General features: G+C 71.7%; 52 protein-coding genes and 2 pseudogenes (2 of these 54 only partly in view). 19 read left to right on the forward strand and 35 right to left on the reverse strand.

The genetic code is table 11. The features are described from left to right. Positions 1-61, reverse strand: partial view of a helix-turn-helix domain-containing protein gene (locus ACWD3E_RS24100; RefSeq protein ID WP_451389622.1) — the 5' end (the start) only. Its footprint begins 758 nt before the window's first position; only the first 61 of its 819 coding nucleotides appear in the window; its start codon is at positions 59-61; its stop codon lies beyond the left edge, outside the window. Positions 62-197: 136 nt separating this feature from the next. Here ACWD3E_RS24100 and ACWD3E_RS24105 point away from each other — a divergent pair, with 136 nt between their 5' ends. The 3 genes from ACWD3E_RS24105 to ACWD3E_RS24115 are packed head-to-tail and all read left to right on the forward strand — an operon-like array spanning position 198 to position 1,375. Then, positions 198-647: an ATP-binding protein gene (locus ACWD3E_RS24105; protein ID WP_451389623.1), complete on the forward strand. Its 450-nt coding sequence runs from the start codon at positions 198-200 to the stop codon at positions 645-647. 54 nt (positions 648-701) lie between these two features. Beyond that, complete coding sequence (locus ACWD3E_RS24110) at positions 702-1,067, forward strand: type II toxin-antitoxin system RelE/ParE family toxin (RefSeq protein WP_451389624.1); 366 nt, start codon at positions 702-704, stop codon at positions 1,065-1,067. Continuing rightward, the gene (locus tag ACWD3E_RS24115) at positions 1,067-1,375 is read left to right on the forward strand and encodes a helix-turn-helix domain-containing protein (protein ID WP_451355612.1); all 309 of its coding nucleotides are present in this window, start codon (positions 1,067-1,069) and stop codon (positions 1,373-1,375) included. The genes ACWD3E_RS24110 and ACWD3E_RS24115 overlap by 1 nt, the downstream gene beginning before the upstream one ends. 71 nt (positions 1,376-1,446) lie before the next feature. Here the strand turns inward: ACWD3E_RS24115 and ACWD3E_RS24120 are convergent, their stop codons facing one another. Both ACWD3E_RS24120 and ACWD3E_RS24125 read right to left on the reverse strand, forming a co-directional pair. Beyond that, positions 1,447-2,160: a LuxR C-terminal-related transcriptional regulator gene (locus ACWD3E_RS24120; RefSeq protein WP_451355613.1), complete on the reverse strand. Its 714-nt coding sequence runs from the start codon at positions 2,158-2,160 to the stop codon at positions 1,447-1,449. Further along, entirely contained in the window at positions 2,157-3,446 is a 1,290-nt protein-coding gene (locus ACWD3E_RS24125) for an ATP-binding protein (RefSeq protein WP_451389625.1), read from the reverse strand. Before ACWD3E_RS24125 ends, ACWD3E_RS24120 begins: the two co-directional genes overlap by 4 nt. Positions 3,447-3,643: 197 nt before the next feature. Between ACWD3E_RS24125 and ACWD3E_RS24130 the strand changes: the two genes are divergently transcribed. Both ACWD3E_RS24130 and ACWD3E_RS24135 read left to right on the forward strand, forming a co-directional pair. Further along, positions 3,644-5,110, forward strand: a complete 1,467-nt coding sequence (locus ACWD3E_RS24130; protein ID WP_451389626.1) for a PspC domain-containing protein — start codon at positions 3,644-3,646, stop codon at positions 5,108-5,110. Then, positions 5,097-5,315 carry a hypothetical protein gene (locus tag ACWD3E_RS24135; RefSeq protein WP_451389627.1) on the forward strand — a complete coding sequence of 73 codons (219 nt, stop codon included), beginning with the start codon at positions 5,097-5,099 and terminating at the stop codon, positions 5,313-5,315. Before ACWD3E_RS24130 ends, ACWD3E_RS24135 begins: the two co-directional genes overlap by 14 nt. Here the strand turns inward: ACWD3E_RS24135 and ACWD3E_RS24140 are convergent. Further along, positions 5,312-5,842, reverse strand: a complete 531-nt coding sequence (locus ACWD3E_RS24140; protein WP_451355617.1) for a DoxX family membrane protein — start codon at positions 5,840-5,842, stop codon at positions 5,312-5,314. The two genes, ACWD3E_RS24135 and ACWD3E_RS24140, sit on opposite strands and share 4 nt — an antisense overlap. A 253-nt stretch (positions 5,843-6,095) precedes the next feature. Then, a complete protein-coding gene (locus ACWD3E_RS24145) occupies positions 6,096-6,890 on the reverse strand; it encodes a class II aldolase/adducin family protein (RefSeq protein ID WP_451389628.1) in 795 nt (264 codons plus the stop codon). Between the two features lie 127 nt (positions 6,891-7,017). Between ACWD3E_RS24145 and ACWD3E_RS24150 the strand changes: the two are divergent. Next, a pseudogene (locus ACWD3E_RS24150) lies at positions 7,018-7,242 on the forward strand (pyridoxamine 5'-phosphate oxidase family protein); the annotation flags it as partial. 18 nt (positions 7,243-7,260) lie between these two features. Here the strand turns inward: ACWD3E_RS24150 and guaA are convergent. Next, a complete protein-coding gene (guaA, locus tag ACWD3E_RS24155) occupies positions 7,261-8,841 on the reverse strand; it encodes a glutamine-hydrolyzing GMP synthase (protein ID WP_451389629.1) in 1,581 nt (526 codons plus the stop codon). A gap of 378 nt (positions 8,842-9,219) precedes the next feature. Here guaA and ACWD3E_RS24160 point away from each other — a divergent pair, with 378 nt between their 5' ends. Then, the gene (locus ACWD3E_RS24160) at positions 9,220-9,477 is read left to right on the forward strand and encodes a chorismate mutase (RefSeq protein WP_451389630.1); all 258 of its coding nucleotides are present in this window, start codon (positions 9,220-9,222) and stop codon (positions 9,475-9,477) included. A 681-nt stretch (positions 9,478-10,158) separates the two neighbouring features. On the opposite strand, the gene ACWD3E_RS24165 is transcribed toward ACWD3E_RS24160, so the two are convergent. The 7 genes from ACWD3E_RS24165 to ACWD3E_RS24195 all read right to left on the reverse strand — a co-directional run bounded on the left by ACWD3E_RS24165 (position 10,159) and on the right by ACWD3E_RS24195 (position 23,478). Further along, entirely contained in the window at positions 10,159-11,970 is a 1,812-nt protein-coding gene (locus ACWD3E_RS24165; RefSeq protein ID WP_451389631.1) for a GMC family oxidoreductase N-terminal domain-containing protein, read from the reverse strand. Between the two features lie 69 nt (positions 11,971-12,039). Further along, complete coding sequence (locus ACWD3E_RS24170; protein WP_451389632.1) at positions 12,040-13,653, reverse strand: succinic semialdehyde dehydrogenase; 1,614 nt, start codon at positions 13,651-13,653, stop codon at positions 12,040-12,042. A 127-nt stretch (positions 13,654-13,780) separates the two neighbouring features. Beyond that, positions 13,781-14,725, reverse strand: a complete 945-nt coding sequence (locus tag ACWD3E_RS24175) for a serine/threonine-protein kinase (RefSeq protein ID WP_451389633.1) — start codon at positions 14,723-14,725, stop codon at positions 13,781-13,783. A 116-nt stretch (positions 14,726-14,841) separates the two neighbouring features. Continuing rightward, positions 14,842-16,719, reverse strand: coding sequence for a serine/threonine-protein kinase (locus ACWD3E_RS24180; protein ID WP_451389634.1), 1,878 nt, complete (start codon positions 16,717-16,719; stop codon positions 14,842-14,844). A 93-nt stretch (positions 16,720-16,812) separates the two neighbouring features. Beyond that, positions 16,813-18,531, reverse strand: coding sequence for a serine/threonine-protein kinase (locus ACWD3E_RS24185; RefSeq protein ID WP_451389635.1), 1,719 nt, complete (start codon positions 18,529-18,531; stop codon positions 16,813-16,815). 162 nt (positions 18,532-18,693) lie between these two features. After that, the gene (locus tag ACWD3E_RS24190; protein ID WP_451389636.1) at positions 18,694-21,279 is read right to left on the reverse strand and encodes a protein kinase; all 2,586 of its coding nucleotides are present in this window, start codon (positions 21,277-21,279) and stop codon (positions 18,694-18,696) included. A gap of 186 nt (positions 21,280-21,465) precedes the next feature. After that, on the reverse strand, positions 21,466-23,478 hold the full coding sequence (locus tag ACWD3E_RS24195; protein WP_451389637.1) for a serine/threonine-protein kinase: 2,013 nt from the start codon (positions 23,476-23,478) through the stop codon (positions 21,466-21,468). Positions 23,479-23,669: 191 nt separating this feature from the next. Between ACWD3E_RS24195 and ACWD3E_RS24200 the strand changes: the two are divergent. Then, positions 23,670-24,715 (forward strand): annotated as a pseudogene (locus ACWD3E_RS24200) (serine hydrolase domain-containing protein). Positions 24,716-24,780: 65 nt separating this feature from the next. Here the strand turns inward: ACWD3E_RS24200 and ACWD3E_RS24205 are convergent. Then, positions 24,781-26,490 (reverse strand): glycerol-3-phosphate dehydrogenase/oxidase, encoded by a 1,710-nt coding sequence (locus ACWD3E_RS24205; RefSeq protein ID WP_451389638.1) that lies wholly within the window; start codon positions 26,488-26,490, stop codon positions 24,781-24,783. A gap of 279 nt (positions 26,491-26,769) precedes the next feature. Between ACWD3E_RS24205 and ACWD3E_RS24210 the strand changes: the two genes are divergently transcribed. Then, positions 26,770-27,978: a nucleotide sugar dehydrogenase gene (locus ACWD3E_RS24210; protein ID WP_451389639.1), complete on the forward strand. Its 1,209-nt coding sequence runs from the start codon at positions 26,770-26,772 to the stop codon at positions 27,976-27,978. A gap of 168 nt (positions 27,979-28,146) precedes the next feature. Then, positions 28,147-28,707, forward strand: a complete 561-nt coding sequence (locus tag ACWD3E_RS24215) for a hypothetical protein (protein WP_451389640.1) — start codon at positions 28,147-28,149, stop codon at positions 28,705-28,707. Positions 28,708-28,787: 80 nt separating this feature from the next. Here the strand turns inward: ACWD3E_RS24215 and ACWD3E_RS24220 are convergent, their stop codons facing one another. The 4 genes from ACWD3E_RS24220 to ACWD3E_RS24235 all read right to left on the reverse strand — a co-directional run bounded on the left by ACWD3E_RS24220 (position 28,788) and on the right by ACWD3E_RS24235 (position 33,519). Then, complete coding sequence (locus ACWD3E_RS24220) at positions 28,788-29,912, reverse strand: GuaB3 family IMP dehydrogenase-related protein (RefSeq protein WP_451355633.1); 1,125 nt, start codon at positions 29,910-29,912, stop codon at positions 28,788-28,790. 126 nt (positions 29,913-30,038) lie between these two features. Next, on the reverse strand, positions 30,039-31,544 hold the full coding sequence (gene guaB, locus ACWD3E_RS24225; RefSeq protein WP_451389641.1) for an IMP dehydrogenase: 1,506 nt from the start codon (positions 31,542-31,544) through the stop codon (positions 30,039-30,041). Between the two features lie 129 nt (positions 31,545-31,673). Continuing rightward, the gene (locus ACWD3E_RS24230) at positions 31,674-32,261 is read right to left on the reverse strand and encodes a sigma-70 family RNA polymerase sigma factor (RefSeq protein WP_121787335.1); all 588 of its coding nucleotides are present in this window, start codon (positions 32,259-32,261) and stop codon (positions 31,674-31,676) included. A 646-nt stretch (positions 32,262-32,907) separates the two neighbouring features. Beyond that, a complete protein-coding gene (locus ACWD3E_RS24235) occupies positions 32,908-33,519 on the reverse strand; it encodes a response regulator transcription factor (RefSeq protein WP_003948568.1) in 612 nt (203 codons plus the stop codon). A gap of 381 nt (positions 33,520-33,900) precedes the next feature. On the opposite strand from ACWD3E_RS24235, the gene ACWD3E_RS24240 reads away from it, so the two are divergent. Further along, positions 33,901-34,230, forward strand: a complete 330-nt coding sequence (locus tag ACWD3E_RS24240) for a WhiB family transcriptional regulator (protein WP_451389642.1) — start codon at positions 33,901-33,903, stop codon at positions 34,228-34,230. 93 nt (positions 34,231-34,323) lie between these two features. On the opposite strand, the gene ACWD3E_RS24245 is transcribed toward ACWD3E_RS24240, so the two are convergent. Further along, positions 34,324-35,223, reverse strand: coding sequence for a LysR family transcriptional regulator (locus tag ACWD3E_RS24245; protein ID WP_451389643.1), 900 nt, complete (start codon positions 35,221-35,223; stop codon positions 34,324-34,326). Between the two features lie 80 nt (positions 35,224-35,303). Between ACWD3E_RS24245 and ACWD3E_RS24250 the strand changes: the two genes are divergently transcribed. From ACWD3E_RS24250 to ACWD3E_RS24260, 3 genes are all read left to right on the forward strand, one after another. After that, a complete protein-coding gene (locus ACWD3E_RS24250) occupies positions 35,304-35,972 on the forward strand; it encodes an MOSC domain-containing protein (RefSeq protein ID WP_451389644.1) in 669 nt (222 codons plus the stop codon). Between the two features lie 76 nt (positions 35,973-36,048). Next, positions 36,049-36,822, forward strand: coding sequence for an SDR family NAD(P)-dependent oxidoreductase (locus ACWD3E_RS24255; RefSeq protein ID WP_451389645.1), 774 nt, complete (start codon positions 36,049-36,051; stop codon positions 36,820-36,822). Between the two features lie 85 nt (positions 36,823-36,907). Next, positions 36,908-37,615 (forward strand): ester cyclase, encoded by a 708-nt coding sequence (locus ACWD3E_RS24260; RefSeq protein ID WP_451389646.1) that lies wholly within the window; start codon positions 36,908-36,910, stop codon positions 37,613-37,615. Between the two features lie 85 nt (positions 37,616-37,700). On the opposite strand, the gene groL is transcribed toward ACWD3E_RS24260, so the two are convergent. From groL to ACWD3E_RS24280, 4 genes are all read right to left on the reverse strand, one after another. Next, a complete protein-coding gene (gene groL / locus ACWD3E_RS24265) occupies positions 37,701-39,329 on the reverse strand; it encodes a chaperonin GroEL (protein WP_451389647.1) in 1,629 nt (542 codons plus the stop codon). A 114-nt stretch (positions 39,330-39,443) separates the two neighbouring features. Further along, entirely contained in the window at positions 39,444-39,752 is a 309-nt protein-coding gene (gene groES / locus ACWD3E_RS24270; RefSeq protein WP_055493212.1) for a co-chaperone GroES, read from the reverse strand. Between the two features lie 218 nt (positions 39,753-39,970). After that, positions 39,971-40,795 (reverse strand): polysaccharide deacetylase family protein, encoded by an 825-nt coding sequence (locus ACWD3E_RS24275; RefSeq protein ID WP_451389648.1) that lies wholly within the window; start codon positions 40,793-40,795, stop codon positions 39,971-39,973. Further along, positions 40,792-41,727: a polysaccharide deacetylase family protein gene (locus tag ACWD3E_RS24280; protein ID WP_451389649.1), complete on the reverse strand. Its 936-nt coding sequence runs from the start codon at positions 41,725-41,727 to the stop codon at positions 40,792-40,794. The genes ACWD3E_RS24275 and ACWD3E_RS24280 overlap by 4 nt, the downstream gene beginning before the upstream one ends. Before the next feature lie 90 nt (positions 41,728-41,817). On the opposite strand from ACWD3E_RS24280, the gene ACWD3E_RS24285 reads away from it, so the two are divergent. Further along, positions 41,818-42,981, forward strand: coding sequence for a class I SAM-dependent methyltransferase (locus tag ACWD3E_RS24285; RefSeq protein ID WP_451389650.1), 1,164 nt, complete (start codon positions 41,818-41,820; stop codon positions 42,979-42,981). Between the two features lie 10 nt (positions 42,982-42,991). On the opposite strand, the gene ACWD3E_RS24290 is transcribed toward ACWD3E_RS24285, so the two are convergent. From ACWD3E_RS24290 to ACWD3E_RS24300, 3 genes are all read right to left on the reverse strand, one after another. Beyond that, complete coding sequence (locus tag ACWD3E_RS24290) at positions 42,992-44,218, reverse strand: RNA polymerase sigma factor (protein ID WP_451389685.1); 1,227 nt, start codon at positions 44,216-44,218, stop codon at positions 42,992-42,994. 148 nt (positions 44,219-44,366) lie between these two features. Next, positions 44,367-44,723 (reverse strand): YciI family protein, encoded by a 357-nt coding sequence (locus ACWD3E_RS24295; RefSeq protein ID WP_451389651.1) that lies wholly within the window; start codon positions 44,721-44,723, stop codon positions 44,367-44,369. 132 nt (positions 44,724-44,855) lie between these two features. Then, positions 44,856-45,860 carry an LCP family protein gene (locus ACWD3E_RS24300; RefSeq protein ID WP_451389686.1) on the reverse strand — a complete coding sequence of 335 codons (1,005 nt, stop codon included), beginning with the start codon at positions 45,858-45,860 and terminating at the stop codon, positions 44,856-44,858. A gap of 429 nt (positions 45,861-46,289) precedes the next feature. Between ACWD3E_RS24300 and ACWD3E_RS24305 the strand changes: the two genes are divergently transcribed. Then, the gene (locus tag ACWD3E_RS24305; protein ID WP_451389652.1) at positions 46,290-47,168 is read left to right on the forward strand and encodes a COG4705 family protein; all 879 of its coding nucleotides are present in this window, start codon (positions 46,290-46,292) and stop codon (positions 47,166-47,168) included. 187 nt (positions 47,169-47,355) lie between these two features. Here the strand turns inward: ACWD3E_RS24305 and ACWD3E_RS24310 are convergent, their stop codons facing one another. Genes ACWD3E_RS24310 through tsaB form a run of 4 tightly spaced genes read right to left on the reverse strand, consistent with a single transcriptional unit; the run spans position 47,356 to position 49,859 of the window. After that, positions 47,356-47,613, reverse strand: coding sequence for a hypothetical protein (locus tag ACWD3E_RS24310; protein WP_451389653.1), 258 nt, complete (start codon positions 47,611-47,613; stop codon positions 47,356-47,358). Then, complete coding sequence (gene tsaD / locus ACWD3E_RS24315) at positions 47,610-48,704, reverse strand: tRNA (adenosine(37)-N6)-threonylcarbamoyltransferase complex transferase subunit TsaD (protein WP_451389654.1); 1,095 nt, start codon at positions 48,702-48,704, stop codon at positions 47,610-47,612. Before tsaD ends, ACWD3E_RS24310 begins: the two co-directional genes overlap by 4 nt. After that, positions 48,697-49,206 carry a ribosomal protein S18-alanine N-acetyltransferase gene (rimI, locus tag ACWD3E_RS24320; protein WP_451389655.1) on the reverse strand — a complete coding sequence of 170 codons (510 nt, stop codon included), beginning with the start codon at positions 49,204-49,206 and terminating at the stop codon, positions 48,697-48,699. Before rimI ends, tsaD begins: the two co-directional genes overlap by 8 nt. Next, positions 49,203-49,859 (reverse strand): tRNA (adenosine(37)-N6)-threonylcarbamoyltransferase complex dimerization subunit type 1 TsaB, encoded by a 657-nt coding sequence (tsaB, locus tag ACWD3E_RS24325; protein WP_451389656.1) that lies wholly within the window; start codon positions 49,857-49,859, stop codon positions 49,203-49,205. The genes rimI and tsaB overlap by 4 nt, the downstream gene beginning before the upstream one ends. A 122-nt stretch (positions 49,860-49,981) precedes the next feature. On the opposite strand from tsaB, the gene ACWD3E_RS24330 reads away from it, so the two are divergent. Next, entirely contained in the window at positions 49,982-50,542 is a 561-nt protein-coding gene (locus ACWD3E_RS24330; protein ID WP_451389657.1) for a hypothetical protein, read from the forward strand. Here the strand turns inward: ACWD3E_RS24330 and ACWD3E_RS24335 are convergent. From ACWD3E_RS24335 to ACWD3E_RS24355, 5 genes are all read right to left on the reverse strand, one after another. Beyond that, positions 50,539-50,709 (reverse strand): hypothetical protein, encoded by a 171-nt coding sequence (locus ACWD3E_RS24335; protein WP_451389658.1) that lies wholly within the window; start codon positions 50,707-50,709, stop codon positions 50,539-50,541. The two genes, ACWD3E_RS24330 and ACWD3E_RS24335, sit on opposite strands and share 4 nt — an antisense overlap. Positions 50,710-50,837: 128 nt before the next feature. Further along, positions 50,838-51,389 carry a tRNA (adenosine(37)-N6)-threonylcarbamoyltransferase complex ATPase subunit type 1 TsaE gene (gene tsaE, locus ACWD3E_RS24340; RefSeq protein WP_451389659.1) on the reverse strand — a complete coding sequence of 184 codons (552 nt, stop codon included), beginning with the start codon at positions 51,387-51,389 and terminating at the stop codon, positions 50,838-50,840. Next, on the reverse strand, positions 51,346-52,614 hold the full coding sequence (locus ACWD3E_RS24345; protein ID WP_451389660.1) for an alpha/beta fold hydrolase: 1,269 nt from the start codon (positions 52,612-52,614) through the stop codon (positions 51,346-51,348). Before ACWD3E_RS24345 ends, tsaE begins: the two co-directional genes overlap by 44 nt. Positions 52,615-52,757: 143 nt before the next feature. Next, positions 52,758-53,927 (reverse strand): alanine racemase, encoded by a 1,170-nt coding sequence (alr, locus tag ACWD3E_RS24350; protein ID WP_451389661.1) that lies wholly within the window; start codon positions 53,925-53,927, stop codon positions 52,758-52,760. Positions 53,928-53,987: 60 nt separating this feature from the next. Then, a complete protein-coding gene (locus ACWD3E_RS24355) occupies positions 53,988-54,878 on the reverse strand; it encodes a L,D-transpeptidase (RefSeq protein WP_451389662.1) in 891 nt (296 codons plus the stop codon). Positions 54,879-55,015: 137 nt separating this feature from the next. Between ACWD3E_RS24355 and ACWD3E_RS24360 the strand changes: the two genes are divergently transcribed. Both ACWD3E_RS24360 and ACWD3E_RS24365 read left to right on the forward strand, forming a co-directional pair. Continuing rightward, a complete protein-coding gene (locus tag ACWD3E_RS24360) occupies positions 55,016-55,780 on the forward strand; it encodes a CPBP family intramembrane glutamic endopeptidase (RefSeq protein WP_451389663.1) in 765 nt (254 codons plus the stop codon). A 98-nt stretch (positions 55,781-55,878) separates the two neighbouring features. Next, positions 55,879-56,379 carry the beginning of a sensor histidine kinase gene (locus ACWD3E_RS24365; RefSeq protein ID WP_451389664.1) on the forward strand. The gene runs 765 nt beyond the window's last position, so only the first 501 of its 1,266 coding nucleotides appear in the window; the start codon lies at positions 55,879-55,881; its stop codon lies off the right edge, out of view.

The raw sequence follows: 56,379 nt of genomic DNA on the forward strand, positions 1-56,379 counted from the left end.
TGACCTGGCCACCGCAGTACCGCCAGTTCTGCTGCGCCTGCTGGGAGTCCCCCGAAGCCACGCGCCCACCCGCCTCCCGCTGACACACCGTGTACAAGCACGCTGTGTACCCGTTCCGTTACTCCCGAGGCTACGCGCGAACCACCAGCCTGGGCTGGCCAAATGACGGAGAACCACACGCAAGGAACGAACCGCGCATGCCGACGCCGCCCACGACCCCCGGGCTCCCCAAGGACATCGAGTGGCGCCTCCCCCGCCACGCGCGCAGCGTGAGCCGGGCCCGGACCCTCCTCCGCGAACAGGCCACCTCCTGGAAACTCCCGGACGAGGTGACGGAGACGGCGGTACTGCTGCTCAGCGAACTGATGACGAACGCCTACCGTCACGCGAAGGGCTCCCCGGGCCGCGAGATCTGGACCCGGGCCATTCTGGAGACAGACCGCCTCCGCGTGTCGGTGGCGGACGCGAACGACCGTCTGCCAACTCCGCGGGAAGCATCAGCCCACGACGAGACCGGCCGGGGCCTGCACCTGGTGGCAGCGCTGGCCGACGACTGGGGCGCGGAGCCCCGCACCTGCGGCATCGGCAAGACGGTCTGGTTCGAAATCTCGACCAAGCCCGCTGACACCCATGGGGACATGCAGTGACGCAACACGTCGGACGACGTTGGACACCCCGGAAACAACAAGGGGTGGAGCCGAGTGTGTGAGCTGTATCGCTTCGAAATCGAGCCCGAGGTGCGCAGATGGCTAGAGGGCCTCGACGACCACGAGTTCAAGCGCGTCGACGAGGTCGTCGGGCTTCTGGCAGAGATGGGTCCCGGCCTCGGCGGGCCGTGGTCCGATCACCTTGAGGGACCGGTACGAGAGCTGCGACTCCGCTTCCGGGACATCGCTCCACGCATCACGTACTGGTTCGCCCCGAACCGGACCATCGTGCTCCTGACCGTCTTCCGGAAAACGAGGCAACACGACCAGGCCCAGATCGACCGAGCCGTGAGTGCCCAGAAGCTCTGCGAAAACGAGCATCATGGAGTGGCGACCGACACGTACACGAGGGAGGCGTGATGGCTGGCGAACACGTTCGCTGGGCACCGTCAGGTGCCGAGACCGACGACCCGGAACGGATCGCCATCCGGGAGGCACTGGCCTTCGGCAAGGCACTGTACGACCGCCGGACAGCCCTGGGACTGACCTCGGTGGAACTGGCCGAACGGGCCGGGATGACCCAGGACGACATCGAATGCATCGAGGAAGGCGGAACCACGCCAACCATCGGCCTGCTGCGCACTCTGGCCGCTGCCCTTGACTCCGATGTCCGGCTCACGGCAGGGCACGATCTTGGGTCCCTGTGGTTCGAGGCCCACGCCGCATAGTCCTGGCGTGGGTCTCTCGGACCGGCGGTCACTCAGCCCCTGTCTGGGTTTCCGGAGTTCGCAAGGGGCGGTCAGACCAGCCGGCGCGCGGTCGCCCAGCGGGTCAGTTCGTGGCGGTTGGAGAGCTGGAGCTTGCGCAGCACCGCCGAGACGTGGGACTCGACCGTCTTCACCGAGATGAACAGCTGCTTGGCGATCTCCTTGTAGGCGTAGCCCCGGGCGATCAGGCGCAGCACCTCGCGTTCGCGCTGGGTGAGGCGGTCCAGGTCCTCGTCCACCGGCGGGGCGTCGGTGGAGGCGAAGGCGTCCAGGACGAAGCCGGCCAGGCGCGGGGAGAAGACGGCGTCGCCCTCCTGGACACGGAAGATCGAGTCGACCAGGTCGGTGCCGGTGATGGTCTTGGTGACGTAGCCGCGGGCGCCGCCGCGGATCACGCCGATCACGTCCTCCGCCGCGTCCGACACGGACAGCGCGAGGAAGCGCACGGGCCGCTCGGTGTCCGCCATCAGCGCCGCGCACCGGCGCAGCACCTCGACCCCGCCGCCGCCCGGCAGATGGACGTCGAGGAGGACCACCTCGGGCCGGGTCGCGGTGATGACGGTGACCGCTTGGTCGACGTCACCGGCCTCGCCGACCACCTCGACACCGGTCTCGGCGGTCCGGCCGATCTCGGCCTGGACACCGGCGCGGAACATACGGTGGTCGTCCACGAGCACCACCCGCACATGCCGGCCGCCCGTCTCCGCCGTGCCGTTCGTGCCGTTCGCCTCGGTCGCGTCGCTCATGACGTCTTCTCCGCCCTCTCCATCTCCAGCTCGACCTCCGTACCACCGCCCGGCACCGACCGCAGCCGTGCCGTGCCGCCGTTGCGTTCCATGCGGCCGATGATCGATTCTCTAACGCCCATGCGGTCGGCGGGTATCGAGTCGGGGTCGAAGCCCGGACCGCGGTCGCGCACGGAGACAAAGACAGTCCTGCCCTCGACTTCCGCATAGACCTGTACGGCACCGCCCTCGCCACCGTACTTGGCGGCGTTCACCATCGCTTCGCGCGCGGCCTGCATCTGTGCGCCGGTCCTCTCGTCCAGCGGGCAGTCGCCGACCACGACGACCTCGATGGGCACGCCGTGCTTGTCCTCGACCTCGGCGGCGTTGCGCCGGACCGCCTCGGCGACGGTGTCCGGCTCGTCGGCCTCGTCCTTGCCCGTCCCCTCCGGCTTGTACAGCCAGGTGCGCAGGTCGCGCTCCTGGGCGCGGGCCAGGCGGCGGACCTCGTTGGCGTTGTCGGCGTTGCGCTGGATCAGGGTGAGGGTGTGCAGCACCGAGTCGTGGACGTGGGCGGCGACCTCGGCGCGCTCCTGGGCGCGGATGCGCATCAGGCGTTCCTCGGAGAGGTCCTGCGTCATGCGGACGAGGTAGGGACCCGCGAGCAGCGTGATGCCGACGAGCACGGCGAGCGCGGCCTGGAGGACCGCGCCGAGGTGGGCGGCCGACCCCTGCAGCCAGAACATGGCGGAGACGCCCGCCGTGACGAGCAGGACGCCGACGCCGGCGCGCAGCAGCGTGAGCGTGTGGCGCTTGCGCCCGACCTCGACCCAGCGGGCCCGGCGGGCGTTGTCCGCCTGCCGCCAGACCAGGGCGACACCGGCCGCGACGAGGACGATGGGCACCAGATACACCCTGGCGGCGCCGCCGAGGTTGACGCTGCTCACGAAGACCACGGACACGATGACCATGAGGAGCAGCGCGACGAGCTGTCCCTTGTCCGGCTTGCGCGCCACGAGCTTCCGGCGGCCGTCCGGCGCGGTCTCGGTGCCCACCAGCGAGTGCTTCTCCGCGCCGACACCGCCGACGCCGAGCGGGACGAAGAACCAGAACGCCGCGTACAGCAGCGCGCCGAAGCCATGGGCCATGAACAGACCGACGAAGACGAGCCGCACCCAGATCACGGGCAGCCCGAGATGCCCGGCGAGGCCCCGCGCCACTCCCCCCAACCAGCGTCCGTCGCTGCTGCGGTAGAGCTTGCGCGGTGGCCGCGGGTCGTCGAGTGGCAGTGCTGCGGCTTCCGGCATGCCATCGATGGTCACATGGCCGGCGATGCCGGGCATCAGGGTCTGCCCTAAGACTCCCCTGATCTTCCTCGGGGGCACCCGGCCCGGCCGGTCTTCGCTCGTCGAACGCTTCCCGGTCCCGTCTCAGGGCCGATTTCAGGGTTCGCCCAGGGTCGTCCCGACTGCCGTCGCGGCGGCCGGGCCGTCACCATGGACGCATGACGGATCACGAGCACGCCGCGACGGGTCCGGGACCCGGCACCGGCCCGCGCCCGGCCCCGGGCACCGGACCGACGGATGCCGGGCCCGCCGCGACGGGAAAGACGGGAGCGGCCGGCACGAGCAGCGACACCGACGCGACATCAGGCACCGACAAGCAGGCGCGGGAACGGGAACAGCAGGACGCCGCCGAGGCCCCCGACCGGTTCCGGCGCGACCGCCGGCACAAGATGATCGCAGGCGTGTGCGCGGGACTCGGGCGGCAGACCGACATGGACCCGGTGATCTTCCGGATCACCCTGGCCGTGCTGTCCGCGACCGGCGGCCTGGGCCTCATCTTCTACGGGTTCGCCTGGCTCGTCATTCCGTACGAGGACGAGGAGGAGAACGAGGTCCGCAAGCTGCTGACGGGCCGGGTCGACGGTCAGGCGCTGGCCGCCGTGCTGTTCGCCCTCGTCGGCTGCGGGGTGTTCCTGACGATGCTGAGAAACGGCGGCGTGCTGACCTTCGCCGTCGCGCTCTCCCTGCTGCTGGCCGGTGCCGGGTACTGGTCCCGGCGGCGCGGCGCCGCCGAGGCGGACCCGCTGGCGGCGCAGGCCGCCGCCGACGCCCCGCCGGAGGCGCAGGCACCACCGGTCTTCACCGGCTACCCCTCCTGGTGGCGGGACCCGATCGTCAAGGACGGCACCCATTTCGGCGGCACCGGCTATCTGTGGGGCCCCGGCGACACCCGCGACCGGGACGTGGTCTCGGCCCTCGACGTCGGCATCGCCACCCCCTGGACGCACCACGGGTCCACACGGCCGCCGGGCACCACGCCCCCGAGACCGCGCGGCCCGCGCTGGATCGGCGGCTGGGTGTTCCTGCTGGCCCTGGTGGCGGGCGGCCTGGGCACCGGGCTGACGTGGGACACGCGTCCGCTGGGCACCAGCCTGCAGATGGGCCTGGCCTGTGCGCTCGCGGCCTTCGGGCTGGGCATCACGGTCAGCTCGTTCCTGGGGCGTACGGGCGCCGGGTCGGTGTTCCTGGCGCTCGTCACGGCGGTGCTGCTCGCCGGGTCGGCGGCTCTGCCCAGGGACATCACGACGCACTGGATACACACATCCTGGAAGCCCGCGACGGCGGCGGACGTACGGTCCGCGTACGAACTCGGCACCGGCGACGGCACCCTGGACCTGGCCGGTCTGCACCTCGCCAAGGGGCAGTCCCTCGCAACGGACGCCCGGGTGGGCGCGGGGCGGCTGAAGCTGATCGTGCCGGCGGACGCGACCGTCCGGATGAACATCGACGTGGGGCTGGGCGACGTCCGGTTGCCGGGCCAGAGCAGAAAGGACGTGGACGTGCAGCCTGGCCGGCACAGAACGGTGACGCTGTCACCGGTCAAGGGTGGCAAGGACGCGGGCACCCTGGACGTCGATCTCGAGGTCGGACTGGGACGCGTGGAGGTGAGCCGTGCTGCGTCATGAGTTCCAGCCCGGGAAGCTGGTCGCCGGGCTCTCCCTGACCGCCACCGCCGCCGTCTTCGCCGGAGCCGCGGGCGGCCTGTGGGAGACATCGTGGGTCGTGGCCGTGCCGCTGGTCGTGGGCGGCCTCTTGCTGGCCGGTGTCACGGCCGCCGTGGCCCGGGGCATACGCAGACGACGCGGCGCCCAGGAGGCCCCGGGCGGCTAGCGGTAGCCGCCCGTCCGCTGTCGGCGCCGGGCTCGCCAGGCCGCGTCGACGGAGAGGTAGGGCGCGCCGGCGAGGACGAGGGGCAGCCAGGCCATCAGGTAGGCGAGGTCATTGCCGTAGTAGTAGGGGGTGCTGGTCCAGCTCACGGTGAGCCACAGGCTGAGGGAGATCAGCGCGCCGCCGAGCGCGGCCAGGCGGCCGAGGAGTCCGAGCAGGGTCCCGATGCCGACGACCAGTTCGCCCAGGGCGATGGCGTATCCGAAGCCGACCGGGCTCTTCAGGGCCAGGTCGACCAGGGCCGGGATGGCGGCGGTGTCGCGGACCGAACGCATCGTCTCGCCGATGGAGCCGGCACCGCCGGACTTCATGAAGGCGCTGTCGGTGAGCTTGTCCAGGCCGGCGTAGATGAAGGTGACGCCGAGGAAGACGCGGAGAGGAAGGAGAGCGTAGTGGGCGGCGCTGTCCCGCCAGTCGCGGCGACCGTGGACATGACCGGTGTGCGTGTCCGTCCGAATACTGTGAGTCATCGCTCGTAACCGCCTCTCGCCGCCGTGCCAGGGCCCTCACCCGACGATACGTACGACGAGCGGGGTCGGTTCAATCCTCGCCCATACTCTCCCGGCCGGTTCTGTGAAGCGTCTTTACGGGGTCTCGCTGCACGGATCCCGCCGACCCGCCGTTCGCGTTCGCTCCGCCGTTCGCGTCTACTCCGTCACCTGGACGATGCACCGGTTGCCGGCCGCCCCGGCGGCGGTGGCCACCTGGATCTCCACCGGTGCGCTAACTGAGCAGATCCGGTTCGCTGCGGCTGATGTCCTGCCACAGCGGCTGGTAGTTGATCCACGCCACCAGGTCGCCGCCGAGCTGTTCGCGGGTGGCCACGGCCTGCTTGTGGTCGATGAGGACCGGGCGGCCGGCGGCCTTCGCCATCAGCTGCACCTGGCAGGACCGCTCCATCGACAGGAACCACCAGGCCGCCGCGTCCACCGAGTCGCCGACCGTGAGCAGCCCGTGGTTGCGCAGCACGAGCGCCTTGCGGGAGCCGAGCGCGGTCGCGATGCGGCGGCCCTCTTCGGCGTCGACGGTGACGCCGGTGTAGGCGTCGTAGAGCGCGTGGTCCTCGTAGAAGGCGCAGCTCTCCTGGGTGATCGGGTCGAGGAGGTCGCCGAGCGCGGACAGGGCCCGGCCGTGCACGGAGTGGCAGTGGGCGACGGCGACGACGTCGGGGCGGGCCGCGTGCACCTGGACGTGCACGGTGAAGGCGGCCTGGTTGACGTGGTAGCGGCCCTCGACGACCTGGCCGTCCTGGTTGGCGAGGACGAGGTCGCCGACGGTGACGTGCTTGAACGGCATCCCGAACGGGTTGACCCAGAAGCAGTCGGTGAACTCCGGGTCGCGTGCGGTGATGTGCCCCGACACCCCGTCCTCGAATCCTTTCCGACCGAAGATCCGCAGGGCACCCGCAAGGCGTTCCTTGCGGTGCCGGCGTTCGTCCTCGACCGAGTCGTGCATCGGCGGCATGGCGAACTGCAGCTGGTCGGTGGGCAGCGGCAGCGGCGGGGTGGGTCCGTGCATACGTACTCCAGCGCTGAGTTTGCTTTACGGCCGGAAGTTACCGCCGGTCAGCGCAAAAGGGCAGAGCTGTGCTGTAAAGATGACGTACGCATCGAATACCCGACAGAGGCTGTCCGGTTTGCCCGTGACGTCGGCGACCGGCGGGGACGTACGGATCAGCGGGCGGGCGTACGAGGTCGGGGACGGCGCGGTCAAGGCCGCGTACGTCGAAGAGGTGGAACCGCCGCAGCCGTTCCACCTCTTCCGCACCGAGCTGACGGAGGTCGTGCGGACCTACGTCGAGGACGACAAGTACCTCGTCGCCCAGGTCTGGAAGCCCGGAGAGCCGGTGCGCGCTCTCAGGCGGACATGACCTTCACAGCGGGCGGGACTACTCCCACTCGATGGTGCCCGGCGGCTTCGAGGTCACGTCGAGGACGACCCGGTTGACGTCCCGGACCTCGTTCGTGATGCGGGTCGAGATGCGGGCGAGGACTTCGTAGGGCAGCCGGGACCAGTCGGCGGTCATGGCGTCCTCGGAGGACACCGGGCGCAGCACGATCGGGTGGCCGTAGGTGCGGCCGTCGCCCTGGACGCCGACGGAGCGGACGTCCGCGAGCAGGACCACCGGGCACTGCCAGATGTCGCGGTCCAGGCCGGCCGCGGTCAGCTCCTCGCGGGCGATGGCGTCGGCGTCGCGGAGGAGGTCCAGACGCTCCTTCGTCACCTCGCCGACGATGCGGATGCCGAGGCCCGGGCCCGGGAACGGCTGGCGCTGGACGATCTCCTCCGGCAGGCCCAGCTCCTGGCCGACCATGCGGACCTCGTCCTTGAACAGCTTCCGGAGCGGCTCGATGAGCTTGAACTCGAGGTCCTCGGGGAGGCCGCCGACGTTGTGGTGGGACTTGATGTTGGCGGTGCCGGTGCCGCCGCCGGACTCGACCACGTCGGGGTAGAGCGTGCCCTGGACGAGGAACTCGACCGCCGGGCCCTCGTCGGCGATGATCTCGGCCTGCGCCTGCTCGAAGACGCGGATGAACTCGCGGCCGATGATCTTCCGCTTCTCCTCGGGGTCCGAGACGCCCTTGAGGGCGGTCAGGAAGCGCTCCTCGGCGTCGACGACGACCAGCTTGACGCCGGTCGCGGCCACGAAGTCCTTCTCGACCTGCTCGGTCTCGCCCTTGCGCATCAGGCCGTGGTCGACGTACACGCAGGTCAGCTGGTCGCCGATGGCGCGGGCCACGAGGGCGGCGGCGACGGCGGAGTCCACGCCGCCGGACAGGCCGCAGATCGCGCGCTTGTCACCGACCTGCTCGCGGATCGCGGCGACCTGCTCCTCGATCACGTTGCCGGTCGTCCAGTTCGGCTGCAGGCCCGCACCGCGGTACAGGAAGTGCTCCAGCACCTGCTGGCCGTACGTGGAGTGCATCACCTCGGGGTGGTGCTGGACGCCGTAGAGCTTCTTCTCGTCGTTCTCGAACGCGGCGACCGGGACGAGGTCCGTGGACGCGGTGACGGTGAAGCCCTCGGGGGCGGCGGAGCAGGCGTCGCCGTGCGACATCCACACGTGCTGCTCGGCCGGGGTGCCCTCGAAGAGGGTGGAGGAGGTGCGGGAGACGTGCAGGTCGGTACGGCCGTACTCGCGGGCGCCGTTGTTGTCGACGGTGCCGCCGAGGCTCTGCGCCATCAGCTGGAAGCCGTAGCACATGCCGAAGACGGGGACGCCGGCCTCGAAGATCGCGCGGTCCAGGCGGGGGGCGCCCTCCTCGTACACGGACGAGGGGCCGCCGGAGAGGATGATCGCCGCGGGGTTCTTGGCGAGCATCTCCGCGACCGGCATGGTGCTGGGCACGATCTCGCTGTAGACCCGCGCCTCGCGGACGCGACGGGCGATGAGCTGGGCGTACTGCGCGCCGAAGTCGACGACCAGGACGGTGTCGGGGGTGGCGGCAGTGGGAGTCGCTGATGACACGGGGTGCCTTCCGGCGGTTGGGCGGGGTCTTGTGCTTAACGATTCTACCTAGGCGGCCGTGGTTGACCTGGCCGTCGTTCTGGGGCTCCGCCCCCGGCCCCCCGGGCCTGTGCCCATCCACCACCCGACTCGGTCGGCCGAGAAGTGCGGCTGATCGGCGCGGTGAGGCGGGAGTGTCCATGGCATACTGGCCGCATGCTCCAGCACTCGACCTTCGTCTTTACCTATGGCACCCGGCCCGCCGGCTGCCATGGTCGTGCTGCTTGAGCCAACCGCCAAGCGACTTCCCAGGCGCCCCGGGCCGACAAGGCCCGGGGCGCCTGTCGTTTTCCGGGACCTGTCGTACCGAGGCACTCACCTCCCGAGGAGCCCGGAACCATGACCACCATCACCCCGGAACAGACCATCGCCGAGGCCCGCGAGCGCATCGACTCGCTCGACGACCGGATCATCGGCCTCATCCAGGAGCGGATGGCCGTCTCCACCGTCGTCCAGCAGACCCGCATCGCCTCCGGCGGCCGGCGCGTGCACCTCACCCGCGAGATGCAGATCCTCGGCCGCTACCGGGACGCCCTGGGCAAGCCGGGCACGTCCCTCGCGATGACGCTCCTGGAACTGTGCCGGGGCCGCATCTGAAGGTCGCATCCGAGTTCGGTCGAGCTCTCACCCGTACGGCGCGTGACCGGCCCGCGGACCGCTTCGTTGAGCGGGATGTCCGTGCCAGCCAGGGGCGGGCCCGACAGAACCACGCGTGGCTCACTGGAGCGTGAGGCGTACGGGTCGTGCCGTGCGCCGTGGGACCTCGCTCCAGGTAAGTGACCGGACGGCAGGGGACAGCAGCCCGGTCACCCAAGAGAACGGTCGGCTCCGGGGACGCCCGGGGCCGATCGGCGGTACACCGCACACAGGCACCCGTGCCAGGCACCCCCACGGGGCACACACAGAGCACACAGAGCAAGCGGCGCAACCCCCGGCGCCGCACCCAGGCACCGGCGCTGCTCTGACGTCGGTGCTGACGGAAGAAGGGCCCCGCGGCTCACTCCCGCGGGGCCCTTCGGCGTGCCCATGCGCAGTCACACCCATCTGCATGCGACCCGGCCTCTACATGCGACTCATGCCCCTACATGCGACTCAAGCCTCTACATGTCACTCAAGTCTCTACATGTGACTCACGCCACACAGCATTTCGGTGCCTGCCCGCAACCCTTCGGGCCGTCCGTTGATCCAACCTCGTACCGGATCAAGCAGACGGTAGATGGCAAGAACCGAGGGACCTGCGTTCGGAGGGGGATGCAGGTCCCTCACTGCTGCGCCCGGCTACTTCTTCGGCGGTACCGCCGGCATCCCCAGGAACGGCAGCCGCAGTGCGCCGAAGGCCTCCGCCGGGACCGCGGGGTGCTGTGGCTCCACCGGCTTCAGGCGCTCGTACACCGCTCCGGACGCCGGGCGCGGGTCCGCCTCGCCCTTGTTCGGCCAGTACGACATGGCCCGCTCGGCCTGCGCGGTGATCGTCAGGGACGGGTTCACACCCAGGTTCGCCGAGACCGCCGCGCCGTCCACCACCGAGATGCCGGGGTGGCCGTACAGGCGGTGGTACGGGTCGATCACACCGGTCTCCGCGGAATCGCCGATGGGGCAGCCGCCCAGGAAGTGCGCGGTGAGCGGGGTGCCCATCAGCTCGCCGACGTTGCTGCCCGCGAAGCCGTTGATCTCCTCGGCGATGGCGGTGGCGGCGTCGGTGCCGGCCTTGATCTGCATGGGGTTCGGGGCGCCGTGGCCCTGCCGCGCGGTCAGCAGGCCCTTGCCGAGGCCGCCGGGCTTCAGGTACGTCGTCAGCGAGTTGTCCAGCGACTGCATGACCAGGCCGATGATGGTCCGCTCCGACCAGCGCCGGTTGGACAGGGAGCGCAGGACCAGCATCGGGTGCCGGACCGCGCTCGCCAGGAAGCCCAGGAGGCGCGAGGAGCCCTCCGCGTACGGCACCTGGAGGACGGTCAGACCGCCCATCGAGTTGGACCCCTTGCCGTAGCGGACCGGCTCGATGTGGGTGTTCTCGTCCGGGTGGACGGAGGACGTGATGGCCACGCCCTGCGTGAAGTCGACCTTCGGCGCGCCGTGCGCCTTGCGGTAGCGGCGGTTGTCGGTCTGCGCGCCCACCAGCGCCTCGGAGTTGGTGCGGGTGAGATCGCCCAGGCGGGCGGAGAGGTACGGCAGCTGGCCGCCGGCCTTCATGCGGTGCAGCAGCGTCTGCGTGCCGTAGGTGCCGGCCGCCAGGACGATCCTGCGTGCGGTGAAGATCCGGCCCTTGCCCTTCTTCTTCTGGTCGGTCGGCAGGGTCGCCACCGCGTACCCGCCCCGCGAGTCGTCCGTGACGGAGACGACCGTGGTCATGGGGTGGACCACCGCGCCCGCCTTCTCGGCGAGGTACAGGTAGTTCTCGTTGAGCGTGTTCTTCGCGCCGTGCCGGCAGCCGGTCATGCACTCGCCGCACTCGGTGCACGCCTTGCGCGCGGGCCCCGCCCCGCCGAAGTACGGGTCGGCGACCTCCCCGCCCGGCCGGACCTTCGACTTGCCGTCGGCGTCCTCGCCGTCGCCGAAGAACACCCCGACCGGCGCCATGTGGAAGGTGTCGCCGAAGCCCATCCGCTGGGCCGCCGCCTTCAGGTGCACGTCGGAGGGGGTCATGGTCGGGTTGAGTCGTACGCCGAGCATGCGCTGCGCCTGGTCGTAGTACGGCTTCAGCTCTTCGTGCCAGTCGGTGATGTCCCGCCACTGCGGGTCCTCGAAGAAGGGCTTCGGCGGTACGTAGAGGGTGTTGGCGTAGTTGAGCGAGCCGCCGCCGACGCCCGCGCCCGCCAGCACCATGACGTTGCCCAGCAGGTGGATGCGCTGGATGCCGTACATGCCGAGCTTGGGGGCCCAGAGGTAGTTCTTCAGGTCCCAGGAGTTCTTGGGCAGGCTGTCGCGGGTGAAGCGGCGGCCGGCTTCCAGAACGCCCACCTTGTAGCCCTTCTCGGTCAGGCGCAGGGCGGACACGGAACCGCCGAACCCCGACCCGACCACGATGACGTCGTAGTCATAGTCGTACTCGCCCTCGTCCCGGGCCTGGACAGACTTCTCCTGCGACACGTGCTCTCCTTGTCGGGAACGGGCTTGGCTGAAAACGAAGTTGAGTCGAACGGGCGGGAACGGGGTCGTCTAGCGGAACCGGAAGGCCTTCATGAGCCGGAGGCTGCGGCTCATGAACCGGGCGTAGCTCTCGTCGTCCATGCCCAGCGAAGGCGCCATCGGCAGCAGCGTCTGCCGGGCCACCGTCTGGGCCTCGGTGTACTTGAGGATGCCCTCGGAGCCGTGGCGGCGGCCGAGCCCGGAGTCCTTCATGCCGCCCATCGGGGACTGCGCGCTGCCGTAGGCGGGCGCGTAGCCCTCGTTGACGTTGACCGTGCCGGTGCGCAGCCGGGCGGAGATGTCCAGGCCACGACGGGGGCTCTTGGTCCACACGGACGCGTTCAGGCCGTACGGCGTGGCGTTGGCGCGCTCGACCGCCTCGTCGTCGGTCTTGAAGCGGTAGACGGAGACGACCGGTCCGAAGGTCTCCTCCTCGCAGACGGCCATGGAGTCCTCGACGCCGTCGAGGATGGTCGGCTCGAAGAAGTACGGGCCGATGTCGGGGCGGGCCACACCACCGGCGACGACCTTCGCGCCCTTCGCGACCGCCTCCTCCACGTGCCGTGCGACGGTCTTCAGCTGGCGTTCGCCGACCAGCGAGCCCATGTCGGCGCCGTAGGCGAGGGAGTTGCCGAGGCGCATGGCCCTGGTGCGGGCGGCGAAGCGCTCCAGGAAGGCGTCGGCGACGGACTCGTGGACGTACAGCCGCTCGATGGAGATGCAGAGCTGCCCTGCGGAGGAGAAGCAGGCGCGGACGGCACCGGCGGCGGCCTTCTCGACGTCGGCGTCGTCGAGCACCAGCATGGCGTTCTTGCCGCCGAGTTCGAGGGACACGCCGACCAGGCGGGCGGCGGCGCCCTGGGCGACCTCGCGGCCGGTGCGGGTGGAGCCGGTGAAGGAGACGTAGTCGGCGTGCCGGACGACCTCCGGGCCGATGACCGGGCCCTCGCCGAGCACGACCTGGAACACGCCCTCGGGCAGGCCGGCCTCGATGAGCAGGTCGCGCGCCCACAGCGCGGTGAGGCAGGTCTCCGTGTCCGGCTTCATCACGACCGCGTTGCCGGCGACGAAGGCGGGCAACGCGTCGCCGACCGACAGCTCCAGCGGGTAGTTCCAGGGGGCGATCTGGCCCACGACACCACGCGGGTGGCGCAGTTCGGTGACCTTCGTCAGCGTCGGTATGGCGCCGGTGTGCCGCTTCGGCCGGAGGTAGGCGGCGGCCCTGCGGCCGTAGTGGCGGGCGGCGACGGCGACGGCCTGCACCTCCTCGTGCGCGTGCAGCCGGGCCTTGCCGGTCTCCAGCTGGACGAGGTCGAGGACCTCCGCCTGCCGCTCCAGCAGCAGGTCGTGGAAGCGCAGGAGCACCGCGGCCCGCTGCCGTACCGGGGTCTTCTCCCACACGGACTGCGCCGCGCGGGCGGCCTGGAACGCCCGGAGGACGTCCTCGGGGGTGGACTCGGGCAGGTCGGCCAGCTTCTCGCCGGTGAACGGGGTGTGGTTGGCCGTACGGCCGGAACCGACGACTCCCTTGGTGAGCTGTGCCACCAGTTCCGGGGTGACCACGTCGGCGGCGGTGCGGGCACCCTGCGGGGCGGGCGCGAGCGGGTTGGTGCCGGTGCTGTCCTTGGCCTGCGAGTCCGTCATGACGCGCAGGGTATGCCGGAGCGGAGACTTTGTGTACCCGGCGGTAACGGGGATTCACGGAGTGCTCACATGACGCCAGCGATCACTGGCGGCAAATGCGCTGATCAGGGCGTTGTCAGGGAGACGATCACTCGGTTCCGGTGATTTCCGACGCGACCCCGGGCTTTCTCGCCAGGAGGAGGCCCAGCGCTGCGAGCGGGGTGCGGCGGCGGGGCTGCGGGGCGGGGTCCGGGGCGGGACCGGCTTCAGGTGCGGGGGCCGGGGGCAGGCGCCGTTCGCGTACCGGCTCCGGTGCCGACGGGGTGCCGTAGAAGCCCGCCTCCACGGCGGTGATGCCGAGGTAGTCGGCGAGCGCCGCCGCGACCTCCTCGGCGTGCGGCCGTTCCTCGGGGAGCGGTGCGCGCAGCCGGGCGAGCAGCGGCGCCAGCGGGCCGGTGTCCGCGTCGCCCGTGGCCGCGTCGAGCAGCGCGCCCAGCGACCACAGGTCGGAGGCGGGGCCTGCGCCGCGTCCCGTGGCCCGTTCCGGGGCGACGAATCCGGCGGGGGCGTCCTCGGCGTGGCCGTCCCCGATCCCGAAGTCGGTGACGACGACCCGCCCGGTGCCGGACTCGATCAGGACGTTGGCGGGCTTGATGTCGCGGTGCACGATCCCCACGGCGTGCGCGGCCCTGAGCGCCCCGAGGACGGCGAGCCCGACGCGGGCGGCCTCGGCGGGCGTAAGGGGGCCGCGCCGGACGGCCTCCCGCAGCGACTCTCCCTCGACCAACTCCATGATGATCCAGGGGAGTCCGTCGTCCTCGATGACGATGTCGTGCAGCGTGACGGCCGAGGGGTGCCGCACCCGGGCGGCGGCCCGCGCCTCCGTGCAGAGCCGGTGTGCGAGCCGTCGGCTCTCCTCGTCGTCGGCCGGATCGCCGGGCAGCGCAGGCTCCTTGACGGCGACGTACCCCTGGCCCTGTTCGTCCCGGGCGCGCCACACGGTTCCGGTCGGCCCGGACCCGATGCGTGCGACGAGCCGGAAGCGCCCGCCGATCAGACGTCCGTCGGCCCGGTGTTCGCCGTCTGAAGTCATGTCACATGAGTATCGTGCGCACCGCGTCGTTGTCGAAGCGGCAGGTAGAACTTACGACTTGGCGGGCTGCCCATGTCGCGCCGAGTGCGCGGACATCCAGCGTGGGCACAAACCGGTCACCGACCCGTGGCCGAGAACGTGTCCACAGCCACGTCGAAGTACTCCCGGGCCTCGCGCACCTTCCCGACCGGCGCCGACACCCACACGTCGTACAACCGCCCCTTCTCTTCCCAGCAGATGTCGTAGGTGTGGCGCGGGCCCTCCGCCGTGCTGAAGCCGTTCCAGCTGAACTCCCAGAGCGCGGCGGGGTGTCCGGCGTGCGTGGTCCGGGTGACCCGACCGTCGTGGTAACCGGGGTTCGTGCTCGGCCCGTCGGCCGCAGCCCGGTTCATCACCGCCGTCGGGCCGCCCTCTTCGGGTTCGGCGACCCTGATGCCGAGGCGGAAGGTCTCGCCGGAGGACAGGTAGAAGATGCGCTCGCCCTGCGGGCTGCGCTTGAAGTCCTCCGGTACGGCGAGGGTGAAGCCGGCCGGGTCCTGGGCGGTGCGGTAACCCGAGGGCGCCGTGTGCGAGTCGGCCACGTGCGAGGGGCCGGTCACTCCGGGAGGCCGGGGTGTGGTGGCTGTCGGGTACGGCGACGCGCTCGAACTGGTGCGTGTCGCGGGGCTCGTGGCCGTACCGCCCGGCGCGCCACCGCCCCCGTGTCCGCCGCGGTCCATCAGCAGCACCGCCCCCGACACGCCCGCCCCGGCGAGAGCGGCGACGAGCAGCGCCGCGAGCAGCACGGCACGGGTGGACGACCGGGCCGGGGCGGACCCGGGCGCGTCGGGCTGCCGCACGCCTGTGCCGGTGCCGGCGTGCGGTACGTCCCGCTCGGTCGGGGTGTACGGCGTCGGCGTCGGCGAAGACGCCGAGGGCACGTCGGACTCGGTCGCACGGCTGTCGCTACCGGCCGGCGCGGAATGCGTCGCGGAATCCGGCACTGCGCGGTCGTCGTCCGGCACCACGGGATGCGCCGAACTCTCCCCGCCCGCACCGGACTCCGGCGTACGCCCCCCGCCGCTTCCCGCCCTGTGTGTGCGCCCCACGCCGATCCTGTGGATCCGCCCTGTGCCGTGTGTTCCCGAGGAACCCGCGCCGCCGCCCGGCGCCGGTGGCGTCCGCCCGGTCTCCAGGTACGCCCGCAGCATCCGCTCGGCGTCCGCCGCGCCCAGCCGCTGGTCGGGATCGCGCTCCAGCAGGCCCCGTACGACGGGCAGCAGCGGCGCGGCCTGCGCGGGTGGCCGGATATCGGCGGCGACGACGGCGTGCAGGATGCCGCCGAGCGAGTCGCGCCGGAACGGCGACTCGCCGCTGAGCGCGGTGCACAGCAGGGCGCCCAGCGACCACAGGTCGGACTCGGGCCCGGTCCTGGTGCCGGACATCCGCTCCGGGGCGGTGTATTCAGGCGAGCCGACGAAGGAGCCCGTCTCGGTGAGCGTCGTTGCGCCCGCAACCTGTGCGATCCCGAAGTCGGTGAGCACGACCCGGTCGGTGCCGGACTCGATCAGGACGTTCGCGGGCTTGATGTCCCGGTGCAGTACGCCCGCCTCGTGCGCGGTGTGCAGCGCGCCCAGCAGGGCGATGCCGATCCGGGCGGCCTCCGCGGCGTCGACCGGACCGAGCGTGGCGATCCGGTCGGCGAGCGAGCTTCCCTCGATCAACTCCATGACCAGGTAAGGCCGTTCGTCCTGCTCCACGACATCGTGGACGACGATGATGTTCGGATGCCGCAACTGGGCGACCGCCCGCGCCTCGCGGAAGGTACGGTCACGGCGGCGGCGGGTGTCGTCGCCGGGGAGCGAGTCGTCCGCAAGGAGTTCCTTGACCGCGACCAGGCGGCCCAGCACCTGGTCTCTCGCCCGCCACACGACGCCCATGCCGCCGCGCCCGATACGCGCCTCAAGGCGGTAACGGCCCGCGATCACACGGATGTCGGCGCCCTCGGTCCCCATACGCCCCATCATGCCGCACCGGACCCATCCGCTCCGGCACGGTGATCGGCCAAGACGTCGGGTGAACGACCGGCCGGGTTGGCCTGATGCGTATCAGCCCGTCTTCGGCTGCTGCCAGCTCTGCAGCACCCACTTGAACTGTCTGCTCGTCGTCGCCCAGTCCTCGGCCGGCGAGGACATGTAGATCACGTACTCGGTGCCCGCGCGCGAGAAGTACGTCTCCTCGATGGCGTGGCGCGGCCCGGGAACGTAGGGCGGGTCCTTCTTCAGCGCGGTCCAGGTGTACTCCCACAGCGAGCCGTTGCGGTCGCGGTAGGTGTTCGGCTTCATCGTCACGCGCCTGTAGTTGACGAGCCGCTGGAGCTGTTCCTCCAGGTCACTCTGGTGCTGGTAGGCGTCGGCGAAGTCCGGTGAGCTGTCGACGGCTATGCGCACGAAGTGCTTGCCGCCGTCGGGCGAGTAGTCGATCTGCTTGAGGGCGCCCTCGATGCCGTAGACCTTCCGCGTCCAGCCCTTGGGCAGGGAGAGGCTGAAGCCGAGCGGGTCGTCGTACCGTTGCCAGCTGTCCGGGACGGGGCCCTCCTGGCCGGCGCCGGCGCTGGCGCTAGCGTCCGCCGAGGGCGCCGGGGCCGGGACCGTACCCCCCGACGACACGGTGACCTGCTCCATCCCGGCCCACCCCTGGTAGGCCACCGCCGCGCCGCCGCCGAGGACGGCCGCGACGGCGACGACGAGCGCGAGCGTACGCAGCCGCCGCCGGGGGCGGACCGCCGGCGGACCCGCGGCCGGGCCCACCACGGTGGGCCCCATCGCCGTCGGCCCGGTGGCGAAACGGCCAGGGCCACCCGGGCCATCCGGCCCGTAGCCGTACCCGGAGGTGCCCATCCCGGGCCCGTAACCCGGGCCGCCGGTGGCCGTCGTACCGGTGCCGTACGGCTGCCCTCCCCGGTCCACGCCCGCCCCCTGCGTCGGCACGAACGCCTGTGCCGAGCTGGGCCGTCGGCCCTCCGCCGCCTCGGCGAGCATCTGCTCAGCCTCCTCCGCGCCCGGCCGCTGGGCCGGCTCCTTGCGCAGCAGCGCGGCGATGACGGGGCCGAGCGGACCGGCGTGGCGCGGCTCGTCGGCCTCCTCCTCGACGACCGCCTGCATGGTGCTCAGCGGCGAGGTGCGGCGGAACGGCGAGCGGCCCTCGACGGCCGTGTACAGCGTGGCGCCCAGCGCCCACAGGTCGGAGGACGGGCCGGGGTCGTGGCCGCGCACCCGCTCGGGCGCGAGGTAGTCGACCGAGCCGACGACCTCGCCGGTGCGGGTGATGGTGGTGTCGCCCTCGATCTGGGCGATGCCGAAGTCGGTGAGCAGGACCCGGCCGTCCCGGCCGAGCAGCACGTTGCCGGGCTTGACGTCCCGGTGCAGTACGCCGGCCGAGTGGGCGGCGCGCAGCGCGCGCAACACCCACAGTCCGATCCGCGCGGCCTCCCGGGGGTCGAGCCGGCCCTGGTCCTTGACCGCGTCGGCCAGCGAGTTGCCCTCGACCAGCTCCATCACGATCCAGGGACGGCCGTCGTGCTCGAGGACGTCGTGCACGGTGACGACGGCGGAGTGGTTGATACGAGCGGCGGCCCGCGCCTCGGCCCGGGTGCGGGCGAGCAGGACGGCCTGGTCGCTCTCGGAGACGTAGAGCGCTGCGGTCAACTCCTTGACGGCCACCGTCCGGTGCAGCACCTCGTCGTGGGCGCGCCACACCCGGCCCATGCCGCCGCTGCCGATCGAATCGGCGAGCCGGTAGCGGCCCGCTATGAGCAGGCCCTGCATCTGATTCACGTTGCCCCGCAATGGTCTTGACAGGGTCAGACTAAGGACCGGTCTGCCCTCAGGGAACAAGCAGGGTCCCAAGGAGACCGCACTGTGACGGTTGTCGCTTCTGCCCGCGGGCGGGAACCGGACGGAGGGCCGCCCGCTCCGTGCACGCGGCGCTCAACCCGTGTAGCGGTACGTCGCCGTGGCCTGGTCGTACAGCCGCGTCACCTCGTCCCGCTCCGCCTCCGGGCCACGGACCTGGACGATGTGGTAGCGGCCGTTCAGCAGGATCGCCATGTTGCGCACGAACAGGTCGCGGCCCTGCGCATCGGTCCAGGTGAACTGTCCTTCGGCCATGGTGCGTCCGCCCACCTCGATGGTGCGCAGCCCGCTGGCGGTGGCCCAGCTGGAGTTCCGGTACGGCTGGAGCTCGGCCTCCTTGTCCCGCTGGTAGACCATCGGGTCGCTGCCGTACGTCGCCGCGCCGTCCCTTCCCGGCACGACGAGCAGCTCGAAGTTCCCCTGCGCGTACACCACCTGGCCGCTGCCGTTCTTGGGCGTGCGGGACCAGCCCTTGGCGACGGCGACCTGGAAGCCGTCGGGGTCCGTGCGCAGGGTGAACCCGTCGGCGACGGAGGGGTTGCCGCCCGTCTGGGGCTCGGTGACGGGCGCGGACGCCGAGGGGCTGCCGTCCGCCGACTGCCCGGAGGACGGCCGTGGCGAGGGCGAGGGGGCGGCACTGACCTCACCGGCCGCGCCCGTACGGTCCCCGTGCGCCGCGCCGCTCTCGCCCTGCTTCGGCATGAACAGCATCGCGTACGCCACCGCGCCGGCCAGCAGGAGCAGGATCAGCAGGAGCAGCGTCCGGCCGAGGTTGCGCGGCGAACGGGCCTGCTCCGGAGCCCGCTTGTGCCGGCCGTGCGGATGCATGGCGGGCAGCTCGGCGCGCCGTCGCCGCCACCGCATCAGCTCGCCCCGGCGCCGGATGACCGGCAGCCGGGCCGGGTCGGCGGGCGGAACCGTGACGACCTGGCTGCCGGCGTCCGGCTCGGGCGCGGACCGCACCAGCGAGCGCAGCCAGCCGCCCAGCTCCTCGAAGTCCAGCCGGTCGGTGGGGTCCTGACGCAGCAGCGACTCCACCACCGGCCGGATCGGCCCGCACTCCTCGGCAAACGCGGGCGGCTCCGCGCACACCAGCTGCACCAGCTCGGCGGTGGACTCCTCGGGGTACGGCGCATGCCCCTGCACCGCCCTGAACAGCAACGCCCCGAGCGCCCACAGGTCGGTGGCCGGCCCGATGGGCGCCGCCAGCTGCCAGTTCTCGTGCACGGGCCCGGCCTGCTCGGGCGCCCAGCGCTCGGTCACCGGTCCCACCACGGTCATCCGCACCTGCCGGGCGCGCTCGGCCCCCAGCGCGCTCGCGGGACCACGCCGGACCACGCCGCCGCCGTCGCCCTCGTCCCAACGGGACCGCGCGGCGGCCTGCGCGGGAAGGGAGACACCGCCGCTTCCCGGCTGACCGGAGTCGGGTGGAAGCTGGGCGGGCCGGGGCGACCGGCCGGTGCGCGGTGTGGCGCCGTGCCAGGGGGCGCCGTGGACTCCGTAGGGGTCGGCTATCTGGCCGGGGGGCGTGTTGCCGCCGCCCGGCCCTGCGGGGTTCGGCGGCTGCGCCGTGCCGTCGCCCGTACCCGCGCCGGTGTCGCTCTCGGCGGGCGGCCGGGCGCCGGGCAGGGCGGGGCGCCCGCTGTGCTGGGTCTCGTTCACCTGGGCGGCGGCCCGGGCTCCCGCCCGGTAGGCGGCGATGGCTCCGGCCCGGGCGGCACGGATGTCCTCGCCGGTCGTCAGCGCCCGCCGCTCCGGCGCCCCGGACACGCCGGGCACCCCGCCGCCGTCGGAGGCCCCGTTCGCGCCCGGCAGCGGCAGACCGCCGGCCGCCCGCGCCTGGATGGCGGCACGCCGGGCGGCCTCGGGGTCGGGATCGGCACCGGCGCCGGGCGGGGGTACGGGTGCAGGTGCGGGTGCGGCACCGGGAGTGCCGGGTCCTCCTCCGGCGTGACCGAACCCCTGGCCGCCCCCGGACTGTCCCTCCGGGCCTCCCGGGCCTCCCGGGCCTCCCGGGCCTCCCGGGCCTTCCGGCCCGTCCTGGACCGGCACCGGGTCGTACCCGCACAGCGCCTCCTCCGCCGCGCCGACCGCGAGGCCGGTCAGCATCACACGGCCGTCGTCGCAGACGAGGACCGTGCGGGCCGTGATGTTGCGGTGCACCCAGCCGTGGGCGTGCAGCACCCGCAGCGCCATGAGCACGTCGGAGGCGACCTCGGCCGCCCGGTACGGCGTCAGCGGCTGCTCGGCCAGGAGCGCGGCCAGCGGACGCGCCGCCACCGACTCGCTGACCACCCACAGCGAACCGCCCTCGGCGAACACGTCGAAGACCTGGTCGAGGCGCGGGTGGTCGGGGATGCGCGCCGCCGCCTGCGCGGCCTCGACGGCGCGCCGCACGGCGGGATCGGTGGGCCGGCGGGCCGCGGACCGGGCCGCGGGCGCCCGGCGTGTCCCACGCTCACGGGCGGTGAACCCCTCGGGCAGCCCCTCCGCGTCGAGCACCTCGGCCTCGACGACCTCCGGCAACGGCACCTGCCGCACCAGCACTTCCTGACCGCTGTACGTGTCGAAGGCGAGGGTCTCGGTCAGTTCGTACTCGTCGGAGGGCGGCAAAGGCAGGCGGTAGCGGTCGGCGAGCACCCGACCCGCGTAGTCGTCCATGTTGCCTCCCCCGGCCGTCCGGTCGCTCAAATCCGTTCGCCTCGCGGCCCGTTCCGCATCCACATCGGCTGCGTACGGTCCGCAACCATTCACGATACGTGCCGGAGGCAACCCGCATTGAGCGGATGCCGGATTCTCCGGCATTCAACCGCCCGCGGCCCGGGCCCGATCGGGCCCGCCCTCACCTCACGGCTTGGGCTGGAACGACCTCTGCAGCGTTTCCCAGGTGTCCTTGCGCAGCGCGCTGTCCCAGTTCGAGGCTTTCGCGGTGTACATCAGCCCGTAGCCGAGATGGTCGTTCACCACGAAACCCCGGTCGATGGAACGGTACTTGGTGCCGCCCTCTACATAGGTGAACTCCCAGTCGGCCGTGTTCCAGCCGCGGTAGTCCACCTTCTCGATGCGGATCTTCGTGTACTGGGGGCGCACCATGTAGTGCTCCTGGGTCCTCCAGTCCGCCACCGGGTCGCTCTTGGGCGTGCCGGTCCAGCCGATGAGCAGCTTCTGCCCGTCGGGCCCGGTGTAGCGGTCCCCGGCGGCGCCCGTGGACTGGTACGACCATCCCTTGGGCAGCCCGATGGAGTAGCCCTGGCCGCCCTTGCGGGTCGACACCACCGGCGCGCTCCCGCCGCCCTTGCCCCCGGTCGAACCGGAGTTGGGCGCGGACGCACCAGGACTCGCCTCCGAGCCGGTGCCGGCGGAGGCCGAGGGCTTGCCGTCGGTCCGCTTCCCGCCGTTCCCGCCGCCCTGGTTCTTGCCGTTGCCCTTGTCCTGCTTGGTGGAGGCACTGGCGCTCGCCGCCGCCTTGGCCCCGCCGTTGTTCTTGTCCCCCTTGCCCCCGCTGAGCGCGATGGCCAGCACGATTCCGATCACGGCCAGGACGACCACCACGGCGATGATCACCAGCGTGCGCCTGGGCACCACGTCGGTGAGCGGCGCCCTCGGCACCGACCGCGGCGGCAGGTCCAGGTCCGGCGGCGGCACCACGGGCCACCCGGAACTCCGCTTGGCCGCCGCGGAGTTCCCCGCGGCACCAGCACCGGCACCCGCCCCCGCAGAGGCCGAGCCCGCCACGCCCGCACCGCCGGAGGCCGTGCCCGAGGCGCCACCGGCAGCCGCGGCACCCGCGGCCCCGCCGGCACCCGGCGCGGTCGCGGCGCCCCCGCTCTTCGGCCGCGTGGCCGACGCGGCACCGGCCGCGCCCGCCGCCTTGCGGACCGAGCGCAGCGCCCCCCGCAGCTTCTCCGCCGCCTCCTCACCCCGCTTGCCCTCGGACCCGCCGGGCTCCGCAGGCAGCGGAACCACCCGCGTGGCCTCCATCGACTCCGGCTCCGGCGCGCGGAGCACCGAGTTGAACTGGGCGCGGGCGCCGGCGTCGTCGAGCCGCTTGGCCGGGTCCTTGGTGAGCAGACCGAAGATCACGTCCCGGAGGGGGCCCGCGTTCTTGGGCTCCTCCAGGGGCTCGGTCATCACCGCGGTGAGCGTGGCGATCGCCGAGCCCTTGTCGTACGGCGGCACCCCCTCGACCGCCGCGTACAGCAGGCCGCCCAGCGACCACAGGTCGGCCGCGGGACCCGGCTTGTGCCCGCGGGCGCGCTCCGGGGAGATGTAGGAGGGGGCGCCGACGAGCATGCCGGTGGAGGTGATGGACGGGTCGCCCTCGACCTGTGCGATGCCGAAGTCGGTGAGCACGACCCGGCCGTCCTCGGCGATGAGCACGTTGGACGGCTTCACGTCCCGGTGCAGGATGCCCTCGCGGTGCGCGGAACGCAGCACGTCGAGGATGGCGAGCCCGACCTCGGCGGCACGCTTCGGCTCCAGCAGGCCGTCCTCGCGGATGACCTCGGCGAGCGACTTGCCCTCGACCAACTCCATGACGATCCACGGCCGGTCGTCCTCGTCGACCACGTCGAAGACCGTCACCGCGCTGTTGTTGCGGATCCGGGCGATCGCCTTGGCCTCGCGCAGGGTGCGCGTGATCAGGCGCCGCTTCTCGTCCTCGTCGATGTTCGACGGGAACCGCAGCTCCTTGACGGCGACCGTCCGGCCGAGGGTCTCGTCCTCGGCGCGCCAGACCGTGCCCATGCCGCCACGACCCAGCACATCCCCCAGCCGGTACCGCCCGGCGAGGAGACGACCACCGCTCGCGTCCTGCCGAGTCTCCTGACGAGATGTCCCCGCCCGCTCCGCCTCCGACATGCGTCCCCTCAAACAACCCGCCCTGACAGAGCCTCCATTGTCTCTCACTCGACAAGTGCGCAACGTCCCGGGTGTCCCCGGTCGCGACGCGTGGTCCGTGCACCGGGGGGCAGGGTGAATGATGTGTTCCGCTTGTCGGATTGATGACCTGCTGACGAGCCCGAGCCGACCGCGCCGAGTAAGGCACCCGGATGCCGAGGCTTCGGACGATCCTGGCCGTACCGGTGCTCCTGGCCCTGCTGCTCGCCCCCACCGCGTCCGGTGCCACCTCCGCGGCCGGCGCCACGGAGACGGTACTGCCGCGGCTCACCGGCCGGGGCAAGGCGCCCGCAGCGGCCCTGCCGGCCTCCTCCGGCACCCGCTCCCGCTACACGGCTGCCGGCCACGGCATCGCCCGCACCGACCACTTCCGTGCCGGCAGCGTCACCAAGACCTTCATCGCGACGGTCGTCCTGCAACTGGCCTCGCAGCACCGGCTCTCCCTGTCCGATCCGGTGGAGCGGTACCTGCCCGGACTGCTCCGCGGGCACGGCACCGACGGCCGGCGCATCACCCTGCGCGTCCTGCTCTCCCACACCAGCGGGCTTCCGGACTTCGCCCAAGCCACCCGGGCCATCGTCCCCCTGACCCCGCTTCAGGCCGTACACATCGCACTCACCCTCCCTCCGGCCCGCGCGGGCCGCTTCTCCTACTCCAGCACCAACTACGTCCTGCTCGGACTGGTCATCCGCCGGGTCACCGGCCGCTCGTACGCCGACGAGGCCCGGCGCCGCATCATCACTCCCCTCCGTCTGACGGGCACCTCCTTCCCGGGCTCCCACACCACGCTGCCCTCGCCGCACGGCCGCGCCTTCTCCGCCGACGGCTCCGACGTCACCCGGCTCGACCCGCGGGTGGCCGGGGCCGCGGGTCGAGCCGGGTGACCACGCCGGCCGACACGGACCGCTTCTACGCGGCCCTGCTGGGCGGCCGACTGCTGCCCCCGCACTGGCTGCGCGAGATGCTCGACACCCGTGCCGCACACGGCCTGTACGGCATGGGGATCTTTCCGGCAAGGCTCCCGTGCGGCATCACGGTGTGGGGGCACAACGGCCGGACATCCGGCAGCTACGTGCGCACCGCAGCCACCGTCGACGGCCGGCGTGTCCTCACCTTCCGCGTGAACACGGACGCGATCGCAGACCCCCGGCTCGAACCGGCCCTGCTCGCCGCCGAGTTCTGCCCTCGCAACTGGTAGAACGGCCGGGGCCCGGACAGAGATCCCGGCAAAGGACACTCGTTCGGGTGATATCCGGCGCCGGGTCAGGTGAGCGGAACGATGTCCGGCGCCCCCAGCCGCGCCGCGTCCGCGGTCAGGTCGTCCGGCTGGAGCTGCGACTCCCGCTCGGCCTCCACCCGCTTCTCGTAGTGCTCGACCTCACGCTCGACCTGGTCCTTGTCCCAGCCGAGGACGGGTGCCATCAGCTCGGCGGCCTCGCGGGCGCTGCGAGTGCCCCGGTCGAAGGTCTCGATGGAGATGCGGGTGCGGCGGGTGAGGACGTCGTCCAGGTGCCGGGCGCCCTCGTGCGAGGCGGCGTACACCACCTCGGCGCGCAGATAGTCCTCGGCGCCGGTCAGCGGCTCGCCGAGGGCGGGGTCGGCGGCGATGAGGTCCAGGATCTCCTCGGCCATCGAGCCGTAGCGGTGCAGCAGGTGTTCCACGCGGACCACGTGCAGTCCGGTGCGGGCGGCGATCCGCGCCCGCGCGTTCCACATGGCCCGGTAGCCCTCCGCGCCGAGCAACGGGATCTCCTCGGTCACGCAGTCGGCGACGCGCATGTCGAGGCCGTGCACCGCCTCGTCGACGGCGTCCTTGGCCATGACCCGGTAGGTCGTGTACTTGCCGCCCGCCACGACCACCAGGCCCGGCGCGGGATGCGCCACGGTGTGCTCGCGGGACAGCTTGCTGGTGGCGTCGGACTCGCCGGCCAGCAGCGGACGCAGACCGGCGTACACGCCTTCCACGTCGTCGCGGCTCAGCGGCACGGCGAGCACCGAGTTGACGTGTTCCAGCAGGTAGTCGATGTCCGCGCTGGACGCGGCCGGGTGGGCCTTGTCGAGGTCCCAGTCGGTGTCGGTGGTGCCGATGATCCAGTGCCGGCCCCACGGGATGACGAACAGGACGGACTTCTCGGTGCGCAGGATCAGACCGGTGGTGGAGTGGATGCGGTCCTTCGGCACGACCAGGTGGATGCCCTTGGAGGCGCGGACGTGGAACTGGCCGCGCTCCCCCACCATGGCTTGCGTGTCGTCGGTCCACACCCCGGTGGCGTTGACGATCTGCTTGGCGTGGATCTCGTACTCCCCGCCGCCCTCCACGTCCTGCACCCGGGCGCCGACGACCCGCTCGCCCTCGCGCAGAAAGCCCGTCACGCGCGCGCGGTTGGCGACTTTCGCGCCGTACGACGCGGCCGTGCGCACCAGGGTGGCCACGAAACGGGCGTCGTCCATCTGGGCGTCGTAGTACTGGAGGGCGCCGACCAGGGCGTCCTTCCTCAGACAGGGGGCGATGCGCAGGGCATGATGGCGGGTCAGATGGCGGTGCAGGGGCAGCCCGCGGCCGTGCCCGCGGGCCATGGACATCGCGTCGTACAGGGCCACGCCCGAGCCGGCGTACAGCCGCTCCCAGCCCTTGTGCTGCAACGGGTACAGGAACGGCACCGGCCTGACCAGGTGCGGGGCGAGCCGCTCCAGGAGCAGGCCGCGCTCCTTCAGGGCCTCGCGGACGAGCGCGAAGTCGAGCATCTCCAGATAGCGCAGGCCGCCGTGGATGAGCTTGCTGGACCGGCTGGAGGTGCCGGACGCCCAGTCGCGGGCCTCGATCAGCCCGGTGGAAAGGCCGCGCGTGACGGCGTCCAGTGCCGTACCCGCGCCGACGACCCCGCCGCCGACCACCAGTACGTCCAGCTCGCGCTCGGCCATCGCCGCCAGCGCCTCGGCGCGCTGCTCCGGCCCCAGTGTCGCTGTCCTCACCGCTGCCTCCCGCTGTCGCAGATCGCTCGCGTCGGCCGCACCCGGCGGGCGAAGCCCGGTTCACCCCCTCCTCATGCCCAAATTCTGACCGGCTTGCCCGACTTCAGCCACCACGCGGATCCAACCTGTGGACAACTCGCGCGCAACCCCCGGAAGACACACGAACACAATCCCACATAACGTTCATATTTACTCCTAGTCTGACCGTGCGCTAGCTCGTCTTGTCCACAGCGGTTGCGCACCTGTCCCGCTTCGGCTATTGGGAAGGACGGCCACGCCATGCCCGCAGACCTCGCCGTCATCGGACTCGGCCCCTACGGTTTGCCGCTCGCCCAGGCCGCCGTGGCCGCGGGCATCCCCACCATCGGCTATGCCACCGGCCCCGAGGCGGGCTCGCTCAGCCCCGCCGAGCTGCGCCGGATGCACGCCACGGGGTTCCGGCCGGCCACCGATCCCGCCCAGCTCGGGCGGGTGCGCACGGCGGTGATCTGCGCGCCGACCCCGCGCGGCGCCGACGGGGGGCTCGACCTCGGCCAGGTGGAGGCGGCGGCCCGCACGCTCGCCGAACGGCTGCGCCCGCACACCACCGTGATCCTGGAGTCGCCCGTGGTCCCCGGGACGACCGAGGAGTTCCTGCGCCCCCTGCTGGAGGAGGGCTCCGGACTGCGCGCGGGGCGCGACTTCCACCTCGCCTACTCGCCCAGCCGCGTCGACCCCGGCAACCGCGAGCACACCCCGGCCAACACCCCCAAGGTCATCGGCGGCCTCACCCCCGCCTGCACCGAATCGGCAGCCGCCTTCTACGGGCGGCTCACCGACAAGGTCGTCCGCGCGCGCGGGCTGCGCGAGGCGGAGGCCGTGCAGCTGCTGGAGACCAACTACCGGCACGTCAACATCGCGCTCGTCAACGAGATGGCCGTCCTGTGCCACGAGTTGGGCGTCGACCTGTGGGACGTCATCCGCTGCGCGGAGACCAAGCCGTTCGGGTTCCAGACGTTCCGGCCCGGCCCGGGCGTCGGCGGGCCCGCCGTCCCGCAGGACCTGACCGGCCACGCGGGCCGCACCCTGCGCATGGTGGAACTGGCCCAGCAGGTCAACCACCGCATGCCGCGGTACGTCGTCCAGCGCGCCGCGGCCCTCCTCAACGAGCACGGCAAGTCGGCCCGCGGCGCGCGCGTACTGCTGCTCGGCGTCACCTACAAGGCCGACCTCGCCGACCAGCAGGGCACACCGGCGCACGAGATCGCCGTACGGCTGATGGAACTGGGCGCCTCCGTCAGCTATCACGACCCGTACGTGCCCGCGTGGAGCGTCCTGGAGCGGCCGGTCCCGCGCGCGGACTCGCTGTACGAGGCCGCCGCCGCCGCGGACCTCACGATCCTGGTCCAGCAGCACCGCACGTACGACCTCCAGGGGCTGTCGGTGAAGGCGCAGTTGCTGCTGGACACCCGGGGAGCGACACCGACGGGGGCGGCGCACCGGCTGTAGCTTCGGTCCCGAGTGGATCTCAGGGCGGTCTCAAGCGGAAAACGCCGGGGGCGCTGTCGTCCCCGGCTGTTAGTCTCCCCCGGGCTCTTCACACACGCGTATGTGCGCGTCAGCCACCTTCTTCGTCCACTTCATCCAGTTGTGCCACAACACGGGGGATTTCCTGTCATGAGCCAGTCATACCCGCCGCCGCAGCAGCCCCAGTACGGTCCGGCGGACGGCAACCCGTACGGCCAGCAGCCCCCGGTCGGCGCCCCGGGCGCCCCCGGAGCGCCGTACGCGCCGCAGCCGGGCGCGTTCGCTCCGCCGGTGCCGCCCGCGCCGGGCCGGGACAACCTGGTCGTCGGCCTGCTCGCCGCCGTGGCCGCCGCCCTGGTCGTGGGCGGCCTGTACGGCGTGATCATCGGCCTCACCAAGCACGAGATCGGCTGGGCCGCGGTCGGCGTCGGCTTCGTCATCGGTCTCGCCGCGGGCAAGGCGGGTGGCCGCAACCCTGTCGTCCCGATCGCCGCCGCCCTGCTCGCGGTCGGCTCGGTCTACCTCGGCCAGCTCGTCGGCGAGGCCATGATGATCGCCAAGCTGGTGCACGTGGGCTTCTCCGAGGTGTTCTTCGACCACCTCGACATCGTCCAGAAGGCCTGGAAGGAGGACGCGGACCCGCTGACCTTCGTGTTCATCGCCATCGCCGCGTTCGCCGCGTTCTCGGGCACCAAGAAGGCCGCCGCGTAACCGCTCGGCAGCAGCCGCTCAGGCACGGGAAAGGGCCCGTCCACCGCTCCGGTGGACGGGCCCTTCGCGTCGTACGGGCGTCAGCGGCGGTGCTGGCTGTCCGCGACCGTCACCTCGACGCGCTGGAACTCCTTCAGCTCGCTGTAGCCGGTGGTGGCCATGGCACGGCGCAGGGCACCGAAGACGTTCATCGAGCCGTCGGGGGTGTGGGACGGGCCGGTGAGGATCTCCTCGATCGTGCCGACCGTGCCGAGGTCGACCTTCTTGCCGCGGGGCAGCTCCTCGTTGACCGCCTCCATGCCCCAGTGGTGACCCTTGCCGGGCGCGTCCGTGCCACGGGCCAGCGGGGAGCCCATCATCACCGCGTCGGCGCCGCAGGCGATCGCCTTGGGCAGGTCGCCGGACCAGCCGACGCCGCCGTCCGCGATCACGTGGACGTACCGGCCGCCGGACTCGTCCATGTAGTCGCGGCGGGCGGCGGCCACGTCGGCGACCGCGGTGGCCATCGGGACCTGGATGCCGAGCACGTTGCGCGTGGTGTGCGCGGCGCCGCCGCCGAAGCCGACCAGGACGCCGGCCGCGCCGGTGCGCATCAGGTGCAGGGCGGCGGTGTACGTGGCGCAGCCGCCGACGATCACCGGGACGTCCAGCTCGTAGATGAACTGCTTCAGGTTCAGCGGCTCGTGCGAGGACGAGACGTGCTCCGCCGAGACCGTCGTACCGCGGATGACGAAGATGTCCACGCCCGCGTCCACGACCGCCTTGGAGAACTGCGCGGTGCGCTGCGGGGAGAGCGCCGCCGCCGTGACCACGCCGGAGTCGCGCACCTCCTTGATGCGCGCGCCGATCAGCTCCTCCTTGATGGGGGCCGCGTAGATCTCCTGCAGACGGCGGGTCGCCTGCTCGTCGGGCAGCTCGGCGATCTCGTCCAGCAGCGGCTGCGGGTCCTCGTACCGCGTCCACAGGCCTTCGAGGTTGAGCACGCCGAGGCCGCCCAGCTCGCCGATGCGGATCGCGGTGGCCGGGGAGACGACCGAGTCCATGGGGGCGGCCAGGAAGGGCAGCTCGAAGCGGTAGGCGTCGATCTGCCAGGCGATCGAGACCTCCTTCGGGTCCCGCGTACGGCGGCTGGGGACGACGGCGATGTCGTCGAAGGCGTACGCCCGCCGCCCGCGCTTGCCGCGCCCGATCTCGATCTCAGTCACGATGGTGGCCTTTCCGTTTGCGTTGCAGCGCCTTCCAGTATCGCCGACGGGTACGGCAACGGCGGCCCCGGAGGTTCCGGGGCCGCCGTCGATCACGCCTTGAAGGGCGCTACGCGCGCGGGTGCGTCACTTCCTGCTGTAGTTCGGCGCCTCGACCGTCATCTGGATGTCGTGCGGGTGGCTCTCCTTCAGACCCGCCGAGGTGATCCGCACGAACCGGCCGTTCTCCTGCAGCTCGGGCACGGTCCTGCCGCCCACGTAGAACATCGACTGGCGCAGACCGCCGACCAGCTGGTGGACGACGGAGGACAGCGGGCCGCGGTAGGGCACCTGACCCTCGATGCCCTCGGGGATCAGCTGCTCGTCGGAGGCGACGCCCTCCTGGAAGTAGCGGTCCTTGGAGAACGACTTGCGGTCGCCGCGGGTCTGCATGGCGCCGAGCGAGCCCATGCCGCGGTACGACTTGAACTGCTTGCCGTTGATGAACAGCAGCTCGCCCGGGGACTCCTCGCAGCCCGCGAGCAGCGAGCCGAGCATCACCGTGTCGGCGCCCGCGACCAGGGCCTTGGCGATGTCGCCGGAGTACTGCAGACCGCCGTCGCCGATCACCGGGACACCGGCGTTCTTGGCGGCGAGCGCGGCCTCGTAGATCGCGGTGACCTGCGGGACGCCGACGCCGGCGACCACGCGGGTGGTGCAGATGGAGCCGGGGCCCACGCCGACCTTGATGCCGTCGGCGCCCGCGTCGACCAGCGCCTGGGCGCCGTCGCGCGTGGCGACGTTGCCGCCGATGACGTCGACGCCGGTGGAGTTCGACTTGATCTTGGCGATCATGTCGCCGACCAGGCGGGAGTGGCCGTGGGCGGTGTCGACGACGATGAAGTCGACGCCGGCCTCGATCAGGGCCTGGGCGCGCTCGAAGGCGTCACCGGCCACGCCGACCGCGGCGCCGACGATGAGCCGGCCCTCGGCGTCCTTGGCGGCGTTCGGGTACTGCTCGGCCTTGACGAAGTCCTTGACGGTGATCAGGCCCTTGAGGACGCCCTCGTCGTCGACCAGCGGGAGCTTCTCGATCTTGTGCTTGCGCAGCAGCTCCATGGCCTCCGGCCCGGAGATGCCGACCCTGCCGGTGACCAGCGGCATCGGCGTCATGACCTCGTGCACCCGGCGGCTGCGGTCGCTCTCGAAGGCCATGTCGCGGTTGGTGACGATGCCGAGCAGCTTCTTGTCGCCGTCGGTCACCGGGACGCCGCTGATGCGGAACCTGGCGCAGATCGCGTCGGCCTCGGCGAGCGTGGCCTCGGGGTGCACCGTGATCGGGTCGGTGACCATGCCGGACTCGGAGCGCTTCACCAGGTCGACCTGGTTGGCCTGGTCCTCGATGGACAGGTTGCGGTGCAGAACGCCGACACCGCCCTGGCGGGCCATCGCGATCGCCATGCGGGACTCGGTCACCTTGTCCATGGCGGCGGACAGCAGCGGGATGTTCACCCGCACGTTCTTGGAGACGTACGAGGCGGTGTCGATCTCGTCGGGCGCCATGTCCGACGGGCCCGGCAGCAGCAGCACGTCGTCGTAGGTCAGCCCGAGTGTCGCGAATTTTCCGGGCACTCCGTCGACGTTGGCAGTCATGACACCTTCCCCAAATGGCCTTGATCGGTGCGGATGTCCATGCTAACGGGAAGCGTGGCCAGCAAATTCCACGGTGCGAGATCGCCTTCGGCTTCGTATGTTCGTACAGAACCGTCGCCGCGCCTGTTCTTACTGCTCGGCCAGCGCCCGCAGCCGGCTCAGCGCGCGGTGCTGGGCAACCCGGACCGCCCCGGGTGACATTCCCAACATCTGCCCGGTCTCCTCCGCGGTCAAGCCCACGGCGATACGCAGCAGCAGCAGCTCGCGCTGGTTCTCCGGGAGGTTGGCCAGCAGCTTCTTGGCCCACTCGGCATCGCTGCTGAGCAGGGCGCGCTCCTCGGGGCCGAGGGAGTCGTCGGGCCGCTCCGGCATCTCGTCGGACGGCACCGCCGTGGAGCCCGGGTGCCGCATCGCGGCGCGCTGGAGGTCGGCGACCTTGTGGGAGGCGATGGCGAAGACGAACGCCTCGAAGGGGCGGCCGGTGTCGCGGTAGCGCGGCAGGGCGAGCAGGACGGCTACGCAGACCTCCTGGGCGAGGTCCTCCACGAAGTGGCGCGCGTCCCCGGGGAGCCGGGACAGCCGGGTGCGGCAGTAGCGCAGCGCCAGCGGGTGGACGTGCGCGAGCAGATCGTGCGTGGCCTGCGCGTCCCCGTCGACGGCACGGTGCACCAGGGCACCGATCGCCCCGTGGGCCGTGCCCGCCTCGTCGTCGCGCATCGGTCCATGGTGCCCTGCGGCCGTCCGGTCCGTCGCATCGTGCTCTTGGTTGTGCACCGAAGCGTTATGAGCAGGTGCGCCGGCACTCATCTCCTGCGCCCTCCCCTTCCGCTCGACCGACTCGTCCCCGAGAGACTCCACATCTCAAGGATGCGGCATCCGCGGCGAAACAAGCATCGGCCGTCCGCCGGGCAGCCGCATCCCGCACTCCGGGAAGGGGCCACGGGTCGGCAACCGGCGAGTCCGCGCCCCGGGATGATGGGCAACACAGCAGGTCAGAGAAGCGGCCGGAAATTCCGCGCACAGAGCCGGGGATCCTGCGAGTGCGACGGGGAATCCCGTGCGAACAGCCAGGGATCCCGTGGCAGACGCACCCGCCGCTCACGGTCCGCGCAAGGTGAGCCGCCCCGCAGCCCCGCTCACCCCTCGCATCCGGGGCCGCAGCACAGAGCGACCTCCGCCGACGCGCCCCCGGGGCGCGGCCGGAGAGACCGGCTCCCGGTCGGCCCGCCCGGGCGGTGGGAGCGCGCTCGGCGTCAGGAGCCCGCCCGGCGCGCGGAGTGTTCCGGCGTCGGCCGGCCCCGCCCGCGGCGTGGCAGGCGGGGGAATCCGGTCGGCGGACCGCTGCCCCGCCGTGGCGCACTTCCTACCGGACCAGTCCCCAGCGGAAGCCGAGCGCCACCGCGTGGGCCCGGTCCGAGGCGCCGAGCTTCTTGAACAGGCGGCGGGCGTGCGTCTTGACGGTGTCCTCGGAGAGGAACAGCTCCCGGCCGATCTCGGCGTTGGAGCGGCCGTGGCTCATGCCCTCCAGCACCTGGATCTCGCGCGCGGTGAGCGTGGGCGCGGCACCCATCTCCGCCGAGCGCAGGCGGCGCGGGGCGAGTCGCCAGGTCGGGTCGGCGAGGGCCTGCGTCACCGTGGCGCGCAGCTCCGCGCGCGAGGCGTCCTTGTGCAGGTAGCCCCGGGCGCCGGCGGCGACCGCGAGGGCCACGCCGTCGAGGTCCTCGGCGACGGTGAGCATGATGATGCGCGCGCCCGGATCGGCGGACAGCAGCCGGCGCACGGTCTCGACGCCGCCCAGGCCGGGCATGCGTACGTCCATCAGGATCAGGTCGGAGCGGTCGGCGCCCCAGCGGCGGAGGACTTCCTCGCCGTTGGCCGCCGTGGTCACGCGCTCGACGCCGGGCACGGTCGCCACCGCGCGGCGCAGCGCCTCTCGGGCAAGCGGGGAGTCGTCGCAGACGAGGACGGATGTCATGACCGCCCTCCGCAGCTGATGCGCGTCACCTTGAGCCTCCAGGCTGGTACGGAATCGTCACCTGTGCGGTCGACCGTCTCGGACGCCTGCCCGAGCGCTTGTTTTTTCAACCGCCTCCGCACTCTCAACGACGGTCACTCGAAAGAGTTACGGGGCCGCACGCCGTCTTCGGCACTCTACGTGAGGGAGCCAACACGATGCAGACATGCCCGACGGACCCTCAACTTTTCATCACAACCTATGCCCCATTTAGACGATTTTCTTCCCGTTTCGCAGTGTCCGGGGCTAGATTCGCAATGAGTCATATTTTCATCTCCTTAGACCGGAGATGTACGGTCGATGGCACCGTATCCGCCCAGAACGGCTACAAGGGGTCACGTAATGGCAGATTTCTCCCGCCTTCCCGGACCGAACGCGGACCTGTGGGACTGGCAGTTGCTCGCTGCCTGCCGCGGGGTGGACAGCTCGCTCTTCTTCCACCCGGAGGGCGAGCGCGGGGCGGCTCGGAGCGCTCGTGAGAACTCGGCCAAAGAGGTCTGCATGAGGTGCCCGGTCCGTGCGGAGTGCGCCGCGCACGCGCTGGCGGTGCGTGAGCCGTACGGCGTGTGGGGCGGCCTGACCGAGGACGAGCGCGAAGAGTTGATGGGACGGGCCCGAAACCGCCTGGTGTCGGCTTCGACCCCCGGCGGGGAGGCAGCCCCGAACACCTGAAGGAACGTTTCTTCAATCCAACCCGCACCGGGCACGCGCGCCGCGTGCCCATGACTCTGCGCGGGCCCCTGCGCCGACCCCGCGAGGGGGCTCCTACACGTGCCCGGCCGCCCGGGCCAGCTGTTCCAGCGTCGCCGCCACGGCCGGCACCGGTGCCAGGTCGGGCAGGGTGAGGGCGACGATCTCCCGCCGTACCGCCGGTTCCAGCCGCACCGCCCGGACTCCTGTGGGCCGTACCGACTCCACCGCGAGCTGGGGCAGCACCGCGACCCCGAGACCCGCACGGACCAGGCCGACCACCGCCGGATAGTCGTCCGTGGCGAAGTCGATGCGCGGGGTGAACCCGGCGCTCGCACACGCCTCCACCAGCTGACCGCGGCAGCGCGGGCAGCCCGCGATCCAGGGCTCCTCGGCCAGTTCGCCTATGGCGACGGACTCCGCGTGCGAGAGCCGGTGCCGTTCGGGCACCAGGGCGACCAGACGGTCCGTCAGCAGGGGCCGTACGACGAGGTCGTCATAGTCCTCGACGAGAGCTGCACCCTCGTAGCGGAAGGCCAGCGCCACGTCGCAGTCGCCGCCGCGCAGCAGTTCGACGGACCTCGGGGGCTCGGCCTCCTCCAGCGAGACACGGGTGCCGGGGTGGGCGGCGCGCAGGGCGGCCAGGGCGGTGGGGACCAGCGTGGAGCTGCCGCTCGGGAAGGAGACCAGCCGGACCCGCCCGGCCCTGAGGCCCGCGATCGCGGCGACCTCCTCCTCTGCGGCGGTGAGCCCGGCGAGGATGCCGGAGGCGTGCCGGACGAGGGCCTCGCCGGCCTGGGTGAGGCGCATCTCCCGGCCGCTGCGGACCAGCAGCGGGGTGCCGACCGAGGCCTCCAGGGCCTTCATCTGCTGGCTGACGGCGGGCTGGGTGCAGCCCAGTTCACGCCCCGCCGCCGAGAAGGAGCCGGTGGTGGCGACGGCGCGCAGGACGCGGAGATGACGGGCCTCGATCACCCTTGAATCATAAGGCAACCTTGGGTGCGGCGCCCAATAATGCGTCGATGCTTTGAGGGGTGATCCCGTACCGTGCGTACATGAAGCTTCTCTCTGTCAATCTCGGCCGCCCCCGTCCGGTGCCGTACACGGACCAGCCGGACGGCCTGACGGGCATCGACAAGCAGCCCGTCGACGGTCCGGTGCGGGTGGCGGCCCCCGGACCCAAGGGCGTGGGGGCGAGCGGAGTCGCCGGGGACGCGGTGTGCGACCTGCGGCACCACGGCGGGGACGACCAGGCCGTGTACGCCTTCGCGCGCGAGGACCTCGACGACTGGGAGCGCGAGTTGGGCCGGTCGTTGGCCAACGGCTGCTTCGGCGAGAACCTCACGACGGAGGGACTCGACGTCTCCGGGGCACTGATCGGCGAGCGCTGGCGGATCGGTTCCGAGGTGGTTCTGGAGGTGACCTCGGGGCGTGTGCCGTGCCGCACGTTCCAGGGCCACCTGGGCGAACAGGGCTGGGTGAAGAGGTTCACCCTGAAGGGCGCAACGGGTGCCTACCTGCGGGTGATCGAACCGGGCTCCATACGGGCGGGCGACCAGATCGAGATCGTGCACCGGCCGGACCATTCGGTGACGACGGCGATGGAGTTCCGCGCGGTCACCACCGAGCGGGAACTGCTGCCGCAGCTGCTCGTGGCCGGCGAGGCGCTGCACCCGGAGACGCTGGCCGCGGCCCGCAAGTACGTGGATAAGTACGGGGGCTGATCGCCCGTCAGTCCGGTCTTCGGGACAGGCCCGGCGGACAGCGGACTCTGTCGGTCCGGGTCACTACCCTTGGGCCATGACAACGGCTCTGATTACGGGATCGACCGCGGGGATCGGTGCCGCGTTCGCGCGGCGGCTGGCGGCTGACGGACATGACCTCGTCCTGGTGGCCCGGGACACCAAACGGCTGCGCGAGCAGGCGACCGAGCTGCACGACCGGCACGGCATCGAGGCGGAGGTGCTGACCGCCGACCTGTCCGAGGACAAGGGCATCGAGGCGGTGGCGGAGCGGGTCGGCGACCGCCGCAACCCGGTCGATCTGCTGGTCAACAACGCCGGGTTCGGCAACAAGGGCCGCTATCTCGACGTGTCGATGGCGGACGAGCTGAAGATGCTCAAGGTGCACTGCGAGGCAGTGCTGAGGCTGACCTCGGCGGCGGCCGAGGCGATGCGCGAGCGCGGTCGCGGCGGAGTGGTGAACGTGGCCTCGGTGGCCGCCTTCGTGCCCCGGGGGACGTACGGCGCCTCCAAGGCGTGGGTCGTGCAGTTCACGCAGGGCGCGGCGAAGGACCTCGCCGGCACGGGGGTGCGGCTGATGGCGCTCTGCCCCGGTTTCGTGCGCACCGAGTTCCACCAGCGGGCCGGGATGGGCACGGACAACATCCCCGGCTGGATGTGGCTGGACGCGGACAACGTAGTCACGGCGGCGCTGGCCGACCTCGCGCGCGGCAAGTCGCTGTCCATCCCGGACCCCCGCTACAAGGCACTGATGGGCCTGGTGAAGGTGACCCCGAGGTCGCTGCTCGGCGGGATCTCGTCGAAGACGGGGCGCAAGTACGGGCCGCAGTAGCGGCCGGCGGGCGGGTGACGCCGTCGCTCCGGTGCGAAAATGGGCGTGACGGAACGGGGGCAGGGGGGCCGGAAGGCGGCGTCGAATGACCTTCGTACAGCTCATCGAGTGCAAGACCAGCCGGCTGGACGAGATGAACCGGCTCATGGACGACTGGGTCGCGCAGACCAAGGGGAAGCGCACGGCGACGCACGCGGTGGTCGGCAAGGACCGCTCGGACGCGTCGCACATCGTCGAAGTGGTGGAGTTCCCCTCGTACGAGGAGGCGATGCGGAACTCGAACCTCCCGGAGACCGACCGGATCTTCCGGGAACTGGTCGCGCTGTGCGACGAGATGCCGACGTTCACCGACCTGGACGTCGTACGCGACGACCGGCTGGCCGAGGACACCGTGCGCAGGTTCTTCGACGCGATCGCGGTCGCGGGCGAGCTGCCCCCGCTGAACGACCTGCTGGACGAGGACATCCACAGCCACGACCCGGCGAACCCGCAGGACACCATCGGGCTGGACAACGCCCGCAGCGAGTACCGGATGTGGCGCGGCGGTTTCGATTTCGCGTTCACGATCGAGGGCGTGCTCGCCCAGGGCAACCAGGCCTGCGCCCGGTGGGCCTGGAACGCCACGCACAAGGGCGACTTCCTGGGGATCGCGCCCACCGGCAGGCAGGTCTCCATGACCGGGCTGACCCTGTTCCGGTTCGCGGAGAACGGCAAGATCGCCGAGACGTGGTGGCAGTACGACCAGCTGGGCCTGATGCAACAGCTGGGCGCGCTCGACGCGCTGGAGCAGTAGCGCAGTACAGCAGTTTTAGAGCAGTACAGGGCGAAGGCCCGGCCCCCTTCCTGGGTGCCGGGCCTTCGCTCGAGAGCGGCGTGGCTCAGTGGGCGTGGCCGTGGCCGTGGCCGTGACCCGCCTCGGCCGGCTCCTCTTCCTTCTTCTCGACGACCAGGGTCTCGGTCGTGAGCAGCAGGGAGGCGATGGAGGCGGCGTTCTCCAGGGCGGAACGGGTGACCTTCACCGGGTCGATGACGCCGGCCTTGACCAGGTCGCCGTACTCGCCGGTGGCGGCGTTGTAGCCGTTGCCCTTCTCCAGGTCCTTGACCTTGTGGACGATGACGTAGCCCTCGAGGCCCGCGTTCTCCGCGATCCAGCGCAGCGGCTCGACCACGGCGTTGCGGACCACGGCGACACCGGTGGCCTCGTCGCCGGACTTGTCGAGGTTGCCCTCCAGGACCTTGGAGGCGTGGACCAGAGCGGAGCCACCACCGGAGACGATGCCCTCCTCGACCGCGGCGCGGGTCGCGGAGATGGCGTCCTCCAGACGGTGCTTCTTCTCCTTCAGCTCCACCTCGGTGGCGGCGCCGACCTTGATCACGCACACGCCGCCGGCCAGCTTCGCGAGGCGCTCCTGGAGCTTCTCGCGGTCCCAGTCGGAGTCGGTGTTCTCGATCTCGGCCTTGATCTGCGCGACGCGGCCGTGCACATCCTCGGACTTGCCGGCACCCTCGACGATCGTGGTGTCGTCCTTGGTGACGGTGACGCGGCGGGCGGAACCGAGCACGTCGACGCCGACCTGGTCGAGCTTGAGGCCGACCTCCTCGGAGATGACGGTGGCGCCGGTGAGGATCGCCATGTCCTGCAGCATCGCCTTGCGGCGGTCACCGAAGCCCGGGGCCTTGACGGCGACGGCGTTGAAGGTGCCGCGGATCTTGTTCACGACCAGGGTCGACAGGGCCTCGCCCTCGACGTCCTCGGCGATGATCAGCAGCGGCCGGGAGGAACCGGCCTGGATGACCTTCTCCAGCAGCGGCAGCAGGTCGGCGATCGAGCCGATCTTGCCCTGGTTGATGAGGATGAAGGGGTCCTCGAGGACGGCCTCCATGCGCTCCTGGTCCGTCACGAAGTACGGCGACAGGTAGCCCTTGTCGAAGGCCATGCCCTCGGTGAAGTCCAGCTCCAGACCGAAGGTGTTGGACTCCTCGACGGTGATGACACCGTCCTTGCCGACCTTGTCCATCGCCTCGGCGATCAGCTCGCCGACCTGCTGGTCCTGGGCGGACAGCGCGGCGACGGCGGCGATGTCGGACTTCTCCTCGATCGGGCGCGCGGTGGCCAGCAGGTCCTCGGAGATCGCGGCGACGGCCGCGTCGATGCCCTTCTTCAGGGCGGCCGGGGAGGCGCCGGCGGCGACGTTCTTCAGGCCCTCGCGGACGAGCGCCTGGGCGAGGACGGTGGCGGTGGTGGTGCCGTCACCCGCGATGTCGTTGGTCTTGGTCGCCACCTCCTTCACCAGCTGCGCGCCGAGGTTCTCGTACGGGTCCTCGATCTCCACCTCGCGGGCGATCGTGACACCGTCGTTGGTGATGGTGGGGGCACCGAACTTCTTGTCGATCACGACGTTGCGGCCCTTGGGACCGATCGTCACCTTCACCGTGTCGGCAAGCTTGTTGACGCCGCGCTCAAGGGCGCGACGGGCGTCCTCGTCGAACTTCAGAATCTTCGCCATGACAGCGGAAGCCCTCTCGGAAATCTGTGGGTGAAAAAAGCTGCGCCCCGGGCGCCCGGCTACTTATCGGTCGCGGGGGCCAGGGGCGCAGCTCAAGGCAAGTGTTGCCGAGGTTTACTTCTCGATGATCGCGAGCACGTCGCGAGCCGAGAGGACGAGGTACTCCTCGCCGTTGTACTTCACCTCGGTGCCGCCGTACTTGCTGTACAGCACGATGTCGCCGGTCTTGACGTCGAGCGGAAGGCGCTCGCCGTTCTCGAAGCGGCCCGGGCCCACGGCCAGGACGACGCCCTCCTGGGGCTTCTCCTTCGCGGTGTCCGGGATGACCAGGCCAGAGGCCGTGGTCTGCTCGGCGTCCAGCGGCTGGACCACGATGCGGTCCTCGAGCGGCTTGATGGCAACCTTGGAGCTGGCGGTCGTCACGATCCGACCTCCCCCTTCGGAGATCTCACGGGGTTAACTGTCTGAGGTGGCGACCAGGTGGATCCGTCGTCGCGGGTGCCGGACCTGCCCGTCGCTTTGTTGGCACTCTCCAGTGGGGAGTGCCAGAGCCGAGACTATGACCGGGATTAGCACTCGGTCAAGCGGAGTGCCAATACGCACGGCGCGTCGGCCCTGTTTCCCCGGACCCCGCTGCCGATTTACAGGTAGTCCTCCAGGCGCCCCACCGTCAGCCCCCTCTCCTGCGCCCGCCTCAGCAAGCGGGTCGTTCGCTCGCGCAGGGCCCGCCCCCTCGTGCCGTCCGGGTTCAGGGCCACGATGTCGCCGGGGCGGAGGGTGCGGGGGCCGTGGGTGAAGGTCAGGGTGTGGGCACCCATGGTGGCTCGCCACAGGACGACCGCGGAGATGCCACAGGACGCTGCCGCGCGCAGGGTGGTGGGGTCGTAGTTGCCGTAGGGCGGGCGCAGGAGGCGGGGGTGGAGGCCCAGGCCGGTGCGGAGTCTGTCCTGCTGGGCGCAGATCTCGGCGCGCTGGTCGGCGTAGGGCAGTCCGGGCAGGGCGCGGTGGTCGTGGGTGTGGTTCTCGATGGCGGCGCCGGCCGAGCGCAGCCGGGCGGTGTGCGCGCGGACCGGGCCGGTCGTGGCGCCGGCCAGGAACATGCTGACAGGGAGCCGGAGTTCGCGGACCATGTCGGCGAAGCGGGGGTCCTTCTCGGCGCCGTCGTCGTAGGTGAGGAAGACGACCTTGTCGTGAGTGGGGACGCGGTCCAGCACGGGCGGGAGGGCGGAGCCCTTCGCCCCGAGGGTGCGGGCGGACAGGCGCCTGGCGGGGTGCGCCGGGTGGGACAGGGGTGCCGCCAGGCCCCAGTGGCGGTAGGGCTGGTCGGCGGAGGTGTGCTGCCGTACCCGCTGGGCCGCCTTCTTGCCGAGCCGTTCGATGGGGTCGACGGACTGGGCGCAGCCGGTGAGGAGGAGGGCCGAGGCGAGGACGGCCGCCAGGCCCCGCCGGTTTCCTCCGCGCCTCACAGGTAGTCCTCCAGGCGGGCCACGGCGTACCCCTCGGCGGTGACCTTGTTCAGGAAGCGGCGCATGTCGTCGATCATCGTGCCGTTCCAGTCGTCCCGGCCGCGGAAGTGGGTGAGCACGATGTCGCCGGGGTGCAGGCTGCGGTCCCACTCGCGGTACTCCCAGTGGTCCACGAAGACCTCTTCGTCCCAGATCGGCGCGTACTTGATCCCGCAGGCCTTGGCCGCGCGCAGAGTGTCGCCGTTGTAGTTGCCGTACGGCGGGCGGAAGACGGTGGGGGCCTTGCCGTACTGCCTCTTCATGACCGCCTGCATGCCGCAGATCTGGTCCTTCTGCTGCTCGTAGGACAGGCCGGGCATGTAGGGGTGGGTCATGGTGTGGTTGTTCAGGGTGTGACCCTCGGACTGCATCTTGCGGAAGTAGCCGTAGTCGTCCTTGACCAGGTAGTTGCTGAGGAAGGCCGTGTAGGGGATCTTCAGCTCGCTCATCATGCGCAGGAAGGCGGGGTCCTTCTCGGCGCCGTCGTCGATGGTGAGGAAGACGACCCTCTGCTTGGTGGGGATCGTCGTGAAGACCGGGGGGAGGTTCTCCTCCTCCTGCCCGGTGACCTCGAAGCCGGCGCGTGCGGTGATCCTCGGCTTCCTGGCGGGCGGGGCCGGCGGGGACAAGGGGGTGCGGGCCAGGCCCCAGTGCCGGGCGGCGGCGGCCACCCGGGCGTGCTCGGCGGCGAGATGGTCGGCGTAGGAGTCCAGGGCGCGGGCGGGGCCGCCCTGGACGGGCTGCTGGCCGGGGGCGGGGTGGGCGACGGCGTCGGAGCTGGGGGCGGCGCAGCCGGAGACGACGGCGGCGGACACCAGCGCCGCGGTGCCGCAGCGGAGGATCAGTGTGCGCAAGGGCAACCGATTTTTATCGTTTTGTACGACTGCTCGCATGGTGCCGGATCCTCCCAGGCCCCGTCCCCGGATCCGGGCCGACACCGCCACCGGAGGCGCACGGTCCACCGACTGGCCCACAATGACCCGGTGAACGACCTCGCTCTCCTCCTCACCCCCGAAGGCCGCGCCCTCCTCGACGAGGTGCGCGGCACCGATCCCGCGCAGGAGCTGGCCGTCGCCACCCGGCTGCGCCGCGAACACCCCGCGGAGCTGGTGTCGGCGGCGCTCGGCCAGGCCCGGCTGCGGCAGCGGGCGGCGGCGAAGTTCGGGGCGGCGGACGCGGAGCGGATGTTCTTCACGCCGAACGGGGTCGAGCAGTCGACCCGGACGAGCGTGGCCACGTACCGGGCGGGGCGGATGAAGGAGCTGGGTATCGGCTCGGTCGCCGACCTCTGTTGCGGGATCGGCGGTGACGCCATCGCGCTGGCGCGGGCCGGAATCCGGGTGCTGGCCGTGGACCGGGATCCGCTGACGGCCGCCGTGGCGCGGGCGAACGCCGCGGAGCTGGGGCTCGCCGAGCTGATCGAGGTGCGGGAGGCGGACGTCACGGAGGTGGACACGGCCGGTTTCGACGCCGTGTTCGTGGATCCGGCCCGGCGCGGAGGTCGCGGGCGGATCTTCGACCCCGAGGCCTACTCGCCGCCGCTGTCCTGGGCGGTAGCCGCGGCCCTCCAGGCGCCCCGCGCCGCCCTGAAGATCGCCCCCGGCATCCCGCACGAGGCGATCCCCGCCGAGGCCGAGGCCGAGTGGATCTCCGACGGCGGCGATGTGAAGGAGGCCGTGCTGTGGTTCGGGACCGAGCCGGGCCTCATCCGCGCCACGCTGCTGCCCGGCCCGCGCACGCTGCCCGGCAAGAAACTGCCCGATCCCGGGGTGCGGCCGGTGGGCCGGTATCTGTACGAGCCGGACGGCGCCGTGATCCGGGCCCATCTGGTCGCGGACGTGGCCGAGGAGGTCGGCGGCGGGCTCGTCGACGCGACGATCGCCTACGTCACCGCCGATGAGCTGCGGCCCACGCCGTACGCCACCGCCTACGAGATCACCGACCAACTCCCCTTCAACGTCAAGAAGCTGAAGGCGCTGCTGCGGGAGCGGCAGGTCGGCACGCTGACCGTGAAGAAGCGCGGGTCGGCGGTCGAGCCGGAGGAACTGCGCCGGAAGGTCAAGCCGCAGGGGCCGAACGCGGCCACCGTGTTCCTCACCCGCGTGGCGGGCGCGCCGACCATGCTGATCGGCGCCCCCGCCTGCTGAGCCCATCCGCTCACGGGCCGCACTCCGCGGCCCTGCCCAGCAGCAGTTCCCGCTCCTTCTCGTTGCGGGCGAGCCCGGCCGCGCGGACGAACTCCTCGCGGGCCTCGGCGGTGCGCCCGAGGCGGGCCAGCAGATCGCCGCGGACGCTGGGCAGCAAGTGGTAGCCGCGCAGGGCGGGTTCGCCGGTCAGGGCGTCCACCAGCCTCAGTCCCGCGGCCGGGCCCTCGGCCATCGACACGGCGACCGCGCGGTTCAGCTCGACCACCGGGGACGGCGACCGGGCCGCCAGCAGGCCGTACAGGGCGGCGATGGCCTGCCAGTCGGTGTCCGCGTAGGTGTGGGCGTGGGCGTGGCAGGCGGCGATGGCGGCCTGGAGGGCGTAGGGACCGGGAGCGCCGGTGGCCGTGGCGTCGGCGCGGCCCAGGGCGCGGATGCCGCGGGCGATGAGCAGGCGGTTCCAGCGGCGCCGGTTCTGGTCCCTGAGCAGCACCGGATGGCCGCCGGGGCCGGTGCGGGCGGCGGCGCGGGAGGCCTGGAACTCCAGGAGCGAGGCCAGAGCGTGCACCTCGGGCTCCTTGGGCATCAGGGCGGCCAGCACGCGCGCCAGCCGCAGCGCGTCCTCGCACAGGCCGGGGCGCAGCCAGTCGTCGCCCGCGGTGGCCGCATAACCCTCGTTGAAGATCAGGTAGATGACGTCCAGCACGGACCCGAGGCGGGCCTCGCGGTCGGGGCCGTACGGCACCTCGAAGGCGATGTTCTTCGTGGCCAGGGTGCGCTTGGCGCGGACGATGCGCTGGGCGATCGTCGGCTCCGGGACGAGGTAGGCACGGGCGATCTCGGCCGTCGTCAGGCCGCCGAGCAGGCGCAGGGTGAGCGCGGTGCGGGCCTCGGCGGACAGCACCGGGTGGCAGGTGGTGAAGACCAGGCGGAGCAGGTCGTCGTCGATGTCGTCGGGGTCGGCGGGCTCCTCCGGCGGGGCCGTGGTCTCCAGGTCCCGGCCGATCTCGGCGAGCTTGCGGGCGTACGTCTCCTTGCGCCGGACCAGGTCGACGGCGCGGCGGCGGGCGGTGGCCATGAGCCAGGCGCCCGGGTTGTCGGGCACACCGTCCCGGGGCCACTGCTCCAGGGCCGCGACCAGGGCGTCCTGCGCCAGTTCCTCGGCGATGCCGACGTCCCGGACGATCCGGGCGACCCCGGCGATCACCCGGGGCGACTCCAGGCGGAAGACGGTCTCGATCGCGTGCGCCGTCTCGGCCGCGTGCGCCGTCTCGGCCGCGTGCGCTGTCTCACTCGTGTGCGGCGCCTCGGTCGGGCGTGCTGCGGTGGGCTGCGGTTCCACAGCCCACCATGCAACACCCCGAACGGCTACTGGGGCCAACGCGGGATCAGGCTTCGGCGATCTCCCGCACCTCGCACGAGACGTTCCAGTAGTCCTCGTGGACCTTCAGGAAGCGCTTGGTCCACTCCAGGGCCTCGGCCTTGTCCTTGCACTGCATGATCGCGTAGCCGCCGATGACCTCCTTGGACTCGGTGAACGGGCCGTCGATGACGGAGATCTGCCCGCCCTTCCAGTGCACCGTGGTGCCCTGGGCGGAGGGGGTCAGCCCGGCGGTGTCGAGCATGACGCCGGCCTTGGTGATCTCCTCGATCAGCTCGCCCATCCGCCGCATCAGCTCCTCGCTGGGGCCATCGGCGGGGGCGGAGGACTCGTCGATGTGCACGATCGACATGTAGCGCGGCATGGTGACTCCTTCGGTCGCGGCGGCGGGGCCGTTCCCCGCCGCTCACCCATGCGTCGAACGGGAGACACCCGGATCGACACGGTCCCGGGAAATCTTCCGAGATTTTTTTCCGGCGGCCGGTCAGTCTGCCGATCAGCCGCGCAGCGAGGCCCACAGGTCGTCCGCCGCGGGCTGCCGCGCCACCACGCGGTTGGGGTCGGAGGGCGCGGTCACCACCGGCATCATCACCGTCGTCACCGCGTCGGCCGTCAGGTGCTTCAGGCTCTGGCCCAGCTTCGTCAGCTCGCCCAGGGAGTCCAGTGCGGTGTCGGTGGTGAGGCTCGCGGTGACCGCGTCGGCGACCCGGTACAGCTTGGCGGGGTCGGTGAGCAGGTCGGTGGCCGCGATCTGCTCCAGCAGGGCCTTCACCAGCTTCTGCTGGAGTCCTATGCGGCCGAGGTCGCTGCCGTCGCCTATGCCGTGCCGGGTGCGGGCGAGGGCGAGGGCCTGGGTGCCGTCGAGGTGGTGGGCCCCGGCCTGCAGATGCAGATGGCTCTTGTCGTCGTCGATGTCCTGGGCGGTGGTGACGTCGACCCCGCCGAGCGCGTCCACCAGCCTCGCGAAGCCGGAGAAGTCGATCTCGATGTAGTGGTCCATGCGGATGCCGGTGACCGCCTCGGCGGTCTTCACCGCGCACACCGGACCGCCCACCTCATAAGCGCTGTTGAACATCGCCGAGTACGCCGGAGCCGTCGACCCCCCGGAGGGCAGCGGGCAGGACGGGCGGGGGACGAGCGTGTCGCGCGGGATGCTGACGACGGTGGCCTTCCGGCGGCCCGCGTCGATGTGCACCACCATCGCCGTGTCGGAGCGGGCGCCGGAGCTGTCGCCGCCGCCGAGCGCCTTGTCGGCCTTGCCGCTGCGCGAGTCCGAGCCGAGGACCAGGATGTTCAGGGAGCCGGCCGGCAGCACGGCGGCGGGGGCGGCCGAGGCACCCGGCGACGGGGTGGCCGGCACCTTCGCGGGGCGGTCGTCGCCGAGCGCGCTGTCGATGTCGACGCTTCGGATGTTGTGGTTGAGATGCCAGTACGCCCAGCCCGCGGTGGCCACGCCCAGCACCAGGGCACCGGCCAGGGCGAGACCGGCGGCCTTCAGCACCCTCGACCGCCGGCCCGCCCGCTGTCCCGCCTGTCCCAGCGCCCCGCTGTGCGCCCGCCCGCCCGCGTCGCCTTGCTCCTCGTGTCGCGTCACGGGCAGGAACGTAAGTCCGAATTATTAGGGGACTGTTAGTGCAGGCGGTGAGAGCCGGGTTTCTTGGGAAATTCTCATCCCGGCGTCACCGTGGGTACCGGATTGCTGCCGCTCCAGGGAGCGTTGTACCCGGGCCGGGCGGAGGTTGCGCTGCGAGGTGGAGTGTCCGCGGGAAGCGATTGAACCGAGGGGTCCGAGTGGCACGTATGGAGACACGGCGGAACCAGTCGCTCCCCGATTCCGCAAGACCCCGGACGTGTGCGTTCAGGATGCATTCAGGTTGCCGCCGACAGGGTGGGGGGCGCTTTTGTCCAACCCCCCACCATTGGAGCATTCTTGACGAAGACAAAGTCAGTGATGAAGAAGCTGCCCGAGGTCACCCTCGCGTTCTGGATCATGAAGATCGCGGCGACGACGCTGGGCGAGACGGCGGGCGACCTGTTCGCGCAGACGCTGAAGCTCGGCTACTTCCTCACCACCATCGCCTTGTTCCTGGTCTTCGTGGTCACGCTGGTGATCCAGCTGCGCTCGTCCCGGTACAACCCGTTCTTCTACTGGACGGTCATCCTGTCGACCAGCATGGCCGGCACCACGATGTCCGACTTCATGAACCGCGACGCCAGCGCCAAGTACCTCTCGAACGGCGCGACGAAGCTGGGCTGGGGCCCGCAGGGCCTCGGCCTCGGCTACCCGGAGGGCGCCGCGATCCTCATCTCGATCCTGCTGCTGATCTTCCTCGCCTGGAAGCTGAGCGGGATGACGTTCGAGATCACCGAGATCGTCACCTTCAAGGGCGAGGCCCTGTTCTGGGGCGCGATCCTGGTCTCCAACACCCTCGGCACCTCCATGGGCGACTTCCTGTCCGACAGCTCGGGCCTCGGCTACCTGGGCGGCGCGGCCCTGGTCACCGGCGCCCTGCTCGTGCTGGTCGCGCTGATGAAGGTCCCGGCCGTGCCGAACGTGTTGCTGTTCTGGATCGCGTTCGTGCTGACCCGCCCGCTGGGCGCGACGGCCGGTGACTTCCTGACCAAGCCGACCGCCAAGGGCGGCCTGGACCTGGGTACGGCCGGTTCCTCGGCGGTGCTGCTCGCGGTGCTGTTCGGTCTGATGGCGTACGCGCAGGTGCAGGAGCGCCGGAAGGCGGCGACGCCGGGCCTGGAGCACCAGGGCCCCGAGGCGGAGGCGGTCCAGCCGCAGGAGACCGGGCGCCGGTAACGCGAAACCCCGCCCCGGGAAGTCCCGGGGCGGGGTTCGTCTGGAGCGCCGGGCAGGCCTTGCACCTGCATTTCCCCGCAGGAAGCGGGGCGTCTTTCCTTGGACCACCAACGCACTGCGTCCGTACCGGCGTTCCGGCCGTTCGCTGTGTGATGATCATAGCCCAGTCCGGCCGGACACCTCAACCTCAGCCGTCGGCCACCGACTCGAACCGCCACCGGTGCACGGCCCGCGTCACCAACTCGGCGTCCGGCTCGGGCAGTTCGGGCAGCTCCGTGTCGTACGACGCGTCCCACCAGGTGATGACCAGCACCCGGTCCTGCGGCGCGCGGAAGGTCTCCCGCCGCAACGGCTCCTGCGTCAGGCGCTGTTCGCGTACCCAGGCGAGGAGTTCCGCTCCCCGCCCGTCGGCCGCCCGCGCCTCCCACATCAGGGCGACGGTCATGAGTAGAGGTTCTCCTTGCTGACCTCGTGCACATGGTCGTGCCCGGGGACATGCGGGTCGGTGACCGGCAGGGAGGAGTCCGCCGACAGGTCCCAGCTGGAGGCGGCCCGGTTCCGGGCGACCATCTCGGCGCCGAGCGCTGCCACCATGGCGCCGTTGTCCGTGCACAGCTTGGGGCGCGGCACGCGCAGCCGGATGCCGGCCGCCTCGCAGCGCTCCTGGGCCAGGGCGCGCAGGCGCGAGTTCGCGGCGACGCCGCCGCCGATCATCAGGTGGTCGACGCCCTCGTCCTTGCAGGCGCGCACGGCCTTGCGGGTCAGCACGTCGACCACGGCCTCCTGGAAGGACGCGGACACGTCCCGCACCGGGACCTCCTCGCCCGCCGCCCGCTTGGCCTCGATCCAGCGGGCCACGGCCGTCTTCAGTCCGGAGAAGGAGAAGTCGTACGCCGGGTCGCGCGGGCCGGTCAGGCCGCGCGGGAAGGCGATGGCCTCCGGGTTGCCCTCGCGGGCGTACCGGTCGATGACCGGGCCGCCCGGGAAGCCCAGGTTCAGCACACGGGCGATCTTGTCGAAGGCCTCGCCGGCCGCGTCGTCGATGGTCGAGCCCATCGGGCGCACGTCGGAGGTGATGTCCTCGGACAGCAGCAGCGAGGAGTGGCCGCCGGAGACCAGCAGGGCCATCGTCGGCTCGGGCAGCGGCCCGTGCTCCAGCTGGTCGACGCAGATGTGCGAGGCGAGGTGGTTGACGCCGTACAGGGGCTTGCCGAGCGCGTAGGCGTACGCCTTCGCCGCCGAGACACCGACCAGCAGGGCGCCCGCGAGACCGGGGCCGGCGGTGACCGCAATGCCGTCCAGGTCCCTTGCGGAGACGCCCGCCTCCTTCAGCGCGCGGTCGATGGTCGGGACCATCGCCTCCAGATGCGCCCGGGACGCCACCTCCGGTACGACGCCGCCGAAGCGGGCGTGCTCGTCGACGCTGGAGGCGACGGCGTCCGCCAGCAGGGTGGTGCCGCGGACGATGCCGACGCCGGTCTCGTCGCAGGAGGTCTCGATGCCGAGTACCAGAGGCTCGTCGCGTGAGTCAGCCATTGCTCTCGGTTCCTTGTACGGAGGTCGAAGGGTCGGTCATGCGTCGCATCACCAGGGCGTCCACGTTGCCCGGCTGGTAGTAGCCGCGCCGGAACCCGATGGGCGTGAAGCCGAAACGCTCGTACAGCTTCTGGGCGCGGACGTTGTCCACCCGGCATTCGAGCATCACCTCGACGCACTCGAACGCGGTCGCCGCCCGCAGCAGCTCGGCGAGCAGGCGCGCGCCGAGCCCGGTGCCCTGGAGGTTGCGGGCGACGGCGATCGTCTGGACGTCGCCCAGGTCGCCGGAGGCGGCGAGGCCGGCGTAGCCGACGACGTGGCCCTCGTCCTCGGCCACCAGGTAGCGCCGGGTCGCCTCGGGGCCCCGGGCATGGGCCAGCTCGGACCAGAACATGCCCCGGGACCAGGCGTCCTCGGGGAAGAGGTCCTTCTCCAGTTCCAGGACCGGGTCGATGTCCCACCAGCGCATCTCGCGCAGTCGCGGGGTTTCCGGCTGCGTCACTTCGGGGTGACCACCTTGTAGTTCTTGGGGACCTGGGCGTCCGGGCGGCGCAGGTACAGCGGGCGCGGCTCCGGCAGCTCCTCGCCCGCGGCCAGCTTCTCGGCGGCCAGCGAGGCGAGCGCCGCGGCGGACACGTGCTCGGGCTCGTGGACGCGCGGGAACGTGTCCGGGTAGAGCAGCGCGCCCGCGCCGACCGCGGGGAGCCCGGCGACGCGCTCGGCGATGTCGGCGGGGCGGTCGACGGACGGGCCGGTCAGCCGGGTGCGCGAGTCGGCGTACGTCGCCCAGTAGACCTCCTTGCGCCGGGCGTCGGTCGCCACGACGAAGGGGCCCTTCTCGATGTCGGCGGCGTAGGCGAGACCGTCCAGCGTGCAGACGCCGTGGACGGGGACGCCGAGCGCGAGGCCGAAGGTGTCGGCCGTCATCAGGCCGACGCGCAGGCCGGTGTAGGGGCCGGGCCCGATGCCGGCGACGATGCCGGTGACGGCGTCCAGCTTGAGCCCGGCCTCGGCGAGGATGCGGTCGACGGCCGGCAGCAGCAGCTCTCCGTGCCGGCGCGCGTCCACCTGGCTCGACGAGGCGATGACGTCCGTGCCGTCGTGCAGCGCGACGGTGACGGCGGGTGTGGCGGTATCCAGAGCGAGCAAGAGCACGCGAACAGCCTACGGCGCCCGCGCCCACCGCATGGCCGTCCGGGGCAGACGATGACTCACTGCTACGGTCTGTGCGAAGTACGACATATCGCATGAGGCGCATGAGGCAGAGGTGAACGCACGTGGCAGGGACCAGCTCGGGGATCGTGGCCGGCCTGACCGCGGCGGCCTTCGCAGCCGTCGGCTTCCTGGCCTACCAGGCGCAAGCGACCGTGCCGGCGAACCTGGGCAGCGGGCCCACGGCGGGCGCGTCCCCCTCGTCGGCGGTCTCCAAGGCGCCCCGCGACGGCCGGAACCCGGCCGCCCTGCCGAGCGATTCCGGAACAGGTGAACGGGTCGTGTACTCGGTGGACGACGACCGGGTCTGGCTCGTCGGCGAGAAGAACGACCTCCAGCGCACGTTCCGGGTGAAGCCCGGCAGCGTCGACCCGGTCCCCGGCGTCTACGAGGTCACCTCCCGCTCGAACGCGGTCACCGGGACCGACGGCATCCCCATCGAGCACGTGGTGCGCTTCACCAGCGTGGACGGCGTGGTGATCGGCTTCAGCGCGGCCATGAGCGAGGACCCCGGACTGGTGCCGGACACGAGCGTGAAGACGGGCGGCATCCGGGAGAACCGGGCGGACGGGGACGCGATGTGGAAGTTCGCGACGATCGGCGTCCGGGTGGTCGTGATCCGCTAGGCGGCTGCGCGGTTCCCCCGGACCGGCTTCCGGGGCGTCTCCGGCTCCGGCTCGCGCGGGGGTCTGGACACCGCGTCCGCTGCCGCGCACGACGCGAGCAGGTCGCGCATGGACACCCCGGTGAGCACGGGCGGCCGGACCTGAGCCGTGGGTCGAGGAGCGGTCATGGACGCCTCCTGAGGTGCCGGGCAGTCGTAGTTAGGCACGCCTAACCACGGGCTGGGTTCCATGTGACCACGCCCGGGAGGCCCTGCGCAATATCTTGCCGACGGCTTGTCGGAAAGCCCCTCGGGCTTCAGGCGTCCAGCGTCTCCAGCCCGGCCTCGGCCCAGCGCTCTCCCAGCCCGGTCAGCGTGACGTGCCGTACCTCGTCGGCGCCCGGGGGTTCGGGGGTGTCCCCCCATGTCGCAGTGCCGACGGCGCGGTGGATGACGACCTGGAGGCGGTCCTCGGTCAGCTCCTCGACCTTGCCCTCGCCCCACTCCACGACCATCACCGACTCGGGCAGCGAGACGTCGAGGTCGAGGTCCTCCATCTCGTCCAGGCCGCCGCCGAGCCGGTAGGCATCCACGTGGACGAGCGGCGGGCCGTCGCCGAGGGAAGGGTGCACACGGGCGATCACGAAGGTCGGCGAGGTGACCGCGCCGCGCACCCCGAGACCCTCGCCGAGCCCGCGGGTCAGCGTCGTCTTGCCCGCGCCGAGTTCCCCGCTGAGCATCACCAGGTCGCCCGCGCGCAGCAGCTTGGCCAGGCGGCGGCCCAGCTCCCGCATCTGCTCGGGCGAGGTGATCGTCAGCCGGGTGTCAGCGGGGCGGTGCTGAGCTGCTGGTGCTGCCGGATGTTCCATAGCCAATAACGGTAGCCCCTGCGGGCACGGCACCCGCGCGGGTGAGCAGATCGGCGAGGCGGTCGGTGACCACTTCCGGGTGCTCCAGCATCACCAGGTGCCCGGCGTCCGGCACGAGCACCAGTTCGGCGTCCGGCAGCAGGTCGGCGATGGCCTCGCTGTGCTCGCTGGGCGTGACCAGGTCCCGCACCCCGGCGAGGACGAGCACCGGGACGTCCCGGAAGCAGCCGAGGGCCTCGGTCTTGTCGTGCTCGGTGAAGGCCGGGTAGAACTCGGCGACCACGTCGATCGGCGTGGCCTCGATCATCCGTTCCGCGAACCGCGCGACCGCGGGGTCGACGTCCCGGCCCGCGAACGAGTACCGCTTGATGATCCCGGCGAACAGATCGGCGGTGGCCCGGCGCCCCTTCTCCACCAGCTCCGCCTGCTGCCCGAGCGCCTTCAGCACTCCGGGCAGGATCCGGCGCACCGCGTTGACGCCGGCCACGGGCAGCCCGAAGTCGACCTCGGCGAGCCGCCCGGAGGAGGTACCGACGAAGGCGGTGGCCACGACCCGGTCCCGGATCAGCTCGGGGAACTGGGCAGCGAGCGCCATCATGGTCATCCCGCCCATGGAGTGCCCGACGAGCACGATCGGCCCGTCCGGCACGGCCGCGTCGAGGACGGCCTTCAGGTCGCGGCCGAGCTGGTCGATGGTGAGGGGCACGCCGTCCTGGCTCTGGGCCAGGCCACGCCCGGAGCGGCCGTGGCTGCGCTGGTCCCAGTGCACGGCGCGGACGACCCCGCGCAGCGCCGCGCGCTGGAAGTGCCAGGAGTCCTGGTTGAGGCAGTAGCCGTGGCAGAAGACGACGGTGACCGGGGCGGGCGCCTTGCGCCCGAAGAGCCGGCGGCGGCGCGGCGAGACGTTCGGGCCGGGCGGGTCGGGTTCGACGTCGTCGACCTCGTAGTACAGCTCAGTGCCGTCGTCGGCGTACGCCTTGCCCGGGGTGCCGCGCAGGGTGCCGTACGGCCCCGCGGAGTCCAGCGCCAGCCGGGCCTTGCGGCGCATGCCGCGCCCGACCGTCATCCGCTCGATGGCGACACCGGCGGCGGCGCCCGCGGCGAGGACGCCTATCGCGGCACCGGCGACGCCGGTCGCCCTGCGCCAGCTCCCGGCCGCCTGGGCGGAGGCGGCGACGGCCGCCGAGGCGACGTCCGCCACCGCCTCCGTGCTGCTCTCGCTCACGTACCGCTCCTCTTCACCGTCACCGAAGTCACCGAATTCGCCGTACCGCAGTTCGCCGACCGGCCGAAGCACCGCACGACTGAACCAGGTGCCGCCTGAGTCCGGCTCCAGAGCCGTCGTACCCGTATGGCTCGCGACCGGGCTTACCCGAGTTCTTCCCCGTTCACGTAGACGCGGGGAACGCGCGTTCCGATGCGCGTGACGATTTCGTAGGCGATCGTGCCGCAGGCCTGTGCCCAGTCCTCGGCGGTGGGCTCGCCCTTGTCGCCGGGCCCGAACAGGATCACCTCGCTGCCCACCTCGGGCCGGTCGCCGCCCAGGTCCACCACGAACTGGTCCATCGCGACCCGTCCGGCGACGGTCCGCCACTTGCCGTCGACCAGCACCGGCCCGGTGCCGGAGGCGTGCCGGGGAATGCCGTCCGCGTAGCCGACGGGCACGAGGCCGAGGGTGGTCTCGCCGGGGGTGACGTAGTGGTGGCCGTAGCTGATGCCGTGCCCGCCCGGGACCTGCTTGACCAGGGCCAGCGAGGCCCTGAGCGTCATCACCGGGCGCAGTCCGAAGTCCGCCGGGGTGCCGAGCTCCGGGCTGGGCGAGATGCCGTACATGGCGATGCCGGTGCGGACGAGGTCGAACCGCGCCTCGGGGAGGGTGAGCGTGGCCGGCGAGTTGGCGATGTGCCGCACCTCCGGCCGTACGCCCTGCCCCTCGGCGTAGGCCACCATCTCCCGGAACTGGTCGAGCTGGGCGTCGATGGAGGGGTGCCCGGGTTCGTCGGCGCAGGCGAAGTGGGACCACAGCCCGGTGATCCGGACCAGCCCCTCGGCCTCGGCGCGCAGCGCCTCACGGACCAGCTCGGCCCAGTCCTCGCCGGGCTGGCAGCCGTTGCGCCCGAGCCCGGTGTCGGCCTTGAGCTGCACACGCGCGGGCCGGCCCGCCTGCCGGGCGGCCTCCATGACCTCCCGCAGTGCCCACATCCCGCTGAGCGAGACGTCGATGTCCGCCTCGACGGCCTCCCGCCAGGGCCCGCCCGGCACCCACAGCCAGCACAGGACGCGCGTGTCCAGACCTGCCGCGCGCAGCGCGAGCGCCTCCTCGGGCGTGGCAGTGCCGAGCCAGGTCGCCCCCGCCTCCAGGGCCGCGCGGGCGCACGGCACCGCCCCGTGGCCGTACGCGTCGGACTTGACGACGGCCATCAGAGCGGCGCCCGGCGTACGGGCACACAGGGCCCGCACATTGGCGCGCAGGGCGCCCAGATCGATCTCGGCGCGGGCGCGCAGGGTGGCGGTCGGCACAGTTGCAGTCTCACTCATCGCGCCCCCAGTCTCTCAGAGGGCCGCGCGGGCCCCGGGTGCAGTGTCCTAGGCCCTGTCTCAGCTGCCCGGCCGCCGCCCCCACACGTAGACGTGGTCGCCCTTCTTCAGCACGTCCCACAGCTTGCGCGCGTGGGCGAGCTTCAGGTTGACGCAGCCCATGGAGCCGACGGTGGTGTAGATGCTGCCGTAGACGGCGTGGAAGGCCTGGCCGCCGTCGAAGAACTGGGCGTAGGGCATGGGCTGGTAGTACAGGGTCGACACGTGGTTCTTGTGCCGCCAGTAGATGGTGTGCCAGCCCTTGCGGGTGGCGTACCCCTTGCGTCCGCTGCGCATCGGCACCGGCCCGAACACCACCTTGGAGCCCTTCTGCACCCAGGTGAGCTGCCGGTCCAGATCGACGCAGGCCACCTTGTACGTGCGGACGGGGCACTTCTTGGCCGCGTTGGGGTTCTTCTTCGCCGAGATCAGCATCATCGTCGACCAGGTGACCGGCCCGGAGAAGCCGATCGCGGGCTTGATCTTGTACTTGAGCTGGAAGGCGCGGATCGCCTTGCAGTCCGCCGTGGACTGCTTCCCGTCCACCTTCAGCTTCAGCCAGCGCTCCACCTGCCGCTGGTAGGGCCCGGCCTGCTTGCTGCACGTCACCCTGGCGACGGCGTCCTCGATGGGCACGTACTCGATGAGGTCGTACGTCCCCGGGGCCGCAGCCTTGGGCTCGCGGGCGTTCTCCCGCTTGCTGGGCGTGTACATCCTCGGCGGCAGCGCCTGGTCGGGCCTGTCGATCTGCCAGGGCTGCGCGGGGCCGGGCGCGACGCCGGGCACCAGCTCGGGTTCGGTGCGGGGGGCCGGGGGTGCGGGGGAGGCTGCGGCGATGCCCGCCGTGGGGAGGGCGATGGCGGCGGCGAGCAGCGCTGCGGCACCTCGGTGGGCGATTCGTCTGCTGATCATGCGATCAGCCAAACGCGCGGGCCCACCGGATCCGGGATGCCGCGCGGTGGGGTCACCCGAGGGGTGGACCTGGGTACACCCCGATTCGGCAGGCAGGTGCAGTCCGCTCGCGCTCCCGGCCCGGGATCGTCGAAGCCATGCGAAGAAGACAGCAGAGCCTGAAAGCACCGGTGACGGTGTACTTGACGGTCGCCTTCCTGGCGGCCGGAGCGCTGGGGGCCGTACAGCCGGCGACCCGGATCCCGACCGAGGTCGTCCAACTCACGCAGTTCGGACCGGCGCTGGGGGTGGCCCTGGCAGCGCTGCTGTGGCCGTCGCGGACACGCGAACTGCTGGGCGGGGTGGGCGGGCGCACCCCCTGGCCGCTGCTGGCCGCCCCGTTCCTGATCACCGCGCTGTCGGCGCTGCCGTACGCCCTGCTGACCGGCGCGCCCCACGCCACCGACCCGCTCAGCCTGCACCACCCGTTCCTGCTCATCGTCGTGGCCCAGTTCATCGGCGCGTGCGGTGAGGAGATCGGCTGGCGGTGCTTCCTGCAGCCCCTGCTGCGCACCCGCTTCGGCCCGCTCACCACGTCGGTGACGGTCGGAGTGGTGTGGGGCGTGTGGCACGTGCAGGCACTGGCCGAGTCTCCCGCGTACGCGGCGGGCTTCCTGCTGGCGACGGTGACGATGTCGGTCGCCCTGGGCCTGGCCCTGGAGGAGACGGCGGGCCGTACCCGCCTGTTCCTGGCGGGCGGCTTCCACGCGCTGGTCAACCTCGGGATGCTGCTGTTCATGGACGAGGAGACGGGCCGGGCGCAGCCGATGGTGCTGTTCGGGCTGGCCTGCGCGGTGGCGGCGGTGCCGTGGGTGCGGGGGCGGCTCGGACGGAGGGTTAGGATCCCGGCGACTGCGGGGTGAACGAACAGTCCGGGGCGGGGAGTTCAGGGCCTGGAGTTCGGGGTGGGGACGTGCGGGACGGGGGCGTGCGGGTGAGGGTGTTCGATCGCTTCTGGCGCTTGCAGCGAGACAAGTGGCTCGCGCTCGGCCGGTGTCAGCTGGTCGGGCTGGGCGCGTTCGCGGTGACCGCCGCCGCGCTCGCCGTGACCGGCGCCCTGCTCCTGCTCCCGGCCGGACTCGGCTTCGTCCTGCTGCCTCCGGCCGCCGCACTGCAACGGCGCGTCCGTGACCGGTACCGGACACGGACGGCCCGCTGGACCGGCCGCCCGCTCAGCCCGCCCGCTCCCCTCCCCCACGGCACCTCGGCGCCACGCACCACCCTCGCGCTCCTCGGCGACAGCGGCTTCTGGTACGACCTGCGCTGGGCCTGGCTGGAGCCGTGGACGGGCGCGCCGCTGACGGCCGTTCCGCTGGCCCTGGTGGAGTACGGCGCGTTCGGCACGCTCGTCCAGCCGTTCCTCTGGCGGCTGTTGAACGACGGCAACTGGTACGCGTTCATACCGGTGACCTCGACGACCACGATGCTGGCCGCGCTGCTGCTGGGACTGGGCTTCATCGCG

The sequence above is a fragment of the Streptomyces sp. NPDC002676 genome, from assembly GCF_053592455.1.

Coding starts and splice junctions, on each gene's coding strand:
- ACWD3E_RS24105 (WP_451389623.1), top strand. CDS start 198: ATGCCGACGCCGCCCACGACCCCCGGGCTCCCCAAGGACATCGAGTGG.
- ACWD3E_RS24115 (WP_451355612.1), top strand. CDS start 1,067: ATGGCTGGCGAACACGTTCGCTGGGCACCGTCAGGTGCCGAGACCGAC.
- ACWD3E_RS24120 (WP_451355613.1), bottom strand. CDS start 2,160: ATGAGCGACGCGACCGAGGCGAACGGCACGAACGGCACGGCGGAGACG.
- ACWD3E_RS24125 (WP_451389625.1), bottom strand. CDS start 3,446: ATGCCGGAAGCCGCAGCACTGCCACTCGACGACCCGCGGCCACCGCGC.
- ACWD3E_RS24130 (WP_451389626.1), top strand. CDS start 3,644: ATGACGGATCACGAGCACGCCGCGACGGGTCCGGGACCCGGCACCGGC.
- ACWD3E_RS24140 (WP_451355617.1), bottom strand. CDS start 5,842: ATGACTCACAGTATTCGGACGGACACGCACACCGGTCATGTCCACGGT.
- ACWD3E_RS24145 (WP_451389628.1), bottom strand. CDS start 6,890: ATGCACGGACCCACCCCGCCGCTGCCGCTGCCCACCGACCAGCTGCAG.
- ACWD3E_RS24160 (WP_451389630.1), top strand. CDS start 9,220: ATGACCACCATCACCCCGGAACAGACCATCGCCGAGGCCCGCGAGCGC.
- ACWD3E_RS24170 (WP_451389632.1), bottom strand. CDS start 13,653: ATGACGGACTCGCAGGCCAAGGACAGCACCGGCACCAACCCGCTCGCG.
- ACWD3E_RS24175 (WP_451389633.1), bottom strand. CDS start 14,725: ATGACTTCAGACGGCGAACACCGGGCCGACGGACGTCTGATCGGCGGG.
- ACWD3E_RS24180 (WP_451389634.1), bottom strand. CDS start 16,719: ATGGGGACCGAGGGCGCCGACATCCGTGTGATCGCGGGCCGTTACCGC.
- ACWD3E_RS24185 (WP_451389635.1), bottom strand. CDS start 18,531: ATGCAGGGCCTGCTCATAGCGGGCCGCTACCGGCTCGCCGATTCGATC.
- ACWD3E_RS24190 (WP_451389636.1), bottom strand. CDS start 21,279: ATGGACGACTACGCGGGTCGGGTGCTCGCCGACCGCTACCGCCTGCCT.
- ACWD3E_RS24195 (WP_451389637.1), bottom strand. CDS start 23,478: ATGTCGGAGGCGGAGCGGGCGGGGACATCTCGTCAGGAGACTCGGCAG.
- ACWD3E_RS24210 (WP_451389639.1), top strand. CDS start 26,770: ATGCCCGCAGACCTCGCCGTCATCGGACTCGGCCCCTACGGTTTGCCG.
- ACWD3E_RS24215 (WP_451389640.1), top strand. CDS start 28,147: ATGAGCCAGTCATACCCGCCGCCGCAGCAGCCCCAGTACGGTCCGGCG.
- guaB (WP_451389641.1), bottom strand. CDS start 31,544: ATGACTGCCAACGTCGACGGAGTGCCCGGAAAATTCGCGACACTCGGG.
- ACWD3E_RS24230 (WP_121787335.1), bottom strand. CDS start 32,261: ATGCGCGACGACGAGGCGGGCACGGCCCACGGGGCGATCGGTGCCCTG.
- ACWD3E_RS24235 (WP_003948568.1), bottom strand. CDS start 33,519: ATGACATCCGTCCTCGTCTGCGACGACTCCCCGCTTGCCCGAGAGGCG.
- ACWD3E_RS24240 (WP_451389642.1), top strand. CDS start 33,901: ATGGCAGATTTCTCCCGCCTTCCCGGACCGAACGCGGACCTGTGGGAC.
- ACWD3E_RS24250 (WP_451389644.1), top strand. CDS start 35,304: ATGAAGCTTCTCTCTGTCAATCTCGGCCGCCCCCGTCCGGTGCCGTAC.
- ACWD3E_RS24255 (WP_451389645.1), top strand. CDS start 36,049: ATGACAACGGCTCTGATTACGGGATCGACCGCGGGGATCGGTGCCGCG.
- ACWD3E_RS24260 (WP_451389646.1), top strand. CDS start 36,908: ATGACCTTCGTACAGCTCATCGAGTGCAAGACCAGCCGGCTGGACGAG.
- groL (WP_451389647.1), bottom strand. CDS start 39,329: ATGGCGAAGATTCTGAAGTTCGACGAGGACGCCCGTCGCGCCCTTGAG.
- ACWD3E_RS24280 (WP_451389649.1), bottom strand. CDS start 41,727: ATGCGAGCAGTCGTACAAAACGATAAAAATCGGTTGCCCTTGCGCACA.
- ACWD3E_RS24295 (WP_451389651.1), bottom strand. CDS start 44,723: ATGCCGCGCTACATGTCGATCGTGCACATCGACGAGTCCTCCGCCCCC.
- ACWD3E_RS24310 (WP_451389653.1), bottom strand. CDS start 47,613: ATGACCGTCGCCCTGATGTGGGAGGCGCGGGCGGCCGACGGGCGGGGA.
- tsaD (WP_451389654.1), bottom strand. CDS start 48,704: ATGGCTGACTCACGCGACGAGCCTCTGGTACTCGGCATCGAGACCTCC.
- ACWD3E_RS24335 (WP_451389658.1), bottom strand. CDS start 50,709: ATGACCGCTCCTCGACCCACGGCTCAGGTCCGGCCGCCCGTGCTCACC.
- tsaE (WP_451389659.1), bottom strand. CDS start 51,389: ATGGAACATCCGGCAGCACCAGCAGCTCAGCACCGCCCCGCTGACACC.
- alr (WP_451389661.1), bottom strand. CDS start 53,927: ATGAGTGAGACTGCAACTGTGCCGACCGCCACCCTGCGCGCCCGCGCC.
- ACWD3E_RS24355 (WP_451389662.1), bottom strand. CDS start 54,878: ATGATCAGCAGACGAATCGCCCACCGAGGTGCCGCAGCGCTGCTCGCC.
- ACWD3E_RS24360 (WP_451389663.1), top strand. CDS start 55,016: ATGCGAAGAAGACAGCAGAGCCTGAAAGCACCGGTGACGGTGTACTTG.